The sequence below is a fragment of the Streptomyces sp. SPB074 genome, assembly GCF_000154905.1.
Lineage (GTDB): Bacteria > Actinomycetota > Actinomycetes > Streptomycetales > Streptomycetaceae > Streptomyces.
Genome location: NZ_GG770539.1, coordinates 6149773 through 6205463, shown reverse-complemented (window position 1 = coordinate 6205463; position 55691 = coordinate 6149773). Strand labels below are relative to the sequence as shown.

The 55691-nt window shown below is 71.0% G+C and carries 60 protein-coding genes, 1 tRNA gene and 2 pseudogenes (1 of these 63 running past the window's edge); 41 read left to right on the top strand and 22 right to left on the bottom strand.

Annotation, left to right across the window (positions count from 1 at the left end; genetic code table 11):
* From SSBG_RS26385 to SSBG_RS26380, 3 genes are all read right to left on the bottom strand, one after another.
* A protein-coding gene (locus tag SSBG_RS26385; RefSeq protein WP_008749103.1) for a hypothetical protein crosses the window boundary here: on the bottom strand, positions 1 to 152 show its 5' portion. It extends 115 nt beyond the left edge of the window; only the first 152 of its 267 coding nucleotides appear in the window; it begins with the start codon at positions 150 to 152; its stop codon lies off the left edge, out of view.
* A gap of 78 nt (positions 153 to 230) precedes the next feature.
* Positions 231 to 359, bottom strand: coding sequence for a hypothetical protein (locus SSBG_RS35510; RefSeq protein ID WP_267880273.1), 129 nt, complete (start codon positions 357 to 359; stop codon positions 231 to 233).
* 149 nt (positions 360 to 508) lie between these two features.
* Positions 509 to 859, bottom strand: coding sequence for a hypothetical protein (locus SSBG_RS26380; RefSeq protein ID WP_037870696.1), 351 nt, complete (start codon positions 857 to 859; stop codon positions 509 to 511).
* A 187-nt stretch (positions 860 to 1046) separates the two neighbouring features.
* Here SSBG_RS26380 and SSBG_RS26375 point away from each other — a divergent pair, with 187 nt between their 5' ends.
* The 3 genes from SSBG_RS26375 to SSBG_RS31775 all read left to right on the top strand — a co-directional run bounded on the left by SSBG_RS26375 (position 1047) and on the right by SSBG_RS31775 (position 2529).
* Positions 1047 to 1346, top strand: coding sequence for a hypothetical protein (locus SSBG_RS26375; RefSeq protein ID WP_008749100.1), 300 nt, complete (start codon positions 1047 to 1049; stop codon positions 1344 to 1346).
* 98 nt (positions 1347 to 1444) lie between these two features.
* The gene (locus tag SSBG_RS33425; RefSeq protein ID WP_158677820.1) at positions 1445 to 2113 is read left to right on the top strand and encodes a type II toxin-antitoxin system VapB family antitoxin; all 669 of its coding nucleotides are present in this window, start codon (positions 1445 to 1447) and stop codon (positions 2111 to 2113) included.
* Positions 2110 to 2529 carry a PIN domain nuclease gene (locus SSBG_RS31775; RefSeq protein ID WP_008749099.1) on the top strand — a complete coding sequence of 140 codons (420 nt, stop codon included), beginning with the start codon at positions 2110 to 2112 and terminating at the stop codon, positions 2527 to 2529. Before SSBG_RS33425 ends, SSBG_RS31775 begins: the two co-directional genes overlap by 4 nt.
* A gap of 80 nt (positions 2530 to 2609) precedes the next feature.
* Here the strand turns inward: SSBG_RS31775 and SSBG_RS26370 are convergent, their stop codons facing one another.
* A complete protein-coding gene (locus tag SSBG_RS26370; RefSeq protein ID WP_008749098.1) occupies positions 2610 to 4259 on the bottom strand; it encodes a TROVE domain-containing protein in 1650 nt (549 codons plus the stop codon).
* A 339-nt stretch (positions 4260 to 4598) separates the two neighbouring features.
* Positions 4599 to 4662 (bottom strand) — tRNA-OTHER (locus tag SSBG_RS33420).
* 319 nt (positions 4663 to 4981) lie between these two features.
* Between SSBG_RS33420 and SSBG_RS26365 the strand changes: the two genes are divergently transcribed.
* Both SSBG_RS26365 and SSBG_RS30360 read left to right on the top strand, forming a co-directional pair.
* Complete coding sequence (locus SSBG_RS26365; RefSeq protein WP_008749097.1) at positions 4982 to 5737, top strand: PP2C family protein-serine/threonine phosphatase; 756 nt, start codon at positions 4982 to 4984, stop codon at positions 5735 to 5737.
* A 53-nt stretch (positions 5738 to 5790) separates the two neighbouring features.
* Positions 5791 to 6519, top strand: a complete 729-nt coding sequence (locus tag SSBG_RS30360; protein ID WP_008749096.1) for a DUF6884 domain-containing protein — start codon at positions 5791 to 5793, stop codon at positions 6517 to 6519.
* A gap of 98 nt (positions 6520 to 6617) precedes the next feature.
* Here SSBG_RS30360 and SSBG_RS26355 read toward each other — a convergent pair whose 3' ends face one another.
* Complete coding sequence (locus SSBG_RS26355; RefSeq protein ID WP_008749095.1) at positions 6618 to 7079, bottom strand: hypothetical protein; 462 nt, start codon at positions 7077 to 7079, stop codon at positions 6618 to 6620.
* A 196-nt stretch (positions 7080 to 7275) separates the two neighbouring features.
* Here SSBG_RS26355 and SSBG_RS26350 point away from each other — a divergent pair.
* A pseudogene (locus tag SSBG_RS26350) lies at positions 7276 to 7993 on the top strand (GntR family transcriptional regulator).
* A gap of 56 nt (positions 7994 to 8049) precedes the next feature.
* Complete coding sequence (locus SSBG_RS26345) at positions 8050 to 8556, top strand: hypothetical protein (RefSeq protein ID WP_037870695.1); 507 nt, start codon at positions 8050 to 8052, stop codon at positions 8554 to 8556.
* 371 nt (positions 8557 to 8927) lie between these two features.
* On the opposite strand, the pseudogene SSBG_RS31770 reads toward SSBG_RS26345, so the two are convergent.
* Positions 8928 to 9931: pseudogene (locus SSBG_RS31770) on the bottom strand (IS5 family transposase).
* A gap of 283 nt (positions 9932 to 10214) precedes the next feature.
* On the opposite strand from SSBG_RS31770, the gene SSBG_RS36260 reads away from it, so the two are divergent.
* Both SSBG_RS36260 and SSBG_RS26320 read left to right on the top strand, forming a co-directional pair.
* The gene (locus SSBG_RS36260; protein ID WP_158677819.1) at positions 10215 to 10553 is read left to right on the top strand and encodes an endonuclease VII domain-containing protein; all 339 of its coding nucleotides are present in this window, start codon (positions 10215 to 10217) and stop codon (positions 10551 to 10553) included.
* A 1-nt stretch (position 10554) separates the two neighbouring features.
* Positions 10555 to 12024: a phage terminase large subunit gene (locus SSBG_RS26320; RefSeq protein WP_008749091.1), complete on the top strand. Its 1470-nt coding sequence runs from the start codon at positions 10555 to 10557 to the stop codon at positions 12022 to 12024.
* A 10-nt stretch (positions 12025 to 12034) separates the two neighbouring features.
* On the opposite strand, the gene SSBG_RS26315 is transcribed toward SSBG_RS26320, so the two are convergent.
* Together SSBG_RS26315 and SSBG_RS26310 are read right to left on the bottom strand one after the other, a co-directional pair.
* A complete protein-coding gene (locus SSBG_RS26315; RefSeq protein WP_037871987.1) occupies positions 12035 to 12526 on the bottom strand; it encodes a nucleoside 2-deoxyribosyltransferase domain-containing protein in 492 nt (163 codons plus the stop codon).
* 14 nt (positions 12527 to 12540) lie between these two features.
* Positions 12541 to 12942 (bottom strand): HIT family protein, encoded by a 402-nt coding sequence (locus SSBG_RS26310; protein WP_158677818.1) that lies wholly within the window; start codon positions 12940 to 12942, stop codon positions 12541 to 12543.
* A gap of 256 nt (positions 12943 to 13198) precedes the next feature.
* Between SSBG_RS26310 and SSBG_RS26305 the strand changes: the two genes are divergently transcribed.
* The 8 genes from SSBG_RS26305 (at position 13199) to SSBG_RS33415 (ending at position 23236) form a co-directional block, all read left to right on the top strand.
* On the top strand, positions 13199 to 13540 hold the full coding sequence (locus tag SSBG_RS26305; RefSeq protein ID WP_008749088.1) for a DUF1360 domain-containing protein: 342 nt from the start codon (positions 13199 to 13201) through the stop codon (positions 13538 to 13540).
* Positions 13540 to 13662: a hypothetical protein gene (locus tag SSBG_RS35505; protein WP_267880272.1), complete on the top strand. Its 123-nt coding sequence runs from the start codon at positions 13540 to 13542 to the stop codon at positions 13660 to 13662. Before SSBG_RS26305 ends, SSBG_RS35505 begins: the two co-directional genes overlap by 1 nt.
* On the top strand, positions 13659 to 15359 hold the full coding sequence (locus SSBG_RS26300) for a hypothetical protein (RefSeq protein WP_037870692.1): 1701 nt from the start codon (positions 13659 to 13661) through the stop codon (positions 15357 to 15359). Before SSBG_RS35505 ends, SSBG_RS26300 begins: the two co-directional genes overlap by 4 nt.
* Positions 15356 to 15703, top strand: coding sequence for a hypothetical protein (locus SSBG_RS26295; RefSeq protein ID WP_037870690.1), 348 nt, complete (start codon positions 15356 to 15358; stop codon positions 15701 to 15703). The genes SSBG_RS26300 and SSBG_RS26295 overlap by 4 nt, the downstream gene beginning before the upstream one ends.
* 164 nt (positions 15704 to 15867) lie before the next feature.
* Positions 15868 to 19587, top strand: coding sequence for a phage minor head protein (locus SSBG_RS30355; RefSeq protein ID WP_008749086.1), 3720 nt, complete (start codon positions 15868 to 15870; stop codon positions 19585 to 19587).
* Complete coding sequence (locus SSBG_RS33840; protein ID WP_199781409.1) at positions 19587 to 19748, top strand: hypothetical protein; 162 nt, start codon at positions 19587 to 19589, stop codon at positions 19746 to 19748. The genes SSBG_RS30355 and SSBG_RS33840 overlap by 1 nt, the downstream gene beginning before the upstream one ends.
* A 360-nt stretch (positions 19749 to 20108) precedes the next feature.
* Positions 20109 to 21518, top strand: a complete 1410-nt coding sequence (gene murC, locus SSBG_RS26280) for a UDP-N-acetylmuramate--L-alanine ligase (RefSeq protein ID WP_008749083.1) — start codon at positions 20109 to 20111, stop codon at positions 21516 to 21518.
* A gap of 113 nt (positions 21519 to 21631) precedes the next feature.
* On the top strand, positions 21632 to 23236 hold the full coding sequence (locus SSBG_RS33415) for a major capsid protein (protein WP_008749082.1): 1605 nt from the start codon (positions 21632 to 21634) through the stop codon (positions 23234 to 23236).
* Positions 23237 to 23309: 73 nt separating this feature from the next.
* Here SSBG_RS33415 and SSBG_RS31760 read toward each other — a convergent pair whose 3' ends face one another.
* Positions 23310 to 24137, bottom strand: a complete 828-nt coding sequence (locus SSBG_RS31760; protein WP_037870689.1) for an HNH endonuclease signature motif containing protein — start codon at positions 24135 to 24137, stop codon at positions 23310 to 23312.
* Positions 24138 to 24354: 217 nt separating this feature from the next.
* Here SSBG_RS31760 and SSBG_RS26265 point away from each other — a divergent pair, with 217 nt between their 5' ends.
* The 12 genes from SSBG_RS26265 (at position 24355) to SSBG_RS26210 (ending at position 36233) form a co-directional block, all read left to right on the top strand.
* On the top strand, positions 24355 to 25110 hold the full coding sequence (locus tag SSBG_RS26265) for a cupin (protein ID WP_234010650.1): 756 nt from the start codon (positions 24355 to 24357) through the stop codon (positions 25108 to 25110).
* Positions 25107 to 25574: a hypothetical protein gene (locus SSBG_RS26260; protein WP_037871977.1), complete on the top strand. Its 468-nt coding sequence runs from the start codon at positions 25107 to 25109 to the stop codon at positions 25572 to 25574. The genes SSBG_RS26265 and SSBG_RS26260 overlap by 4 nt, the downstream gene beginning before the upstream one ends.
* Before the next feature lie 6 nt (positions 25575 to 25580).
* Positions 25581 to 26303, top strand: coding sequence for a hypothetical protein (locus SSBG_RS26255; protein WP_037870688.1), 723 nt, complete (start codon positions 25581 to 25583; stop codon positions 26301 to 26303).
* Positions 26304 to 26424: 121 nt separating this feature from the next.
* Positions 26425 to 31602 (top strand): hypothetical protein, encoded by a 5178-nt coding sequence (locus SSBG_RS26250; protein ID WP_158677817.1) that lies wholly within the window; start codon positions 26425 to 26427, stop codon positions 31600 to 31602.
* Positions 31603 to 31670: 68 nt separating this feature from the next.
* Positions 31671 to 31958, top strand: a complete 288-nt coding sequence (locus SSBG_RS26245; RefSeq protein ID WP_037870684.1) for a hypothetical protein — start codon at positions 31671 to 31673, stop codon at positions 31956 to 31958.
* On the top strand, positions 31955 to 32644 hold the full coding sequence (locus SSBG_RS26240; protein ID WP_008749075.1) for a hypothetical protein: 690 nt from the start codon (positions 31955 to 31957) through the stop codon (positions 32642 to 32644). The genes SSBG_RS26245 and SSBG_RS26240 overlap by 4 nt, the downstream gene beginning before the upstream one ends.
* 2 nt (positions 32645 to 32646) lie before the next feature.
* Complete coding sequence (locus tag SSBG_RS26235; RefSeq protein WP_037870683.1) at positions 32647 to 32973, top strand: hypothetical protein; 327 nt, start codon at positions 32647 to 32649, stop codon at positions 32971 to 32973.
* Positions 32974 to 33072: 99 nt separating this feature from the next.
* Complete coding sequence (locus tag SSBG_RS26230) at positions 33073 to 33774, top strand: hypothetical protein (protein ID WP_008749073.1); 702 nt, start codon at positions 33073 to 33075, stop codon at positions 33772 to 33774.
* Positions 33775 to 33776: 2 nt separating this feature from the next.
* Positions 33777 to 34481: a hypothetical protein gene (locus SSBG_RS26225; protein ID WP_037870681.1), complete on the top strand. Its 705-nt coding sequence runs from the start codon at positions 33777 to 33779 to the stop codon at positions 34479 to 34481.
* Positions 34481 to 35293, top strand: a complete 813-nt coding sequence (locus SSBG_RS26220; protein ID WP_037870679.1) for a hypothetical protein — start codon at positions 34481 to 34483, stop codon at positions 35291 to 35293. Before SSBG_RS26225 ends, SSBG_RS26220 begins: the two co-directional genes overlap by 1 nt.
* Complete coding sequence (locus SSBG_RS26215) at positions 35284 to 35868, top strand: hypothetical protein (RefSeq protein ID WP_008749070.1); 585 nt, start codon at positions 35284 to 35286, stop codon at positions 35866 to 35868. Before SSBG_RS26220 ends, SSBG_RS26215 begins: the two co-directional genes overlap by 10 nt.
* A complete protein-coding gene (locus SSBG_RS26210) occupies positions 35865 to 36233 on the top strand; it encodes a hypothetical protein (RefSeq protein WP_008749069.1) in 369 nt (122 codons plus the stop codon). The genes SSBG_RS26215 and SSBG_RS26210 overlap by 4 nt, the downstream gene beginning before the upstream one ends.
* Positions 36234 to 36245: 12 nt before the next feature.
* Here SSBG_RS26210 and SSBG_RS33410 read toward each other — a convergent pair whose 3' ends face one another.
* Positions 36246 to 37031 (bottom strand): hypothetical protein, encoded by a 786-nt coding sequence (locus SSBG_RS33410; protein ID WP_158677816.1) that lies wholly within the window; start codon positions 37029 to 37031, stop codon positions 36246 to 36248.
* 312 nt (positions 37032 to 37343) lie between these two features.
* Here SSBG_RS33410 and SSBG_RS26205 point away from each other — a divergent pair, with 312 nt between their 5' ends.
* Both SSBG_RS26205 and SSBG_RS26195 read left to right on the top strand, forming a co-directional pair.
* Complete coding sequence (locus SSBG_RS26205) at positions 37344 to 37775, top strand: hypothetical protein (RefSeq protein WP_106429383.1); 432 nt, start codon at positions 37344 to 37346, stop codon at positions 37773 to 37775.
* A 298-nt stretch (positions 37776 to 38073) separates the two neighbouring features.
* Positions 38074 to 41478 (top strand): phage tail protein, encoded by a 3405-nt coding sequence (locus SSBG_RS26195; protein ID WP_008749066.1) that lies wholly within the window; start codon positions 38074 to 38076, stop codon positions 41476 to 41478.
* 44 nt (positions 41479 to 41522) lie between these two features.
* Here the strand turns inward: SSBG_RS26195 and SSBG_RS26190 are convergent, their stop codons facing one another.
* Positions 41523 to 41867 (bottom strand): hypothetical protein, encoded by a 345-nt coding sequence (locus tag SSBG_RS26190; protein WP_037870675.1) that lies wholly within the window; start codon positions 41865 to 41867, stop codon positions 41523 to 41525.
* 443 nt (positions 41868 to 42310) lie between these two features.
* Here SSBG_RS26190 and SSBG_RS26185 point away from each other — a divergent pair, with 443 nt between their 5' ends.
* Positions 42311 to 43768, top strand: a complete 1458-nt coding sequence (locus tag SSBG_RS26185; protein ID WP_037870674.1) for a hypothetical protein — start codon at positions 42311 to 42313, stop codon at positions 43766 to 43768.
* 7 nt (positions 43769 to 43775) lie between these two features.
* Here SSBG_RS26185 and SSBG_RS33405 read toward each other — a convergent pair whose 3' ends face one another.
* Positions 43776 to 44267, bottom strand: coding sequence for a hypothetical protein (locus SSBG_RS33405; RefSeq protein WP_158677815.1), 492 nt, complete (start codon positions 44265 to 44267; stop codon positions 43776 to 43778).
* Here SSBG_RS33405 and SSBG_RS26180 point away from each other — a divergent pair.
* From SSBG_RS26180 to SSBG_RS26140, 9 genes are all read left to right on the top strand, one after another.
* The gene (locus SSBG_RS26180) at positions 44252 to 45400 is read left to right on the top strand and encodes a hypothetical protein (protein WP_008749064.1); all 1149 of its coding nucleotides are present in this window, start codon (positions 44252 to 44254) and stop codon (positions 45398 to 45400) included. The genes SSBG_RS33405 and SSBG_RS26180 overlap by 16 nt on opposite strands.
* Before the next feature lie 238 nt (positions 45401 to 45638).
* Positions 45639 to 45932 (top strand): hypothetical protein, encoded by a 294-nt coding sequence (locus SSBG_RS26175; protein WP_158677814.1) that lies wholly within the window; start codon positions 45639 to 45641, stop codon positions 45930 to 45932.
* Positions 45933 to 46109: 177 nt separating this feature from the next.
* A complete protein-coding gene (locus SSBG_RS33400) occupies positions 46110 to 46859 on the top strand; it encodes a hypothetical protein (protein ID WP_158677813.1) in 750 nt (249 codons plus the stop codon).
* Between the two features lie 47 nt (positions 46860 to 46906).
* Positions 46907 to 47638 (top strand): hypothetical protein, encoded by a 732-nt coding sequence (locus SSBG_RS26165; protein WP_008749061.1) that lies wholly within the window; start codon positions 46907 to 46909, stop codon positions 47636 to 47638.
* 333 nt (positions 47639 to 47971) lie between these two features.
* The gene (locus SSBG_RS26160; RefSeq protein WP_037871968.1) at positions 47972 to 48445 is read left to right on the top strand and encodes a hypothetical protein; all 474 of its coding nucleotides are present in this window, start codon (positions 47972 to 47974) and stop codon (positions 48443 to 48445) included.
* Between the two features lie 43 nt (positions 48446 to 48488).
* Positions 48489 to 48734 carry a hypothetical protein gene (locus tag SSBG_RS26155; RefSeq protein ID WP_234010649.1) on the top strand — a complete coding sequence of 82 codons (246 nt, stop codon included), beginning with the start codon at positions 48489 to 48491 and terminating at the stop codon, positions 48732 to 48734.
* Positions 48710 to 49750 carry an N-acetylmuramoyl-L-alanine amidase gene (locus tag SSBG_RS26150; protein ID WP_234010648.1) on the top strand — a complete coding sequence of 347 codons (1041 nt, stop codon included), beginning with the start codon at positions 48710 to 48712 and terminating at the stop codon, positions 49748 to 49750. The genes SSBG_RS26155 and SSBG_RS26150 overlap by 25 nt, the downstream gene beginning before the upstream one ends.
* Before the next feature lie 2 nt (positions 49751 to 49752).
* Positions 49753 to 50031, top strand: coding sequence for a holin (locus SSBG_RS26145; RefSeq protein ID WP_008749057.1), 279 nt, complete (start codon positions 49753 to 49755; stop codon positions 50029 to 50031).
* Positions 50028 to 50285, top strand: coding sequence for a hypothetical protein (locus SSBG_RS26140; RefSeq protein ID WP_008749056.1), 258 nt, complete (start codon positions 50028 to 50030; stop codon positions 50283 to 50285). Before SSBG_RS26145 ends, SSBG_RS26140 begins: the two co-directional genes overlap by 4 nt.
* 52 nt (positions 50286 to 50337) lie before the next feature.
* Here SSBG_RS26140 and SSBG_RS26135 read toward each other — a convergent pair whose 3' ends face one another.
* From SSBG_RS26135 to SSBG_RS26100, 9 genes are all read right to left on the bottom strand, one after another.
* A complete protein-coding gene (locus SSBG_RS26135; RefSeq protein ID WP_037870670.1) occupies positions 50338 to 51057 on the bottom strand; it encodes an HNH endonuclease family protein in 720 nt (239 codons plus the stop codon).
* A gap of 149 nt (positions 51058 to 51206) precedes the next feature.
* A complete protein-coding gene (locus SSBG_RS26130; RefSeq protein WP_008749054.1) occupies positions 51207 to 51716 on the bottom strand; it encodes an HD domain-containing protein in 510 nt (169 codons plus the stop codon).
* A gap of 2 nt (positions 51717 to 51718) precedes the next feature.
* Positions 51719 to 51880, bottom strand: a complete 162-nt coding sequence (locus SSBG_RS33395; protein ID WP_008749053.1) for a hypothetical protein — start codon at positions 51878 to 51880, stop codon at positions 51719 to 51721.
* Between the two features lie 91 nt (positions 51881 to 51971).
* Positions 51972 to 52223, bottom strand: coding sequence for a hypothetical protein (locus tag SSBG_RS26125; protein ID WP_008749052.1), 252 nt, complete (start codon positions 52221 to 52223; stop codon positions 51972 to 51974).
* Between the two features lie 7 nt (positions 52224 to 52230).
* The gene (locus SSBG_RS26120; protein WP_008749051.1) at positions 52231 to 52428 is read right to left on the bottom strand and encodes a hypothetical protein; all 198 of its coding nucleotides are present in this window, start codon (positions 52426 to 52428) and stop codon (positions 52231 to 52233) included.
* A 109-nt stretch (positions 52429 to 52537) separates the two neighbouring features.
* Entirely contained in the window at positions 52538 to 53551 is a 1014-nt protein-coding gene (locus tag SSBG_RS26115; protein ID WP_008749050.1) for a hypothetical protein, read from the bottom strand.
* On the bottom strand, positions 53551 to 53964 hold the full coding sequence (locus tag SSBG_RS26110) for a hypothetical protein (RefSeq protein ID WP_008749049.1): 414 nt from the start codon (positions 53962 to 53964) through the stop codon (positions 53551 to 53553). The genes SSBG_RS26115 and SSBG_RS26110 overlap by 1 nt, the downstream gene beginning before the upstream one ends.
* Before the next feature lie 14 nt (positions 53965 to 53978).
* Positions 53979 to 54989 carry a hypothetical protein gene (locus SSBG_RS33390; RefSeq protein ID WP_008749048.1) on the bottom strand — a complete coding sequence of 337 codons (1011 nt, stop codon included), beginning with the start codon at positions 54987 to 54989 and terminating at the stop codon, positions 53979 to 53981.
* A partial coding sequence (locus SSBG_RS26100; RefSeq protein ID WP_324603590.1) for a nuclease-related domain-containing protein occupies positions 54989 to 55691 on the bottom strand: 703 nt, incomplete at its 5' end. The genes SSBG_RS33390 and SSBG_RS26100, both read right to left, overlap by 1 nt.

Here is a 55691-nt window from a genome sequence, read left to right as displayed (position 1 = left end):
CAGAAGCCGATCCCCGCGCCCCGCGCACGGAGGGAGGCACCGGAGCTGCGGGGGCGGCGGCGGTTGGGGTGGCGCGAGGCCGCGTTCGCCGTGGCGGCGAGAGAGGGCCGCTTCTCCGCTCCCGCCGTGAGGGTGACATCGACGACGAGCACGGAGACTGGGGACGTAGCGGCGGACTTCAGGTCGGCTCCTTCCGAAGGGGTGAGCGGGCACGGCGGGCCGCCCGGGGGTCAGGTGGTGCGGGAGTGGACGGGGACGGCGTCGGACGGACGCATCAGGAAGGGGTCGTCGCTCGGCTCGCCCTGCACGAAGACGTGGACCGTGCGCCCGGGGAGGAGGGGCGCGGTGGTGGTCTCCACGTGGGCGACGACCTCGCGGCGGCCTCAGATGGTGACGACGTCACCGGCGCGAAGGAGCTGCGGGGAGAGGGTGGTGGGGAACTGCAAGGCGTCTCCTTCGGCGAGGTGGTGGGGCGGGCGCTGACGGGGCGCCCGCCCCTGGGGGTGGGTCAGGCGGCGAGGGTGAGCATCTGGGCGGCGGCGACGTGGTAGCAGCGGCGGCCCTGGTGCCCGGCGGGGCAGGTGCAGTGCCCGGCGGCGGTGGCGAGGTGGACGGCGGTGCCGTCGGTGCTGACGACGCGGTAGACGAGGCCGACGCGGGTCTCGCGGGTGGCGACGATGCCGCCGTCCTCGATCAGCTCGCGGGCGGCATCGAGCTGGGCGGGCTTGAAGCCGGGCAGCTCCGTGCGGGTGGCGCGGCGGATTTGGCGGATGCACTTGGAGCCGTAGCCGGTGCGGCGGGCCTGCTCGCTGCGGACGGGGCGGCCACAGCCGATGCAGTGGGTGTAGGTGGTGCTCATGGTGGCCTCCCGTGCCGTCGTGGTCTGGGCGGCGCCCTGACCTGCTGACACGAGAAACTTTATGCCCAGAGACTAGGCAATGTCAAAACACTAGGCATTGCCTGGTGTGTCGACACTCACCACGCGCCCGGCAGTGACGACACGCAAGGCATAGCAAGTAGACGATCCGCCGTGCGAACATGACGACATGAGCACCGACGACAACGCCGGCTACGGCCGACCCGAAGACCTGCCCGATCTCCCGCTAGAGGAGCACTACGCCGAGATCAAGAAGGCCCAGAAGCGCGTGGCCGAGCTGGAACGCAAGACAGAGGAAGCCCGCGCCGCGCTGCGCCGCGCGATCCACGCAACCTTCCCCGAGAACCACAACAGGCGCATCCAGCGGGGCGTCCTCACGAAGGTCATCGAGCTGAGCAAGTACTCACGGCAGACCGTCATGGACATCCGCGACGGCAAGATCCCCGCCGAGAAGTCACCGAGGAAGTAGCTCGCAACCGTTCGATCAGAGGGTGAATCGCCTAGCTCTACCTGCGGGCTGGAAATCTTTGAGCGCTCTCAATCGGGGCCACAACAGAGGGTAGATACATGCCGAAAAAGTCGGTCGATATCGATCCGGACCTCCTGGCAGCAGCCATGAAGAAGCTCGGGACAACTACGATCAAGGAAACCGTTAACGCAGCACTTCGGGCTGTCGCGGACCAAGGAAAGCGCGAGAACGCAATCACTGATCTCTCCAACATGATCAGCAGCGGCAGACTCGACTGGGACCAGCTCGACGAGAAGAGTAACTACCGACCTTCACCTGGCGAGCCATCGGAACAAGCGAGCGAAGCCAACATCGGGCATTTGCGCGAATCTTTGCGGCGCGCGACTGATCAAACAAGGCGCGATCTCCAAGCTGCACTCCTTGCCGTACAGTTCCAGCCCCGAGCACGGGAGGCAGCAAAGCGCAATCTGGCTGCGCTCCTCGCTGAAAGGCCCGCCTTCCGGATGGAGAAGGCGCTAATTGCAGGCTCACTGGATTACGCTGACCCATCTTCGCTCCTCCCCTCGACTCTGGAATTCAAGAGTTCGAGCGAGGCAAGCAGTGGCCACGGCGAGGTTGGATACACGGTCACACTACCCGCAATGGATCTACTACTGAGAGTGGCCAAGGAAGTCGCAGAAGCTCACCAAATCATTTCGGATACCGGCGAATCTGGCGTGGAGCCCACCGACTCACCCGCGACCAGGGGATCGGAATCGAGCGAGTGATCAACTATCTCATCGACACCTCAGCCGTGGTCAGATTCTTCAAGTCTCCCGACCTTTTCCCAGCCTGGAAGGACTGCATCGTCAGAGGCGAGGTGGGGATCATTCCACCTATCGAGTTCGAAATCTGCTATTCAGCGCAGAAGGCGCGAGATCGCGACGAACTTCTACAGAAACTAGGTTTGCTATTTTCTGCCGTCACGCCGACACCCGCCGCCTACGATGCCGGACGTGACATGCAAGAGGCACTTACGAAGCACGGAGCGCATCGTTCTTGCGGCCCCGTCGATCTGCTACTCGCCGGGACTGCACATGTCGAGTCGCTCACCGTGCTGCATGTCGACAAGGACTACGTGACACTGGCCAGGCTCTGGCCCTCTTTCCGTCAGGTACGCCTCGATACCGAGCTTCCCCTGTAGGCCGCCTCTCGGCCCGCGCAGGACCAGCCTGCCGAAGGCGCGAGAGACTCACCGAACGACGGAGGTCCCTCGCGTCCCACTCAGCCTTCCCAGGGCCAGGCGGCGTCCCGCCCGCGCTCCAGGAGCGGGATCATCCGGAAGGCCGCGTCCGTGAGCCCGCCGAAGGCGTGCCGGGCCGGGCTGCCCAAGGGCGCGTGCCCGCGCTCGTACCCGGCGAGGTTCCACGTGTACATCGGCACCGTCGCCGGGACCGACCGGTCCACCTCAGTCGGGTCGGCGCCGGACTGCTCGTCCGTGACGATCACGACGCGGTCATGCCCCCGGTACTGCTCACGCAGGGCGGCGGCCGTGTCCGTGCCACCGCCGAGGAAGTATCCGTCCCGGTCCCATCGCTCGACGGCCCGGAGCAGCGCCTCGCCGCCGCGCATCGGGAAGCCGCGCGTCTTCGCTCCCGGCGCGTCGCGCAGGTAGTAGCGCGCCGAGGAGTACGACACCACGTCAGCGCTCGCGCAGCGCTGCCCGAGGGCGATCCCGAAGAGCGCGGCAGCGTCCCAGCGTGCCACCGTCCCGTCCTTCGAGAAGTTCTCCTGCATCGAGGTAGAGGTGTCGACGAGGACGAGGGTCCGTCCCGGTAGCTCCGGCACGGAGGAGAGCGCCGCGGCGAGTGCCTTCTCCAGGGCGTGCCCCCACCGCAGCGACGGCGCGGCCTTGTAGGCCGAGTAGAACCGCATGGGGAGCTGGCGGGAGCGCGCCACCTCCTCCGGGTCGCCCAGGCGCGCGGCGACGCGCTCGGTGACCTCGTCGCGGACGCCCGCCTGGTCGAAGTTCCGGAGGTTGCGCAGGAGCGCCATGTATCCCATCGCCGGGATCACGGCCTCCCACGCCGCCGCGTCCATCGGGCCCTGGAGCCACCCCGCGAGCGCTTCCCAGGTCATCCCGGCACGCGACAGCCGCTCCGGGTCGCGAAGCACCTCGCGACGCTTGGCGACGGGCAGCGCGGCCAGGCGCTCCCGCTCGACGAGGAGAGGGAGCGCGGCGGGGGCACCCTCGCGGCCGTGACGCCGGTCGATGGCGTGCTTGAAGAGGTCGCCCTGCGCGGGCCGGTCGACAGCCGGGCGCGCGTGCACCAGCTCCAGGACATCCCCGAAGCGGAAGCCGTGCGAGGCCGTGTCGTACTTGAGCAGGGACCGCTCGGTGTAGAGCCGCTGGACGGCGTCCGCGACACCGCGCTTCACGGGCTGGGGCAGGCGGGCGCCGAACCGGCTCCGCCAGTAGGCGAGCAGCTCCCCCGGCTCGTCCGCGCGCTGGAGCACGGAGGCGATGAGGCGGCGGTTCGAGTACGGGACGGCGCCGGTGACGGCGGTCGGCCCCGGGCGGAGGGAGGCGGCACGTTCTGCCTCCAAGCGGGCGTGGACGGCCTCGGCGGCGCCGACGAGCGCGGCGGTGCGCAGGTTGCCTTCGCCGCGCAGCCAGCCGAGGAGGCCGGCCGTCCAGACCGGGTCGTCGACGGCCAGGTGGCGCACGAGCTGGGTGAAGCGGTCGTCGCGCGTCTCGGCCGCCTCGTAGAAGGTGCGCTGCCCGACGAGGTTGGTGACGGCGAGGAGGAAGAGTTCCCCGCGCGGGTCCCGGGCGTAGCCGACGCCGCCCTCGTGCGTGCGTGCGGGGCCGGGGATGGTGGCGACCGGCGATGTCGCGGCCGTGCGGACGGCGGGACGGTTGAAGCGGGACACGAGAACCCCTCCTTCATGGGAGGGGAGGCGCGCAGCAGGGGGCGCCCTAGATCGGAAGTGACGGCGGAGACGAGGATGCTGGGCCGCTGCACCACGACCCGACGCGTGGTCGAGCCGCCGGGATTCGAACCCGGGTCCCCTGTGTGAGAGACAGAAGTATCCGCATGTCGGCGCACCGGGCGCCCCGGTGCTGGTGCCTCCCGAGATCAAGGTGACGTGCGGCGGTTCACCAGAAGAAGTAGCCGCAGTGTCGGCGCACCGGGAGGTGCAAGCGTGGTGTCCAGAGATCGAGTTGGAGCGGGTAATAAGCGCTCTGCCGTTGAGCTACACCACCCGAGGTGGTGACGGGATTCGAACCCGCAACCTCTCCATTACCAGTGGAAGTAACCCGCGCCTTCGCACCTGGACGAGGAGAACGTACCGCCCCAGCTCGACTGTGCGCACGCGCTTTTATCGGCCGCTCACCCGGTTGAGTGAGGAGAGCGAGGGAGATCACGCAGTCCCTGCAACTCACTCGCTACGCCAACACGCCCAACATTGCCTAGTGTTTTGACATTGCCTAACGCTTAGGCATATCGTGTTCTCTGCACGGCCCCAACGGCCAGAGGAGACACCCATGGCTCGCACCCACATCACCAGCACCGAAGACGCCGTCGCCGTCACCGCCACCACGCGCTGACCGGCCCGCCCGCCGCTCACATCTCACAGATCGGACCTTCACGATGCGCACCTACGCCACCGCCCAGCACATCGGCCTTCGCGGCAACCAGTGCGACGCCACAGCCTTCCGTACCGACCCCGTCAGCGGCGCCCGCGCCTACGTCGTGCTCGACGGCATCGGGGACCGCCCCCACATCCGCGACTGGGTCCGCATCGCAGCCGCGCGCCTCGCCCGTGCCGCCGCCCGCCGACTCAATGCCGAAGCAGGGCTGCGCGCCGTCTACAAGGCATACGCCGCCGACCCGCTGCGCCAGGACTCCCACACCCGCCGCTACGAGCCCAGCGCCGCCGCGATCGTGGCCGTCCACCTCCCGGGTAAGCCCCTCACGATCGCGTGGGCCGGAGACTGCCGCGCTTACGCAATCCAGCAGGGCACTGCCCGCAGGCTGACGCAGGACCACAACCTCCGCCGCGTCTACCCGCCGTGCAGCGCGCACAACGGCGGCAACCGCAACATCATCACCAGCTACCTCGGCGACTCCTCCGACGACGATTCCGTCCGGAGCGCGTACGGACACCCCGCCATCGAGACTGCGACGGTCCCGGGCCCGTCCGGTCTGCGCCTCCTGCTGGCGAGCGACGGCGCGTACGAGCCTCACGAGGACTCCGGACACGCCCTTCCCGACTTCCTCACCGGTACGCCGGGCGAGGCCGCGCGCCGCTTCGTGAACACCGCCGTCGAAACATCCCTGAAGACGTCCGAGGACGACGGCCGCCAGTACGCCGACAACGCGACAGTCCTCGTCGCCGACCTCTAGCCCCTCGCCGGGCGCGCCCCGACGCGCGCCCGGCCTCGCCCAAGGAGAACCACGTGCGTACCACCGGTCCCCTCGTCCTCATCCCCTGCTCCGCGAGCAAGCTCCCCACACCGAAGCCCGTCCCCGCCCGGGACCTCTACACCGGCGGCTACCACCGCGCCGCCCGCCGTACCGCCGAAGCCCTCACCGCCGACGGAGGAACCGTCCAGGTACTGTCCGGTCGCCACGGCCTCGTCAGTCTCGACACCCCGCTCCTCCCGTACGAGACCCGCATCACCGACCCCGACGCCGTCACACCCGCCGAACTCCGCGCCCAGGCCGCCGCCCTCGGCCACGCGGATGCTCGGGTGGTCATCGTCCTGGCCGGGGCTGACTACGTGGCCGCCGCCCGAGAGGTGTGGCCGCACGCCTCCGCGCCGCTCCTCAACCTCGGGATCGGCCAGCAGCTCCAGCGCCTCGCCGAGATCCGCGACACCGCGAACGCCCCCCGCAGGGCAATCCAGGACGTCGCACACGACGCCCTGGTCTCCCACCGCGTTCCCTTCGCCCACATCGAGTACCTGGGCGACGACGACTTCCTCTTCCACACCTCGGGCGTGCACCTGTACGACGCGGACGCCGACGGCGTGTGGCTGGTCGCACACGGGAGCGACGAGGTGGACCCCTTCGATTTGAACTCGGTGGAGGCCCTACTTCGTGCGCAGGCACGTACGGCGCTCGCCTGCGCCGGGCTGACCGCGAACGGTCACGACGACGACCACTTCTTCCGCATCACCCGCTGACGGCCCCTCAAGCACGGCATGGCGCTAGGCTTGGAATCGTCCGCCCGGAAGGCCCCGACATCCCCCCCCTTGTCGGGGCCTCCTTCGTTTCCGGCCGGTCAGCTGGCCGTGCGGTCCACCTCGGACACGCGCACGGAGCGGATATCCGTCATCTTCCCGTTCCGGATCTCGACGTCGAGCGGCGCCGTGTCGCCCGTGCTTGTCTTCCCGGCGCCTAGTTTGTCGGCCGTGATCCCCGTCGTCCCGAGCACGTCCTTGTCCGCGTCCAGGAATTCGATCTGGGCGAAGTAGCCCGCCGCAACGGTGCTGTGGTTCGTGATTTCGTAGTGGACGACGTACGCGCCGGGCCCCCACGTCGGGTGGTCCTCCACGCCGCTCTTCACGATCCGCACATCGGCGCTCGCGGCCGGCGCCTCCTTCGTCGCAGCAGGAGCGCCGCTTGCCTTGCGGGGTGCGGCGTCGCTGGTGGTCGCCGGGGCGGAACCGGAGCAGGAGGTGAGCGCGAGCGCAGCGATGAGCCCGCAGGCGGCAGCCGCGGCCCTCTTGAAGTGGGTGTGCACTGGTCCTCCGGTAGGCAGGTTCGAACGGCGGGACCGTACCGGCAGCGAGGGGGGCAAAGGCGGTTGCTCGAGGGCAAGTTACCCGAAGGAGCGATTACCCGCAGTCACCCGCATCGAGAGCGCTCACGCCCTTTCTCGGGCAGTACGGCGCCGGTCTGCCTTGACGGTTAACCGGTCCAATCAAGCGGAGGTTGCCGTGGCAGTGCTGAAGTACGAGCAGATCGTGGACGCGCTGCGGGCGCGCATCACCGAGGGCGAGTTCGGGCCCGGCGACCTCCTGCCCTCGGGGCGAGACCTCGCCGAGGAATGGGGGGTGTCGCGCGCGACCGTCGTGAAGGCGATGGACGTGCTCCGCACCGACGGCGCGGTCGTCGCCCGGCAAGGCGCGGGCTTCGTGGTCGCCGAGCAGCCCCTCGCCCGCCCGGCGGGCAGGCGAGGGCCGGGAGCGCGCACCACCGGGGCCACCGCGTACCGCATCCTGGGCGCACCCGCCGAGGAGGTCCCGCCCGCCGATGTCGCAGCCGCTCTCGGCCTCCCGGACGACGGCCCCGCCCTGCGTCGTACGCGACTGCTGCTCCTGGAGGACGGCACCCCCCCTCTCCCTCGTCGACGCCTACTTCCCGCCCGCCGTCTCGACACGGTGTCCGCGCCTCGCCGAGCCCGCCCCGCTGGCCGAGGGCACCACGCACTACATCCAGCAGTGCACCGGTCGCGCGCCCGCACAGGGCACGGACGTGACGATGGCCCGGCTGGCCATCGCGGCGGAGACAGAGGCACTCGGACTTCCCGCGGCAGCAGCCGTCGTGACAACGTTTCATTACGCCCGGGACCACGCGGGCACGCCGCTCTTCTGCGAAGTCGGCGTGACGCCAGCGGAGCTGTGGGAGGACACGCAGACTTACCGCATGGGGTAGGCGCCGCGCGACGACCGGGACGGTGCCGGTCGGCGCACACTCGTACACTCCGTGTCATGGCCAGTGATGCAGAGACCCCCGAGGGCGCCGGCCCACGCGGCGCCAACGGCCGGTTCATCAGGACACCCGAAGGTGCCGCGCGCGACGCGCGCGCCGCGCGCCTGCGCGCCCAGGGCCGCAGCTTTCAGCAGATCGCCGACGAGCTGGGCCTCAAGTCGAAATCCTGCGCACACGAGGCCGTGGGCCGCGCCCTCCACTCGATCGTCGCCGACGACGCCGAAGCGCTCCGCCAGCGCGAAGCCGCCCGCCTCGACGCCCTCACCGAAGAAGCACTCGCCGTACTGGAGCGCACCCACTACGCGCACTCCCACGGCCGCCTCGTCCTCGGTGAAGATGGCAAGCCCCTCCTCGACGACGGCCCGAAACTCGCCGCGCTCCGGGAGCTGCGCGCGATCCGCGAGAGCTACCGGCGCCTCCACGGCCTCGACAGCCCCGCGAAGGTCGAGATGGGCGGGGAACTGCGGTACGAAGTCGTCGGCATCGACCCCGCCGACCTTGTGTGAGTAACCATCAAAAGGCGCCGTGACAAGGGCACTTACAGGGCAGCGCGGTAGAATTGCGCACGAAGAACCCCGGCGGGTGCGGGAACACCCCCGGGGCGCGACCGACTGGTTGGAGTCGATGTGCTCAAGCGTACCTGCGCTGTACCCGGGTGCCCCCGCTTGCACCTGGCGAAGGGCTACTGTTCCGCGCACTACCAGCGTTGGACCAAGACCGGCGATCCGGGAACGGCCTTCGTGAAGCAGCAGCACAGCCGCTGCTCTGTCAAGGGGTGCGCCCTGCCCCACTACGGAAATGGCTTCTGCTCGGGCCACTGGCGCCGCTGGCGGCGCACCGGCACCCCAGGACCACTAGGGAGCGTATTCGGTTGTGATCAAGAGGCTGCTCGTGTGAGGTCCTTGATCCAGATCATCGAGGCGCGTAGGTAGAGTCCGGCGAGGTAGCTGTCGGGGGTCTTGTCGTAGCGCGTGGCGATGCCTCGCCATGCCTTGAGCTTGTTGATCAGACGCTCGACGGTGTTCCGCTCCTTGTAGAGGTCTGCGTTGTGGCTGACGGGCCGGCCGCCGTGGGAGCCCTTCTTGTTCCGGTTGGCGGCCTGGTCCTTCTTCTCCGGGATGACCGCTTTGATACGGCGTTTGCGCGGGTGGGCACGGTTGCCGCGGGACGAGTACGCCTTGTCTGCGGCGACCGCGTCCGGCCGGGTGCGGGGACGGCCGACGAGCCCGCGGACCCGTACCTTCCCCAGCACTGGGATGAACTGCGGACTGTCGGCGGCCTGCCCCTCGGTCAGGATGAACGCCAGCGGGCGGCACCTCCGGTCGCCGGCGACATGGATCTTGCTGGTCTGCCCGCCCCTGGAGCGTCCGAGCAGGGCGGCCTTCAGCCGGAGTTTGCGTCGGCGCCGGACGCGCCGTCGTTCTTCCCGCCCGGGATCGCTCCCGGCCTCCTGCCCGGTTTGTTCGTCGCAGCCGCCCCCTTTGACCTGGCCTTCTCCGCCTCGGCGGCAGCCTTCTCCAGAGCGGTGAGGACCTCCTCGTCCAGGTGCATGCCGGCCGCGTCGTGATGGGCCCGCGCGGTGGTGGAGTCGATGCTGACCAGGGACAGGTCCACCTCACCGCGCTTCGCGGCTTCCGCGATCAGGCCCTCCAGCAGGGCCTCGAAGACCCCGGCGTCACGCCACTGCCGGAAGCGGTTGTGGACGGTCGACCAGGCGCCGAACTCTGCCGGTATCTCCCGCCACTGGCCGCCCGTCTTGAACCGCCAGATCACGCCCTCGAACTGCTGCCGCAGCCGCTCGGGGTACGGGCCGTACTCGCCGATCGGCAGGTACGGCTCAATGAAATCCCACTCCGGGTCGGTCAGTTGCACTCGCGTCACGTACGACGGTCTACCGGACCAGACCGTGCCACGAAGGCACATCCCGCAGATTGATCACGACTCGATACGCTCCCTAGCGCTCCCAGGCCCCCGAGAGTGAGGTGCCTGCTCAGTTGAGGGGTGCGAGGACCCGCACTCCGCCCGAGGCTTGTGCGCCAGCCACTACGCCCGGTGGCGGAGGTCTGGCACTGCTGGGGATGCCTTCACCGTCCGCCGTAGGAACCCTGGTCAGCGAGACTCGGAGGGGCGCAAGCAGTGCCGAGACTGCGACCGCTGGCTCGACGTGACGCGCTTCAACCGAAAGCGCGGCGCCTCAGACGGACTGGCTGCCGAGTGCGGCGACTGCGTGCACGCCCGTGTGATCAGCCGAAGGTACGGCGTTGATCTGACGTGGTATCTCGCGACTCTGGAGAGCCAGGAGGGCGGCTGCGCAATCTGCGGCTCGCGATCGAACGGCAGGCGTCTACACATCGACCACGACCACACCCACTGCGGTCCGCGTCGGGGCTGCGCAGGCTGTGTCCGGGGACTGCTGTGCTCCTCCTGCAACACCGGGGTCGGGAACTTCCGGGACAATGTGGATCTCCTGAAGGCTGCGATCAGCTACCTCGAACGGGAGTGACATGAACGGCACCGTCGTCAGGTACGAGCCTCGCGGCGGTGCTGTGCAGCTGCTGACCTGCCGGGACGCGGAGGTACTGATCTGCGGCCCGGCAGGCACCGGCAAGTCCCTCGCCATGCTCCAGAAGCTCCACTTCACCTGTCTCGCCGTCCCCGGCCTGCGCGCGCTTCTCGTCCGGCAGACGCACGCCTCCCTCACCGGCACGACCCTCGTGACCTTCGAACGGACCGTCGTCGGCGAGGCCATGGCTGCTGGACTCGTGCGGTGGTTCGGGGGCAGCGCCCGGCAGCCTCCCGCCTACCGGTATGCCAACGGCTCCGAGATCCTGGTCGGCGGCCTCGACCGGCCCGAAAAGTTCCTCAGCAGCGAGTTCGACCGCATCGCCGTGGACGAGGCCACCCAGATCAGCAAGACCGCACACGAGACGCTGATCACCCGGCTCAGGGGCGGCGCGCCCACGTACAAGCAGATCGTCTGCGCCGCGAACCCGGCCCAGCCCTCCCACTGGCTCAAACAGCGGGCCGACACCGGCACCATGCGGCTGATCAACTCCCGTCACCGGGACAACCCCGCGTACGTCAACGCCGACGGCTCCCTGACGGAAATCGGTGCCGCCTACCTGTCAAAACTCGACGCCCTGTCCGGGGTCCGCCGCCTACGCCTGCGCGACGGCCAATGGGCGGCAGCCGAAGGAATGGTCTACGACGGCTGGGACGACGCCGTCCACCTCATCGACCCGGCGCCGATCCCGAAGGAGTGGCCGCGCTGGTGGGTGGTCGACTTCGGCTTCACCAACCCCTTCGTTCTCCAGTGCTGGGCGGAGGACCCGGACGGCCGCTTGATCATGTACCGGGAGATCTACCGCACGCAGCGCCTCGTCGAGGACCACGCCCGAGACATCCTGCGCCTCGTCCGCACGTGCGCGCAGTGCTGCGGGTCGAAGCGCGAGGCACACGACTGCCAGGCGTGCGAGGCGTGCCGGCTGGAGTGGACGGAGCCGCGCCCCCAGGCGGTGATCTGCGACCACGACGCCGAAGACCGCGCGACGCTGGAGCGGCACCTCGGGCTCGCGACGAGGCCGGCGAAGAAGGGGAAGTCGACGGGCATCCAGGCCGCCCAGGCGCGCATGAAGGTGGCGGGCGACGGACGGCCCCGGCTGCTTCTGATGCGCGGCGCGCTGGTCGAGCGGGACCAGGCGCTCGACGAGGCGAAGAAGCCGTGCTCGACCGAGGAGGAAGTGCCCTCGTACGTCTGGGCGGTGAAGCCCGGCGGCGAGGAAGCGGAGGAGCCGGTCAAGCGGGACGACCACGGCATGGACGCCATGCGGTACATGGTGGCGCAACGGGACCTGGTGGGAGACGCGCGGGTGTCGTCCCCGGCGGCCGCGCGGCAGGCGGCCCGTACGGGAACGGGAGTTGCTGGGCGGTACGGTCGGCATATCAGCGGAGGGAGCGGGCCCCGCACGCCCTGACCCGTGTGCGTTACCCGCCCGCAGTCCCCTGTGCGCCTGCTCTACCGGCGATGATCGCCAGGGCGGCGGCGACGGTGCCGGGCAGCGTTTCGCGGACGGGTACACCGAAGCACCCCGCGACATACACGAGGTACCGGTTCCTCTCCGGGGCGGGGCAGTCGGGCGGGCATCCGAGGACAGCGCGGCCCGAGGGCGCGTCCAGACCGAACTCAACGTTCGTCGTGTAGCCGGGGAGCAGTTTGAGGTCGCGCGGAATCCAGAACATGACGACGCTCGCCCTCGCGCGGGCGCTGGTTTCCCAGTCGACCTGGGTCTCGTAGTGGTCGGCCCGCTTGCCGTCGCGGGACTCGGGGCTCAGGACGGTCAGAGGCTCCTCCCCGTTCCACTGCTCGCCGAGGAGCCGGGCAGCCTCGGGCCGCCAGGACGGGACAGGAGCGGCCCTGTCCGGGGTGGGACCTGCGAGGAAGACGGACGGGCCGACCGGGAGCGGTTCGCGGGCCATGACCACGAGGGCGTTCACGAGGTGGCTCCGGTCCGTGCGGCGGTGCGAGCGGAGTGCTGCGGAGTCCAAGGGAGTTGCAGGCCATCGGCCTTGGCGCGCGGCACAATGTGCCAATGGAGGTGGGCCACGGTCTGTGTGGCGTCCGGTCCGACGCTGGTGATGAGGTTCAGGTTGGCGCCGATCTCGGCCGCGTACTGGGCGGCGCGGCGCACGGTGTCAGCGGTGACGTCCGGGTCCTCGATGGCGTTCGCCACGTGTCGGCGTGAGATGACGAGGGTGTGTCCGGGGTTGACGCCGCCGCGCGGCTTGATAGCGAGGGCGTCGGGCCATTCCCGTAGGACCGTCGCGGGCGACCGCCCGGCCATGATGTCGCAGAAGACGCACGCCGGGGGTGGGGGTGAGGTGGTAGCGCTCATGGAACCAGCATGAAGGGGCCAACGGGGCGGCAGATGCCGCTTCCGGGCGTTGCGTGTTGCCTCTTCGTCCTCGTCGAACATCCCCGGCCCTCGGCGCCGCTCTCGGGCATTAGATGGCGCGTTCGAGCGGCGGGAGCTGGTCGAGCGCGAGGGGTTCGGGAGATTTTGTGGCCAGAGCGCCATTCAACAAAAGAATCTTTCGCATGACGCTACGATCGGGCCTCGCAAACGGAAGATCCACTGCGGAGGCCGTCACGTGATCGCGCTCACCACCCTCGTCCTCCTGGCCCTCGCCGGGTACCGCGCGACCCGCCTCGTCGTCGCCGACTCGATCCTCGACCCGCTGCGGGACCGGCTCTTCGCCTGGCACGAAGCCCGACTCGACTCGACGACCCGGGACTTCGTGATCACCCTGCTCTCGTGCACCTACTGCATCGGCTGGTGGCTGTCGGGCGCGATCCTCGCGACGTACCTCTTCGCATCGGGGCAGTGGCACGACGCCCCGGTGCTCGTGCACGGCGTGGAGTGGCTCGCCGTCGCGGGCGGGCAGGCGCTCCTCTCCCGCATCGACGACACCCTGCCGACGCGGGACGCCTGATGGGGAGCAACACGACGCTCGTACTGTGCCTCGGGCTCGCCACCGCGTACTGGGCGTGGACAGCCTGGCTCGACAAGCGCCCGCCCCGCCCCCGCCGCCCGCGCCGCAGGGAGCGGCGATGACCCGCGACCTGGTCAGCGCGGCCGCCCGCTACACCACCCGCACGGCGAAGACGACCATGCAGAACCCGGCCCGCGCGCAACAGGCTCGCGCCTGGGGCTTCTACCGCACTCCCGAGGTGCGGTCCTTCGCGAACTGGATCGGCAACGCGATGAGCAGCGCGCTGCTGTACGCAGGCCGAGTCCGGGCCGACGGCAGCATTGAACGCGCCCCTGCCGATCACCCCGCCGCCCTGCACGTCACCAGCATCGCCGGGGGCGCAGACGGGCAGTCGCAGCTCCTTCGGGAGTACGGCCGTCACCTCGCCGTCGCCGGGGAGGGCTGGACGGTCATCCGCCCACGCAAGGACGGCCGCGCCGACTGGCACGTGGTGTCCGTCCTGGAGATGTCCTCGAAGGGCTCCAGCGGCCTCGAAGCGGAGATTGACGGCCGGCCCGTGGCCATCCCGGCGCACGACCCGGACGTCATCGTCCCGCCTCTCGCGCCGGTCGCGGTTCGCGTGTGGGACCCCAGCCCCGAGCGGCACCTTGAGGCCGACAGCCCCGTGCTCGCCGCGCTTGACGAGTTGGAAGAGCTGCGCCTCCTGGGCGCCGTCGTCCGCGCCGTGGCTCAGTCACGTCTCACTGGGCGCGGCGTCCTCCTCATCCCGCAGGGCACCCGCTTCCCCACCTCGCCGGGGCAGTCGGCCGCCGAGGATGACCTCCTCGATGTCTTCATGCAGGTCGCGGAGACCGCGATCCGCGAGCCGGACTCGGCTGCCGCGACGGTCCCGATCATCCTCGAAGTCCCGCCGGAGTCCATCGGCCAGATCCAGCACCTGGTCCTGCGGACGGACTTCGACGAGCTAGCGATCAAGCTCCGTGAGGAGAACATCCGCCGCTTCGCAACCGCCGCAGACATCCCCGGCGAATTCCTCCTCGGCCTTGGGGACGTCAACCACTGGGGCGCCTGGGAACTCACCAGCGAGGCGATCCGTCTCGGGATCGAGCCGCGCCTCCGTGTCGTCGCCCATGCCTACACCGAGCAGTGGCTTCGCCCGCTCCTGGAGGACGAGCGCGTACCCGACGCCGCGGACTGGATGGTCCTGGCCGACTCCTCCCCGCTCCGCGTCCGCACCAACCGGAGCAGCACGGCGATCGAGGTCCACAAGCTCGGCGCCATCAGCGACGCGGCCCTGCGCCGCGAGACCGGTTTCGACGAAGCCGACGCACCGACCACCGCCCCCGCTGAGCAGACGGAGGACACCGTGCCCACCACTCCCACCGCGCCGCTGCCCGCCGACGAGGCCACCGACGTCCCCGACACCCTCCCGGCCTCCGCCCACGCACCCGCCCCAGCGCCGGACGACCCGCTCGTCGCCGCCGTTGACGGCCTCCTGTGGCACGCCCTCCACCAGGCGGGGGAGAAGCTTCGCCGCTCCGGAGCCTGCCCGCGCGACCGCCGAGCGGAGGCGCGCCGCATCACCGCTTCCCGCCGCCACACCGTCTACCCCGTCACCCGCGAGGAGGTCGACGCCCTCAACCTCCTCGACGGCGTCCTCGACCGCGCGCCGGAGATCGCCGCCCGCTACGGCGCCGACCCGACCTGCCTCCAGCGGACCCTCACCGCTTACCTCCGCGAGCTGATGGCGGCCGGGGTGGAGTACGACCACACGCACGTGCGCCCGGTCGTCGCCGGGTGCCTCACGGAGGCCGCGTGACCACCCCCACGTACGACGCGCCGATCGGGCACAGCCGCGCCGCGCACCGCGTCCACGGCTGGTGCTCGCACTGCTCTGGCCGAACGGCGGCGGAGGAGGTCATCGCGTGGCGGTCCGAGGCCGCCGACCGCCATGCCGCTGAGGACTGGAGCGGTGACGGGGACGGGCCCTTCGACGCGTCCACTGCCTGGCTGAAGTGCCCCGAGTGCGGCTTCGCCGCCGCCCTCTCCGTCGTCACGGTGACGGTCCGCACTACCAGCGGACCGAGGCGGGCGGGCGGCTGGGCGTACTGCCTCAACTGCGAGGCCGTGCCGCAGGAGCGGATGGCAGCCCGTGCCGGATGACCCTCAGCGCGCTGTCGTCCTGCACAGCCGTCCCGCGCACCACGCGCTCGGTTGGTGCGGGCGGTGTCCGGGCCGCGACCTGGGTGACGAGGTCAGGGCGTGGCGGGATCGTGAGGTCTCCCGCCTGCTTGCCGTGAGCACCTCCGTACCGGAGGAGGCCGGCCGTGCCGGATCGTGACGCCCTGCTGGCCCAGGCCGAGGACGACATCGCCGCCGAGGTACAGGCCGTCCTCGACGAGGTCGCCGCCGACTTCGCCACCGAACTCGACGCGGCTACCGAGCTGGTCGCCGCCCGGTTCTCCGTGGCGGCCATCGGCCGCATGTGGAGCCGCCACGTTCCGCGCCTCGTGCGTCGCCTCCTCGGCGTCACCGAGGCAGCAGCGCAGCACGCCGCCGGGACGGTCGACGCCGAGCTGCCCGAAGAGTGGGACGACCTGCCCGGCCGCTACGACAGCGGTCGGCTCCCGGCCGGACTCGGCGCCTACGTCAAGACGACCGAGCACCTGCTGCGCGCCGTCGGTGACCGTCTCTCCAGCGCGGCAGTCACGGAGCTGGCGGCCGGGCTGGGCGCGGGCGAGGACATCGAGGCGCTGCGGGCCCGCCTGCGGGCGCGGTTCGATCGGGAAGGCGCGCAGCTCGGCGACGCCCGCGAGGAGCGGATCGCGCGGACCGAAGCGGCGCGGTCCTGGAACTCAGCGACGCTCGCCGCAGGCGTGGCGCTCGCGGGCCCGGATCGGCCGCTCGTGAAGCAGTGGCGCACCCGCAGCGACAAGCGCGTACGGGATGCGCACGACGACGCGGACGGCCAACTCCGTTTGCTGGACGAGCCGTTCACGGTGGGCGGGGTGGAGATGTCCGGCCCTGGTGACCCGGGCGCCCCACCCGCTCTCACTGTGAACTGCCGGTGCGTTCTGGCATTGGCGCACGCAGACCGTTCCGCAGCCATGGAATCCAAAACGATCTCCCGTGCCGCGTCTTCGAATCGAAAGGAACTCGCGATCATGGAGTCACTGACCGCCGCGAGCGGCGAGCACACAGGCGCGATGATCGCGCTCCTGCCCGCCCCAGCCGACGCCGCCCGCCTCGCCCTCGAAGGCGGCGAAGACGTCAGCGAGCTGCACCTCACCCTCTACTACCTCGGCGACGGCGCCGACTGGTCCGACGGCGAGCGCGCCGAGCTGGCCAACGCCGTTCGCGCGCGCCTCGCCGACATCCCCGGCCCGCTGCCCGGCTACGCCTTCGGCGCGAACCACTGGAACAGCAACGGCGACGACCCGTGCTGGGTCTGGGCAGTCGGCGACGACCGCGACACGAACGAGGAAGGTCCCACCCTCACCACCGTCCGCGCCGCCGCGACCGACGCGCTGCAAGAGGCTAACCACCCTGAGATTCCTCGGCAGCACAGCCCGTGGGTGCCGCACGTCGCCGCCGCCTACTCCCCCGACCCCGCGCTCCTCGCCGAGCTGGAAAGCCGCCTCGGCCCCCTCGTCTTCGACCGGGTCCGGCTCGCCTTCGCAGGCGAGCACATCGACATCCCCCTCGGCCCCGCTGATGTCCCCGCCGAGCAGACCGCCGCCGCGCCGGTCGCCCTCCTCCCCCGCCCCTGGTCCACCCCGGAGGACGCGGCCCTCGCATACGAGAACACCGAGACCGGCGACGGTCGCATCTTCGCGCCCGGCTCCCTCACCTGGGGCACCGGCCCCTGGCCCCTCCAGTACGCCGACGAGATGCTGTCCGGCCACGAGGGCGCCGAGCTGGCGGGCGCCATCCAGGACGTCGACCGCGACGGCGACCGCATCGCCGGTGCCGGAGTCCTCTACCCCGGACGCCCCGCAGGCGCCGACGCCATCCTGCTCCTGGAGGACGAGGCGCCCCTCGGCGTCAGCGTCGACCTCGACGACGTCGACATCGAGTTCATCGACCGGCGCCCGCCCGAGGAGCAGCCGCAGGACGACGAAGTCCTCCTCGTCGCCTCCCTCGCCTCCGCGTCCGTACTACGCCTCGCCGACGGAGGATGGATGGTCCGGGCCACCGCCGCCGCGCAGTGGACCGCGAGCGGGCAGGCCATGCTCCGCACCAGCCACGCCGCCGAGTGGACGACCGCGGCAGACGGCACCGTCCCCTTCGGAGCCGTACGCGCCGCGCTCACGGACGCGCGGATCACCGCTGCCGCCGGTGACCCCGACGACCCCGAGCGCGGGGAGCTGGTCCACCAGGAGTCCGCGGGCGATGTCCTCATGCGGATCACCCGCGCCCGGCTGCGCGGCGCGACTCTCGTCGCCATGCCCGCCTACGACCGAGCCCGCATCGTGCTCGGCCCGGAGCCGGACCCCGAGCAGACGGCAGCCTGCACTCCCACGGTGCAGGCCGCCGGGGACGCGATGACCCGCGTCGTCCGCTACGTCTCCGGTGCCCCCGTCGCCGTCACCCCCCGCGAGGTCGCCGAGGCCCTGAGCATCCCCCTCGCGCAGGCCCGATCGCTGCTTGCCCGCGCGGTCACCGCCGGGCACCTCGTACGGCTCGCGCGCGGCCTGTACGTCGGTAGCCCCGATCTCCCCGAGGGGGAGGTGTCGGCTGCGATGTCGGGCGACCTCTCTCTTCCCGTCCGTCCCGACCGGGACGCCCCCTGGGACGGCGACGCCGCCGCCGCCCGCGTCCTCGCCTGGGCCACCGCCGAGGACGGCACCGTGAACGGCCAGCGCCTCGGCGCGGCGTTCCTCTACCGCGACGAAACCGCCGATCCGGCCACGCTCGCCGCGTACAAGCTCGGCACCGCCGACGTCTTCGACGGCGAACTCCACATCGTGCCGGGCGCGGTCTTCGCGATCGCCTCCGTCCTCCAGGGCGGCCGAGGCGGAGCCGACATCCCCGAGACCGAGCAGGACGGCCTCCGCGACCGCGTCGAAGACCTCTACGCCCTGCTCGCCGACGCCTTGGACGACCCGACGCTGCGCGCCCCCTGGGACGACGACGAAGAGGAGACCGGCATGCGCGAGCTCGAAGCATCTGCCTGGAACGCGATGAGCCAGGCGCCCCCGATGCCCGCCGCGTGGTTCCGCGAGCCGACCGCCGAGGAGTTGCCGCCCGGCTCCGGCGGCGTTCACTACAAGGACGGCAGGGTGTACGGCTGGGTCGCCCAGGCCGGAGAGCCGCACGCCGGATACCCGGGCAAGAACCTGACGATCGAGAGCCTGGGGCGCATCGACACCACGCACTTCCTCCGCGCGCGGTTCCGCCTCGACGACGGCAGCACCGTCAAGGTCGGCACCTTCACCATGAACGTGGGGCACCACCGCGACGGCGCGGAGTGCGAGACCGCCGCCTGCCAGTTCGACGACACGCGCACCGTCGCCGGAATCGTCACCGTCGGCATGAACAAGCGCGGCATGTGGTTCAGCGGCGCGGCATCCCCGTGGCTCGCCGAGTGGGACCGTGCTGTTTTCCAGGCGTGCCAGCCGAGCTACCACATGCGGCAGGGCCGGGGCGGGGCCTGGCAGCTCCGCGCTGTCCTGTCCGTGCCTGTGCCCGGGCACAGCTCTCCGCTCCTCGCGTCCGCCGTCGCTGAGCGCTCGAACCTCGCCCTCGTCGCCTCCATGTCCGCGCTCGTGACCAGCGCGGACACCCCGACCGGACAGCCGGACAACACCCCGGGCGGACAAGCTCCGGACCTGCCCGGACTGGCTCCGGACGAGTCGGCCGCCGGCGCCCTGGCTGCCGCCCTCGTCTCCCCTCCCGTCCTGGACCGGCTCCTGGACGCCCTGGACCAGCGCGCGGCGGATCGGCAGGCGGCGCGCGCCGAGATCGAGCGGCTCACGCAGCGGCTCGCGCCTGCCCGGATGGACCTGGCCGCGAGCTTCGCGGCGAAGGTCAAGGAAGGAATCTGATGCCCTGCTCCTGTGCGAAGAACCGCAAGACCTTCGAGGTCGTCGCGTCCGACAAGGTCGTCTACTCCTCGACGTCCGAGCCGACGGCAAAGGCCGTCTCGAAGCGGTACCCGGGCTCCGTGGTGCGCGAGCAGGCGAAATCCGGAGCGAAGGCGTCCTGAGCCGAGGCGCTCCCGGCCAGCCGATGGGCTCCGGCCTGGCCGGGGGCACCCCACCCCTTTCGCACCCCACCCTCTAGTATCGAACGCGTGAGCGAATCGGATGGCGTGCCGCGCATCGAGCTGCTGCGCTTCGCCGAACGCGTCGCCGAGCAACACCTCAACCGCGTCCGAGGCTGCTGGACTGACGCGCTGGGAAGTGCGGCGGCGCCCAGGCAGCGCGCCCACGCGCACCGCGCCCCGTGCGCGGCCGAACCTGCCCGCCGCTCCCCGCGTCCTCGCCCCTGGGATCGCTATGATCAGTTTGACCGGGGCCCTCAGTGATCCAAGCGCCCCAGCCCCCACTCCCTGGAGACGCACCAGATGGCAGCCGGCCTTCCCCCCGCCCTCGACCGACCGCACTTCATCGGCATCGGTGGGGCCGGGATGTCGGGCATCGCCCGGATTCTCGCCCAGCGCGGGGCGAGCGTCGCGGGCAGTGACGCGAAGGACTCGGCCACCGCCGCCTCGCTGCGCGCCCTCGGCGCCACCGTCCACATCGGCCACGACGCGGCCCACCTCGCCGAGGACACCTCCGCCGTCGTCGTCTCCTCCGCGATCCGCGCCGACAACCCCGAGCTGGTGCGCGCCCGGGAACGCGGCATCCCCGTCGTGCACCGCTCCGACGCCCTCGCCGCCCTCATGGCCGGCACGCGCCCCCTCGCGATCGCGGGCACGCACGGCAAGACGACGACGACCTCGATGCTCGCGGTGTCCCTCACGACGCTCGGCCTCGACCCCTCGTACGCGATCGGCGGCGACCTCGACGCACCCGGCTCCAACGCCCACCACGGCACGGGCGAGATCTTCGTCGCCGAGGCCGACGAGAGCGACCGCAGCTTCCACACGTACGCGCCCGAGGTCGCCGTCGTCCTCAACGTCGAACTCGACCACCACGCCAACTACGCGTCGATCGAGGAGATCTACGAGTCCTTCGAGACCTTCGTCGGCAAGATCGTCCCCGGCGGCACGCTGGTGATCTCCGCCGACCACGAGGGCGCCCGCGAGCTGACCCGCCGCGTGCGGGACCGGGCGGACCTGCGCGTGCTCACCTACGGCTCCGCCGAGGACGCGGACGTACGGGTGCACAAGGTCACCCCGCGCGGGCTGACGAGCGAGGTCACGGTCTCGCTGAACGGCAAGCTGCTCACGTTCACGGTGTCCGTGCCGGGCAGTCACTACGCGCACAACGCGGTCGCGGCGCTCGTCGCGGGCGTCTCGCTCGGCGTCCCGCTGCACAACCTCGCCTCCGCGCTCCGCAGCTACACGGGCGTGAAGCGGCGCCTCCAGCTCAAGGGCGAGGCTGCGGGCGTGCAGGTCGTGGACTCGTACGCGCACCACCCGACCGAGATGGCCGCCGACCTGGAGGCGATGCGCGGCGCCGTCGAGGGGCGCATCCTCGTCGTCTTCCAGCCGCACCTGTTCTCGCGCACGCAGGAGCTGGGCAAGGAGATGGGCCAGGCCCTCGCGCTCGCCGACTCCTCGCTCGTCCTGGACATCTACCCGGCCCGCGAGGACCCCATCGAGGGCGTCACGAGCGAGCTGATCATCGCCGCCGGGCGCGCGGCGGGCGCCGACGTGAGCCCGCTGCACGCGAAGGACGAGGTCGCGGAGGCCGTCGCGGGAATGGCGAAGCCCGGTGATCTCGTTCTCACCATGGGAGCGGGCGACGTCACGGACCTCGGCCCCGCCGTCCTGGACCGGCTCACCACCGGACCGCACCACGACAGCTGAGACGCTTCCTCCTCACCGCGCCAGCATCACCCAGCCGCTAACATCGGCGGCAGCACACACGACGACTGATCTGGTTTCGGGCCGAGTCTCCTTGAATTCTCAGGAGACTCGGCATGGCCGACTTCGAACTGCCCGAGGACATCACCCAGCTCAGCGCCGACGAACTCGACGCCACCCTCGACGGCGCAGTCCAGGCATTCGACACCCTCAGCAAGGGCGACACCCTCGCCCCCGAAGACCTCGCCCAGCTCCGCGCCCTCGCGACCGCCGTCGACAGCATCCGCCAGGAGAAGGCCGCCCGCGTCGAAGCGGCACAGAAGGCCGCCGACGAGATCGACGCCCTCGCCGCCCAGGTCCGAGGCGACAAGCCCGAAGCCGACACGGAGCCGGAGCCGGAGCCCACCCCTGATCCGGAACCCGAGCCCGAGCCGGTCACCGCCTCGGCCACCCCACGCCGCACCATCGACCTCTCCGGCATCCGCCGCCGCCAGCCCTCCGTCCTCCCCGCCGACCCCAACCCCCGGCCGGAGATCACCGCCTCCGTCGACGTCCCCGGCTACTCCCCCGGCCAGGCCCTCGACATGGAAGGCGTCACCGAAGGACTCATCCGCCGCGCCAACGCCCTGAAGACCGCAGGTGGCGGCGTGGGCCTGACCGCCAGCTACCGACTTCCGTTCCAGAAGGAGCTGATCGTGAACGACAGCTCCTCCGGCACCGAAGGCACCCGCGCCGTCCTCCTCGCCGCCGACCAGGCCCGCCTCCAGGGCGGCAACATCGTCGCCTCCGGCGGCTGGTGCGCCCCGTCCGAAACCGTCTACGAGCTGACCAGCATGGCGTGCCCCGAGATGCTCTGGGACGTCCCCGAGATCCAGCTCGCCCGAGGCGGCCTCCGCTTCTTCCCCATGCCGAGCCTCGACGTCGGCAGCATGACCTGGGTCCACACCGAGGCCGACGACATCAGCGGCGCGCAGAAGCCCTGCTTCCGCATCCCCTGCCCCGAGCCGATCGAGGTCCGATGCGACGCCATCGGGATCTGCCTGGAGTCCGGCATCCTGACGCAGCGCCACTTCCCCGAACTCGTCGAGCACTACCAGAAGCTCGGCATGATCGCCCACGAGATCCGCATCAAGCAGGAACTCTTCACCCAGGCCCTCGCCCGGTCCACCCCCGTCACCATCGCCCCGACCTTCGGCGCCTTCTCCGCCCTCTTCGCCGCCGTCGCCCTCCAGGCCGCCGACATGACCGAGAAGCTCAGCCTCTGCGAGAGCATCAACATCGAAGTCGTCTTCCCCTGGTGGTCGAAGAACCTCTTCCTCGCCGACATCGCCCGCCGCAACGGCGTCAGCGTCGAAGACATCGACATCAACCGCATCATCGCCGCCTTCGCCCAGATCGGCGTCAGCGTCCAGTGGGCCCGCGGCCTCAACCCCGCCGTCCCCGACAACATCGGCGGCGCCGACCCCGCCGCCACCTGGCCCGAGACCGTCCCCTTCCTCATCTACCCCGCCGGCACCTTCGAAGCCGGGCGCGGCGGGGAGATCAGCCTGGGTGTAATTCACGATTCAAGCAAGTTCTCTGTGAACGATTACACTGCGCTTTTCACCGAGGAGTGCAGTGCGCTTGTAGCGCGCAACCAGGAAGCTCGCATCGTGACCGTCCCCGTCTGCGCGGACGGACGCACCGCCGAGCAGATCGGCGTCACCTGCCCCGTTGCCTGACCCCACGCAAAAGCGGTCCCGCCCCGGTTGGGGCGGGACCGCACGGACAGAAATGGGGGCCGGGGTGCTCCGTCTACCCTTCGCCGTTTGCTGCGGCGGCAGCCTTCCGCCTGGCGGCGGCGAGCCGCTTGCAGTGCCGACAGATCCGGTGGCCTCGCCCGTCGACGCGCACATCGGCGTCTGGCCCAGCCAGGGGATGCCCGTTGCTGCACGTCGTCATCGGCTGCTTCGACATTCGGCGCGCCGCCTGCCAGTGCTTCGAGCACAGGCCGCGGGCGACGTAGGGGTTGCCGCACCCCTCCACGGAGCAGACGTCGTTCGAGGGGCGCCCTCCTCGGGACCGCTGACTGCTGACGTTCTCAGCGTGCGTGACCGGCTTGAGATGCGCGGGGTTCACGCAACGTCGGTGAGGGCATGGGGCGCCTCGCGGGCAGTCCTTCGGGTCATGGCAAACGTGGTCAAGGACCAACCCCTTGGGGACCTCGCCGACTTCGTACCTGTAGGAGATGCGGTGCGCCGGGGCGTGAAGCCAGGAGCCGTAGCCCTGGACGGTCAGCGTGCCCAGCCACAGCCAGCATCCGTCCGCGCCAGCCGACTTGTCGACCAGGCGCCAGAAGTCCGCCTCCGTATCGTCCGTGTAGGTGAACTGTCGACGGGTGAGGTCGAGTGTGCCTCGCGTGTACATGCGCATGTAGTGGCGGCGGCAGAGACCTCGGCCGATCGCCCGGTCTGCGCAGTCATCAACGCTGCACGGCCGGTCGGCGGCCTTTCGGGCGCGAACGATCAAGGGATCACCAGTGCGCTGCCAGCGGACGTAGTGCTTGTTGCACCAGCCGCGCGCGATGGCGGGTCGGGGACAGGGCGTTCCGTTCTCGATGACGGAACAGGTAGCGTCGGCCACGGCCGGACTCCTTCTGCTGCAAGGGTCGGTCGGGGTCGGCGGCGTGTGGAGCGCCGTCGGCCCACTCTCCCTGTACAACGCGCCACCTCTGCATGCCGGTTCCGCCCTGCGGGGGTGAATTGACATGCCTTCGGCTGGTATGCGGCGGCGGGTGGAGTCCATCCCGGGAAGGCCGCTCCCGTACGGAATCCTCAGCGACTGCGCTTCGGTGATCGAGGTGTCCGAGGCGGATATCCACGAGTTGATGGGCGTGGAGTGGCTCGCCCTCGGGTGCTGTCCCGTGCAGGTGTGGCCGGACTCGTGCCCTGATGAGGACGAGTCCCCGGGCGCTGGGCCGGTGGAGAAGGAGTTCTGCCGCCCCACGGTGGAGCACGCGTCTCCGATCACGATCTACTCGGGCGCGGAGTGCAGCACGATCGGGTGGTCGTACGCGGAGGCGCGGGAGCAGGTCCTCGCGACGCTGGAGCTGGGGCAGCAGCGGGCGATCGAGGAAGGCTTCTGGCGGGAGACGCTCGCGCCGCGCGCGGTGGACCTGACGTCGCCCGCAGGGCCGGTCAGCGTCGCGCAGGGCGTGGCTGCGCTGGAGGGTGCGCTCGCGGAGACGTACGGCGGGCAGGGTCTCCTTCACGTGCCGACCGGGGTAGCGGCGCTGCTTGGCTGCTGCCAGGTGCTGCGGCAGGACACCGCGACGGACTGCCCTCGCACGCTGGCGGGGAACCGTGCGGTGATCGGCGCGGGGTATTCAGCGGCGAACTCCGGCCCGGACGGTGCTCCGGCGGCTCCGGGGACGGCGTGGCTGTACATCTCGGGGCCCGTCGAGGTGCGTCTCGGCCCGGTCGATGTGGTGCCGGACCGGGCGGGGCCAGCGGTGAACTACCGCGTCAACGATCTGAAGGTTCTCGCGGAGCGGACGGCGGTCGTCGGGACGACCTGTCAGGTCTTCGCCATCAACGTGGAGGCGTGTCCGGCATGACCATGCTGATCGTTCGTCCCGCGCCGAAGCTGCGGCGGGACTTCGCGCGGTGGGCGGTCGCTCAGCGGCCGAAGGTGCGTACGGCGTCGCCGACTTCGTTCGCGGTGCCGACCGCGTTGTTCACCGAGGCGCCCGAGGAGATCCTGATCGGCTCCGTCGTCGACGGTCAGCGCTACGTTTCGCCCGACGAGTGCACCGTGAGCAGGCCCGAACTGGTCGGCGTCGCCAGCCCGGACGGCTTCCGCGAGGCCGTGCCCTGCGAGCTGCTGCCCGAGGTGCCCGCCGAAGCGTACGGCCCGGACTCGACCCCGCTGCCCGACGCCTCCGAGGACAGCGACCCAAGCGACTCGGCCGCCGAGACCCCAGAAGGGGTGTTCCCCTGCGACGGCTGCGACCGCGAGTTCACGACCGCTCGCGGCCGGGACACCCACCACCGCCAGGTCCACGGCCCGCAGGGGAGGTGAGGGGTCATGCCGGTTCAGTACCTCCCGTGCTCCTCGGGCGGCGGCAATCCGCCGGGCGGGGAGTCGTGCTGCTCGCCGTCCGTCACGTCGACGTCGCTGTGCCAGGCCGACGGCAGCCCGGTTCTGCTGATGGTGCGCTCGCCGTGCGTGTGCGGCAGCACCCCGCCCGGGGACCCCGAGGTCATCGGGTGGATCGACCCGACCATCGGCGCGTTCACGCCGGGCCCGGCGCCCGCCGGGTCGGGGCCGTGCGCGCAGGCCGGCGGGTGCGGCAGCGTCGCCGTCGTCGAGCTGTGCGACGTCCAGCCTGACGGGACGCAGGTCCGGTTCCTGCGGCACCTGGTGCACGACTGCGACGGCGCGGTCACCTCGACCACCGACACGGCCACCGACGGGACGACCTCGTACACGCCCACGGGCGAGGTCGGCGAGTGCCCGGAGTGTGTTCCGGTCCCGATGTGCCCCCACCTCCTGGGGATCACGGGTCCCGAGACGTGGACCGCGCCGGAGGGCACCGAGTCCGTCCATCTCACGGTGGTGTGCGCGCCGGTCACCATCACCGACTGCGCAGGCAGCCGGACGGTGGTCAACGAGTGCGGGGCGTTCTCCTGGTCCGCCCCGGGCTCCTCCTGCGTGCCGGGCGAGCTGTGCGGACTCACCGTCGATGTCCCGGACAGCGCGGCCGTCTACATCCAGTGGCTCACCCCCTGCACGGCCGACGAATCGTGACCGCCCCCTTCAGCAGCCCCCGCGCGATGCGCCGGAGCAGCGCGCGCCCACGCCCGCTGCCCGCCTACGTCCCCGGTCGGCATACGCCGCCCGACTCCCGCATGACCCGATCGGAGAAATGATGCCTGTAGGTGGAGGGTTCGGCGGCTGCTCGTGCGGCGGCTCGGACTGCCCGTCCCTGACCACGCCCATCGCCACCACAGGGCTGTGCCTGCCTGACGGCACGCCGCTGGCGGTCATCATCGAGCGGGACTGCTCCGGCAACACCCAGCAGACCGGGTGGATGAACCTCACGACCGGGGCGTACACCACCGGCGTGCCCCCGGCTGGTGCGGCGGCGTGCGGGGATTCCCGCAGCATCCAGGTCTCCGGTGTGCTGTGCGACCTCGCGGCGGACGGGACGACCCTCCTGGGCCTGGTCCTGGTCGAGTACCACTACGCAGACGACGGCAGTATCGACTCCGTCCGCCTGGTCTCCGCGGCCACCGGCGAGACCTACACCCTCCAGGGCACCCTGGCCATCTGCCCCGGAGACGAAGGCGAGCCCGGCGGCCCATGCGGGTCGTCGGCGCCGCTCGTCCTGTGCGATGTCGCCGGCGAGGCCGCTCCCGCAGCGGTCCCGCTGGACACCCTGCCGCCCGCCCCCCAGACAGGCACGCTCCCCAACGGGGTGACGTGGAGCGTGGACGCCGGGGCGTGGCTGGCGGGCAATGGATACCTGGCCTCGGCGAACCCGGGGCAGCCGTACCCCCAGGGACCGCAGACCTGGACCTTCGACCAGCCCGTCAACCTCCGCATCGCATTCGCGTCGTTCAACAACAACGAGTGCGCGCAACTACCGCCCGGCCTCCAACTGGACTCCCTGGCGCCCCACCACGTGTGGGACCCGGACCAGAATCGGCTGTGCGGCCAGGGTGCGACCGCCGCTGAGGCCACCTGGTTCACCACCACCTCACCGGTCACGTCCTTCACCTGGTACACCGCTATCGACGGTGCCGTGCCCAATGCGGCAGTCGGCGTGATCGGCCTTGATGTCACCCCCGCACCCACCGCGACCCGGTTCCTACGGCACGTCCGTTCGGCCTGCGACGGCACTATCACCACCACCGACACCACCCTGGACGGACAGCCGTACACGCCGGTCGGCACCGTGCAGACGTGCACGGGCGGCACGACGGGCGATGGCGGGAGCACGGCGGCCTCCGCCAGCGGGGACGTCCTCGTGCTGTGCGACATCGCCGACGACGGCACCACCACCTCCTTCCTGCGGCGACTGCACGTCACGGCGGTCGGCACCGTGACCACGACCGACACGGCGCTCGACGGCACCACCCCGTACACCCCGCTCGGCACCGTCGGGACGTGCACCGCCCCGTGCCAGGACAGCACCACGCTGCTGCTGTGCGACACCGCACCCGCCCCGGTGGCGATGCCGGTGAGCCCTCCGGCCGGCACGCAGGGGACACTCAGCAACGGGGTGTCCTGGGTGCGTTCGGGCCTGGCGCCGGGGTTCGGCGTGCCGACGTGGCTGACCGGCCTGCCCGGCACTCAGGGCGGCTGGACGTTCGACCAGGAGGTGACGGCCGCTTTCGGGATCACTTTCGGCGGGCCCGGCGTCTGCGTCGTCCTCCCGGCCGGGAGTGTCCCGCAGACCGTTCACGCCAACCACGTGTGGGACGAGGCCAGTGGCATCCTGTGCGCGTCCGACCAGGCATCTCCGACAGATCTGTCGACAGTCACTCACCCTGGCGCCACAGCGCTGGTCTTCCGCCCGTCGGACAGCGGGGCCTCCGGGCGGGTTACCGTCCACGACCTGACGGTCGGTCAGGCCGCACATACCTTTCTGCGGTCGGTGTGCCGGGACGCGGCCGGGCAGGTCACCACGGTCACGGACACCGAACTCGACGGGCAGACCCCCTACGTGCCGACCGGCAGCGTCGTCGTCTGCCGAACGGAGCCGGTCTGCGACCAGTGGGCAGACGCCTCCGGCGGCATGAGCGTCCTGCCGCTGTGCGACATCGCCCCGGACGGCACGGTGACTGCATTCCTGCGGCACATCACCTCCACAGCGGACGGCGTCACGGTCACCGATACCACCCTGGACGGGACCACCCCGTACACGGTGACCGGGACAGTCGGCGTCTGCGCCAGCGCAGATGATGAGGAGTCTCCGGGTGAGCCCGTGCCGTGCCATGACAGCGCCACGGTGCTGCTGTGCGACGACCCGGCCCCTGACGGCGTCCCGCCGCTCCCGGTCACGTCCACTACGACCGACACGGACCCGACGCCGTACTTCTTCACCTTCCACAACGCGGCCCTGGCCGGCGGCGCCCAAGCCCTGTGGGACGGCGGCACGACCGTCTTCCCGGCCGAGACGAGCAACGCGGCGACCGGTGCGAAGCAAGTCCACCGCTGCGCCGCCGGCATCATCACCAGCACCCGGCCCGCGTGCGACGACGGCACCGCTACCGTCACCGCCGCCGTCGAGGTCCGCAACGCGGGCCCCAACCCCGGCATCCTGACGAACGGCCGGATGCGCCTGCTCACCCCAGACGGGGCCACGCTGGCGACATCGCCGATCATCAGCTCTGTCGGAGTCGGCTCCACCCGGCACATGACCGTGTCCGCCCCAGTCGATGCCGCCACCGCCAGCAGCGGCGTCATCGTCTGGATCGACCTGGAGACCTGGGACGAAGCGGGGAGCGGCGGGGTGCCTGCCGCCCCGAAGTCCTGGGAGGCCAGCGCCTACACCGCGACGGTGGAGTACGGGCAGGGCGGCTGCGTCCAGGCCGTGCAGTTCTTGCGGACGATCGTCACCGACTGCGAAACCGGCCAGACCCTGACCACGACAGACACCACCCTTGACGGCCAGCCCTACACCGTCACAGGCCAGGTGGGGCAGTGCCGGCCCGCACAGGACTGCTGCCCGGTCCCGCCGCCAGAGACCCGCGTGGACGTCGAGTCCGACCTGATGTGCGCGGTGGACCCCGCCACCGGCACCGTGACCGCGCAAGTCCTGGTCGAGCGCGTCTACGACAACCAGACCGGCGACCGCACCCTCCAGCGCCTCACCGACCCGACCACCGGCGAGCCGGTCGAGCTGCCGGACGGCGCCGAGCTGGTCCTGTGCCAGGACCCGCCCTGCCCCTCCGCGTTCTCCACCGAGTGCGTCGGAGCGGTCACCCGCACCGAGGCCGGATACGACAACACGAGCCTGATCGAGGGTGTGCCGGGGCAGTGCGGCAGCGTCCAGGGCCCAGGCGGGCAGTTTCCGTGCCAGCCGGCCAGGGGCGGCTACACGATCACGAGCTGGATCGTGAACGGGCAGGAGGTGATCGGTGACGGCGGCGGCCGGGCCTTCAACGGCGGCCCCTGCGGCGAAGGCACCGCCGCCGCGCCCGGCATGCACCTGAACTGGGCGCAGGCCCTCACCAATCTGGACCCGTCCGGTGCGACCTGGGCGGCGCAGACCGCGCCTGGCTGTGCCTGGTATGTCGGCTCCACCGGCGGCACCCGGACCGTGTACGGGCCGATGACCGTCGTGGACGCGGCCGGACAGCAGTGGATTCTCGGCCCGGCCCAGGAATGCGAAGAGATCCAGTACACGAAGGTGTACTCCCAGGAGTGCGACGGCACGGTCACTGTGTCGTGGCTGGACGCCCAGGGCATCGCCACGGACCCGCCCGAGGGCGACCTCGTGCCGTGCGGCACGGGCTGCGGTGCGGGCGCAGGCAGCGGCCTGGACGTCGAGGTCCTGACTCTGTGCGACATCGCCCCGGACGGCAGCAGCAGCCCGTTCCTGCGGCACATCACCTACGGCAGCGGCGGGCAGCCCGCCGCCGTCACCGACACCGCCCTCGACGGATTCGCGCCGTACACACCGTCCGGCACGGTCGGGATCTGCGGCCCGGGGTCCGAGCCGTGCCGCGACACCGCCTCGGTGCTGCTGTGCGACGCCCCGGCCGACTCCACCGTCACCGTGTCCCCGGACATCACGGATGCCACGGGCGCCGACGTCGGCCTGGCCCCGGCGCAGTTCCCGGACCTGTCCGGCCCGTACACCCCGCTGTGGACCGGCGGCACCCTCACCTGGCCGGCCGGCACCGGCCCCGGCCAGGTGAACCCCGTAGCCACCGGTCGCATCACCGCCGCCCCGGCCGGCTGCGACAGCGCCTCCGGCACACTCACCGTCTCCGTACGCGTCACCCAGAACGGGCCCGGCGCCGGACAGCTATGGGACGGCGCGCTGCGCCTGTACCAGGGCACGACGCTGTTGGCCGCGCAGGACGTGACCACGTACGCGCCGGTCGGGCACGTGCAGACTCTCACCGTCACGGTGCCGGTCACCGCAGCCGACCTCGCCGCCGGCACCCTGTACGCCGCGGTGATCCTGGAGACATTCCACGGCACCGCGAAGGGCTGGACCGCCGACCAGTTCACCGCGTCCGTGGCCCTGGAAGGCTGTGAAGCCAGCACGCCAGTGCAGTTCCTCCGGTCGGTGGTCACCGACTGCGAGACCGGGCGGGTAGTGGCGACCTCCGACAGCACCCTGAGCGGCCAGCCCTACATCGTCACCGGCACCGTCGGCCAGTGCGTCCCGGCCGATAACAGCGGTGGGGACTGCTGCCCGACCACCGAGACACTCGCCTTGTGCGATACCGCCCCGGACGGGACGGTCACCGGCTTCCTGCGGCACCTGGTCTACACACCCGGGATCGCCACGGCGGTATCGGCCATCGACACCGCCCTCGACGGCTCCACCCCGTACACCGCGTCCGGCACGGTCGGGGTCTGCGGGCCCGCCCCGGACGAGGAGTCCCCCGGCGAGGACTGCACGGAATTCCTGCACGAGGAGTGCCGGTGGGACGACACGGATGGCGACGGCGTCGGTGACGTGCCGTATGTCGAGCTGATCGCGGTGGACGCGTGCACGGGTGCTCTCAGCACGGTGGGGACGTACGCGCCGGGGTTGACGGGCCCGTACGAGCCGGTGGCGCCGGTCGAGGAAGGGCCTGCCGCTGCGGGCCCGCCGGCGCGTGGTGTGCAGGCTCACAGGCTCGTCCTCCCGCCTGGCGCGAGTTGGGACGCCCAGACGGTGCCGCTGCTCCAGTCCGTATCGGTCGTGGCGCGCGGCACGGCGATGGTGACTACAGCGGACGGGGTGAGCGGCATGGTCGCGGGCGAGAGCATCGGCTGGTCGGTGGCGCGGGAGACCGATGCCGCGCTGACAGGTCCGCTCACGGTAACTGCGGGCGACGGGCCGGTGGCCGTGGCGTGGACTGCGGGGGTGGTCCTGTGAGCGGGACGAGCGCCGGGCTCGCCCTTCCCGGGCCGCCGGGCCCGCCCGGGGTGCCGGGGGGTCCCGGTGTGCGGGTAGCCCGCGCGACCGCCGTCACCACCAGCAGCGGCCAGGCGGTCGTCGCCTGGGAGCCGCCCTTCGAGGCCGCGCCAGTCGTCTCGGTCGCGGTCCAGGGCGACGGCGGCGGCTTCCGGTCGGTCCGCGTCACCGCGAACTCGGCCTCATCCACGACGGTGCAGGCCGAGGGCGCCGCCGTCGTGGAGCTGCTGGGGATCTCCCTGCTCGCCGCCGCTCTCCCGGCGGCGGGCGTCACCGTCCATCTGATCGCTGTCGAACCCCAGGAGGGGGAATCATGAGCTGCTGCGAGGAGCGGTACTGCGGGTGCAGCGTGATCGCGGGCCCGGGTATCACCGTCGATGGTGACGGCTCGACCACCGCGCCGTACGTCATCGGGGCGTCGGGGCAGCCGGTCGCGCCGGATCTGGTGTCCGGGTGCGGCCTCGCCGGGGCGGGCACGGATACTGCCCCGCTCATGGCGGCCACGGGAATGTGGCCGTACGAGTGCAGCGTCGACGACATCGGCGGCGTCGTGGCGTGCGACAGCACGGGTGTGCTGCGCTCGGAGCCCAGAGGCTTCGCGGCGGCCTTCAGCTACACCGAGACCCGCGACTACCCGAATCTAGTGGTGCCCGCCGGCTTCGATCAGCCGGGCGACACCTTCACGACGACCGTGACCAATCCGGGCTGCCGCCCCGCGTTGGTCTGGCTGGAACGGGAGGTGGACATCGACTTCGACCTCCCGGCGGGAGCGGGCGCCGCGTACGGGCACGGCGGCGACGAAATGATCTTCCACCGCAACACCGGCACGACGGTGGAGCAGGACTTCCACGTCCAGACGACGAAGTGCTTCGGCCTCGCGGACGCCCTAGAGGTCGGCGAGACCCGCGCCCTGCCCTTCGATATCACCCTCGGTCGAGGCATCGGCGGCGCCACCTACAACAGGATTCAGGTCTACATCCGCGTTCTCCTGATCGGAGTCTGATCATGGCCACCGCTCCCACTCCCGTCGATGTCGATGCCGAGTCGCGCACGTTCTGGGTGCTCTACGAGGACGGCTCGGCGGGCCGCATCCAGGCTGTCACCGGCGGGGACGCGCCGCCCGTGCTCGCGAAGCCGGGCCGTGTCGTCACCGAGGAGGAGCACACCGCTTACGTGGCCAAGCTAGCCACCCGTCGGGACACGCACCTGGCCGAGGAGCGCTCCCGCGCGCAGGCCCGCTGCCAGGAGGACTACGAGGCGCTTCGCACCGCTGGTGTGCCCGAGGCAACGGCCCGGCGCATGTCCGGGCACGAGAGCGACATCTCTTCTTGACCCTTCCGTGTAGGCGCGCCGCAGGGCCGCGCGCCTACACTCGTACTCGCGAGCCGTCTGGTTTCGGGCCGGGCCTCCCACTCACCGTGGAGGCTCGCCATGCCGGCTCCCCTTATCAGCAACATCGACGTGGTGCGGGTCACGCGCATCGACGGTTGCGGTCGCCCCGTCTGCGGCCCCGAAGCCTCGTACGTGACGGACTGCCACGCCTCCCTCCAGATGGAAGCGAACATCGACGAAGGCGACGACATCACCTTCAAGGCCGGGAACGGCCGCCAGTGCGGGTACAAGAAGGCGTGCCCGACCTTCAACAACTTCGACGTCACCTACACCTTCTTCCAGGCGTCGCCCGAGCTGATCGAGCTGATGACCGGGAGCCCCGTCTTCTACGACTACGCGGGCCGGCCGATCGGTTTCGACTCCTGCTCAATCCCTTGCCGCTCGGGTTTTGCGCTCGAATTCTGGGCGGACGTGCTCGGTGAGGACGTCTGCGAAGACGACGCTGCGGACGGTGCGTGGCTGTACGGCATCATGCCGTGGATCACCAACGGGATCATCGGTGACCTCGAACTCGCAGGCGAGGCAGTCAACTTCACCCTTACGGGAGCCACGCGTGCGGGCGGGAAATGGGGCATGGGGCCGTACGACGTGATGGCGCAGGACGCAGCCGGAACCCCTGGGCCGATGCTCGCGCCGCTCGGCTCGACCTGCCACCGCCGGATCTTCACCACAACCGTCGAGCCGCCCGAGACGAGCACCACGTACGTGCCGGTCGCGGGCGAACTGTGCGAGGTGTCCTGACGATGCCCGCCGCGCCCGACATCGTGTACGTGGTCAAGCCCGGGGACCGCAACGAGGAGCTGCGGTACTCGCTGCGCTCTCTCGCGCACCTGCCGCACGCGCGGGTGTGGATTGCGGGGCACTGCCCGTCCTGGGTACGAGGTGTCGGGCGCATCCCGGTCCCGCCGAGGGCCACGAAGTACCAGAGCTCGACGGCCAACCTGCGCGCGGCGGCCGAGCACCCCGAGGTCGCCGAGGGCTTCCTCTACTTCAACGACGACTTCTTCATCATGCGCCCGCTGGACCGCATGCCGGTGCTGCACCGGGGACCTCTCGCTCGCGTCGAGGCGTACTACGCGACTCGCGGCCGAGGCCGGTATCTGCGGGGCTTGCGCGAGACCCGGGTCCTGCTCGCGCAGCTCGGCCACCACCGGCCGCTCTCCTACGAGCTGCACGTCCCGATGCCGATGCGGAAGGCGCAGGTGCTGGAGACGCTGGACACCGGGGCGCACCTGGAGGTCCTGCACAAGCGGACCTTGTACGGGATGATGCACCAGCTCGGCGGCCGGGAGATCAGCGACCCGAAGATCCTCACGAGGGGGCCCGCCTTCCCTCGCAGCGTCCCGTTCCTGAGCACCCTGCCCGACAGCTTCGCGCACGGCCAGGTCGGAGCGCACATCCGGGCCCGCTTCCCCGAGCCGGGCCCGTACGAGACTGGGCCCCGCTGATGCCCCGCCACGAGGTATGCGAGCCCTGGCCGGTCGAGCTGTGCTGCGACCTGCCCGAAGACCTGGACCAGGCCGTCATCGACCGGTGGCGGATGGTCGCCTCGCAGATCTTGTGGCGCATGTCCGGGCGCCGGTGGGGGCCGTCGTGCCCGATCACGGTGAGACCGTGCGCCCGGTCCTGCGCCGAGACGCTCATGCCCGCGCGCTACGCCGGGCCGAGCACCGGCGGGTGGGTGCCCTACCTCGGCGCGGACGGCGCCTGGCGCAACGCGCGCGCGTGCGGGTGTCGCTCGTCGTGCTCGTGCACGGAGCTGTGCGAGGTACGCCTCGACGGTCCGGTGCACGACATCGTCGAGGTCCTCGTCGACGGCGAGGCCCTTGTGCCCGAGGCGTACCGCGTCGACTCCGCGAACATGCTGGTCCGCGTGGACGGGGAGTGCTGGCCGGTCTGCCAGGACATGGCCGCGCCGCCGACCGAGCCGGGCACCGCCGCCATCACCTACCGCACCGGGCTGCCTCTGGACGAGTCCGCGACGGCCGCCGTGTCCGAGCTGACCTGCGAGCTGATCAAGGCGTGCCCCGAGGCCGCCGGGTCCTGCGGGCCGTGCCGGCTCCCCGGCAACGTCACCCGGGCCGTGCGTCAGGGCGTCACGGTGGAACTGGCCGATCCCACCATGATCTTCACCGACGGCAGGACTGGACTCCCCTTCAGTGACCTGTGGCTCAGCACGGTGAACCCCTACCGGCTCGCTTCCCCCGCGCGCGTCTACTCCCCCGACTTCCGGCGCCCGAGGCAGACCACATGGCCCTGACTCCGTACACCGTGCACGACATGGCGGAGACCATCCTGGCGTGCGTGTGCAGCGCCTTGGACGCGACCGAGGCCGAGGTCGACGGGCAGCCCGGCTGTCCGTGTCGCGCGTGCGTGGTGCCGGGCGCCCCGGCCTGGGACGGTTGCGACGACCCGTGCGGCAGCTCCGGGGCCGGCGGCCAACTCACCGTGCACGTCGCTCGTCTCTTCCCTTCGTCCTCGTTCCCGGAGCAGGACCGGTCCGTCCTGGGCACGCGCGGGTGCACCCCACCTTCGACGCTCGCCGCCGAGCTGGTCGTCACCCTGCTGCGGTGCGCGCCGGTGATCGACGAGCGCGGGTGCCCACCCACCTGCAAGGAGCAGGCCGCCGCCGCGCGGATCACGCACACCGACGCGTCCACGATCTACACCGCGCTGCTGTGCTGCCTGCCGCAGACGGGCGGTCGGCGGGGGCGACGGTTCCTCATGGGCGAGTCGCGGATTGTCGGCCCGCAGGGCGGCTGCGTCGGTGTCGAGCAGCGCGTCACCGTCGCCTTGTCAGGATGCGCTCCGTGCCCCGCTGAGGAGGTGTCGTGAAGGTCGAGGTGTCGATCGGGCCGCGCTTCGCGGAGAGGCTGCTCGGCGGCGTCGGCGAGCAGACGTTGCGGCGTCGCGCCGAGCGCGTCGCGGACTTGGCGCGCGCGTACGCGCCGGGCAGCATGGCGCGGGGCATCACGATGCGGGTCGAGGGGCGTGGTCGAGGCATGGAAGCGATCATCACGAGCACACACCCGGCCAGCCGGTACGTCCTTCATGGCACGGCGCCGCACATCATCCGTCCCCGCAGGGCGCGCGCGCTGCGGTTCCAGGCCGGAGGGCGCACGGTCTTCGCAGCGGTCGTCCATCATCCGGGGACGCGGGCGAATGATTTCCTTTCGCGAGCATTGCGAGAAGGTCTCTGAATCGAGCGCTTGTCAGGTTGGTCGAAACAGATCGAGCAGGTGAGTCATGCGCTGCCAGTTGCGGCCGAACGCCAGAAGCGACGCTACGGCAAAGACGCACGTGATAACGAGTTCGGCAATGGGCGCCTCAAGACCAAGAAGTGTTACTCCCAGGGCCGTAGCGATGACTGCCGCTGCTACACAGACGGTTCGCAGCGGCGCCCAATCGGAAACGCGCATACCCTCGTAGGCGACGGTAGCGCTCTCAGGGAGGAGTTCGCCGATCCGACCGGCAGCGGCACTGGAGGCGATCTGGAGTAGCAGGCCCGCCAGCTCCCCTAGACAGGCGTCTTTGCGTCGGCCATCGAGCCCCTCCTCGCTCGCTCGCAGAGCGAGAACCACGGCGTTGGCGTGCTGCCTGAGCACGTCACGTCGCGAACGGCGCGTAGGCCCAACCAGTCCCAACGCGCGCGGCGCACGGAAAATGGCCTGCTCAACTGCGCTCACGCGCGTCGAGACCATGTTCAACCCCGCATGTTGCAGATTCCCCCTCCCGTGAGCCGCAGCGCAAGCCTCAATGGCCCTTACGCAGGCTTCTACTAGCCGATAGCGCCGCGCCTGCGCAGGGGCAAAAAGAGTCAGGATGTACGCATAGAGTGCGGCGAAAAACAGAACGGTTTGGGCAGCCCCCAGACGAGGCATAGAACCCTCCATTAACCTTTCCGCCGCAATCGATCCCACCGTCCAGAGAAACCAAAAACCACCCATCCAGTGAATAAGCGCCCGACCCGTCCACTTGCTGGATTCGCGCAATGCCACGCATATATGCAAGGGAAGGGAAGTAATCCACGAGTATCCAAGAATGCCCAAATCGCCTCGGATGGATTCAATCCTGGCATCCAAAGAAGCATTCCTATGCCGCCTCATGGGCGAAAAGACGATCCGTCTCATCGCTGCTTCCACATCCTCTCCCATGGCGCTGACGCGAGTGTTCCATCCACGCCGACCTCTGGCAGGAGTAACCGCTGTGCAGGGGGCCTGGTTCAGCGGGAAGCGGAACAGGTTGTGGAGTTACCCTGACGGGGCCGTCTGGTTTCGGGCCGGGCACAATCCGCAAGAAGGGTGCCCGCCGTGGCGAGCAAGAACTTCGCGTTGCGTACCGAGCCGCACATCGCTGAGATCGGCGATGACGAGCTGGCCTTCGTACCCGAGGTCGACGGGGACGACTACCTCGATGCCTACCAGGAGATCCTGGACGCGCGTCGCGCGGCCGGCGATGACGACATGGACGCGGCGCAGGCCCGTGACGTCACCGCTGCGACGCGTGCCTTTCTCGCGAAGTTGATGTTGCCGGAGTCCGCTGAGCGGTTCGCCAGCATGAGGCTGCCCATGCGGGTCCTGCTCGAACTGGTGGAGTGGGTCGGTGACCTGTACGGGGGCGGGCGCCCTCCTACGTCGTCGACCGACTCGTCGCGAGCATCGCGGAGGGGTGGGACGAGTGGGACGGCGCCCTCGCGCTCCAAGGGATCGACCCCCGCTCGTGGACGCTCGCGCGCCTCCTGAGCGCTGCGGAGGCGTCGATGTACGCGGCGGCCGAGGACGACGCGGAGCGGGCCCGTATCCGTACCGTGTTGTACGCGCCGCCTCGTGGAGAGCGCGGGGGGCGGCGCCGGGCCGCCGCCGCGCCTGCCGGGGCCGCCGGAGCTTCGACGGCTGCGTTGCTGGCGCAGCTCGCCGCCGAGGACGAGCAGGTCTCTGGGATGCGGCAGGGCTCCCGCTAGTCTGAAATCCCCTGGCCGAAAGCTGGGGCGCCGTCTGGTTTCGGGCCGGGCACCACCTCTCCTGGTGAGGCCGGTGCCCCGTGGCCGACGACGACGCCTCTGCACGTATCCGGATCGAGCTGGATGACTCGGGCGTGCCCGAGGAGGCACGCGCGCTCGGCGTCCGGATCAGAGCGGCGCTGCGCCGAGGGCTGCGCGGCTTCGAGCGGGACCTGCGCGCGGCACTGTCCGACATCCGGGTCCAGGTCCAGGTCGAGCCGGACCTGCGCGGGTTCAACCCGGCCTTGGTGCGCGGGCTGCGGGGGCGCTTCGCCGCGATCGAGGTGCCCGTCGAGCCCGACCTGCGGGGCTTCGACGCGGCCCTGCTCCGGGGGCTGCGCGGGCTGGAAGTCTCCGTCCGCGTCGTCCCGGACTTCTCGGGCTTCGATGCTCGGGTCCGCGCGCACCGTCCGCCCGCGCTTGATGTTCGTGTCGAGCCGGATCTGGACCGGTCGGTCCTCTCTCGGTTTTCGTCCGTTCTCGGCCAGGGGCTCGGGCGGGCGATGGGCGCCGTCACGGGGATGGCGGGGAAGCTCGCGGGGGCGCTCAAGGGGCTGCTGATCTTCGGGGCGGTCGGGATCTCGGCGGCCTCTGCGGCCTCCGGGATCGGGGCCTTCCTCGCCGCTCTCGCACCAGCCGCAGGGATCGTCGCGGCGCTCCCGGCCGCTGTCCTCGGCCTACAGGCCACGCTCCAGACACTTCGTCTCGCGACGCTCGGGGTCGGCGAGGCGCTGTCGGCCGCGTTCGGGGACGATGCCGGGAAGTACGCGGAGGCGCTGGAGAAGCTGGCGCCGGCCGCGCGGTCGGCCGTCGAGTCGGTTCGCGCGCTGCGGCCGGAGCTGTCGGCCGTCCAGCAGGCGGTCCAGCAGAGCTTCTTCAAGCAGTTCGCGGGCGACATCTCCGGGGCGCTCAAGAACCTTCTCCCGCTTCGGGTTCAACTCTCTGGCCTGGCAGGCGAGTTCGGGCGGGCGGCCAGTGAGGGGCTGAAGTTCGCGGGGTCGCAGCAGGCTCTCGCGCCGCTGCGGACGATCCTGGAGGGCACCCGCGCCGCCGCCTCCGGACTGTCCACCGCCATCGCCCCGCTGACGAAGGGCTTCCTCGACATCGCGGGGGCGGTCCTCCAGGCGTTTGGGCCTGCGGCGGGCGCGCGCATCGCGCAGACCGGTGCCGACTTCGGCACCTGGCTCTCAACGCTCGCGGCCTCGGGGCGGGCCGTGGACGGGGTGCGCGATGCGCTCGGCGTCTTCCAGCAGCTCGGCGCGATCGCCTCGAACATCGGGAGCATCATCGCCGGCGCCTTCCGCTCTGCGGAGGGTGCCGGGGCGGGCCTCCTCGCCCGGTTCGCTGATCTGACGGCCGGCGCGCGCGAGTTCGTCAACAGCGCCGCCGGGCAGGAAGCGCTCGGCAGCGTCTTCCGCACGGTCGCCACGATCGGCGCGCAACTCGGCCCGATCATCGGTGCGCTGGTCACGCAGCTCGGGGCCATCGCCCCAGCCCTCGCCCCGGTCTTCACCGCATTGGGCCCCGCCTTGGTCGGGCTGGTCCAGGCGCTGGGCCCCGCGCTCGCTGCGATCGCGCCCGCACTGACGGGCGTCGCGGAAGGGCTGGCCTCGGCCTTCGAGGGGTTGGGGCCGGCGCTCGGTGGTGCGGGGCAGGCGGTGGCCACCCTGCTGTCGTCACTGGGGCCGCTGCTGCCGCTCGTCGCCGAGATCGTGGCAAGCCTCGCCGGAGGGCTCATGCCCGTCGCGCGGGCGCTCGCCGACGGGCTGGGCGCGCTGGGGCCCGCGCTCGCACCTCTGGGTAGCGCGGTCGCTGCCGCGCTCGGAGCGCTCGCGCCGTTACTGCCTCTCGCCGGGCAACTGGTCGGCGTCCTGGGCGAGGCTCTCGCTCCCGTCCTCGGGAGTCTCGCTCAGCTCTTCGAGCCGATCATTTCGGCACTATCCGGCGCATTGTTGCCCATTTTGCCGCAGATCTCTGGCGCGTTCGAGACGCTATGGCAAGCGGTCGCTCCGTTGCTCGCGGGCGGCGGCACGCTCGGGGGCCTGTTCAACTGGCTTGCCCCCGTCCTCGGGTCTGTGGCGGGGTCACTAGCGCAGCTCGCCGGTGCCCTCGCTCCCGTCGTCGCGTCGATCTCCGGCGCGCTCGTACCGATGGTTCCGCAGCTCGTCGAGGCGTTCGCGGCGATGCAGCAGGCCATCGTGCCGCTGCTCCCCGCAATGGCCGAACTGGTCGTCGCGCTGTCGCCGATCGCGGTCTTACTGGTGAAGGTCGCAGGGCTCGTGCTACAAGTCGCGGTCGCCTTCGCGTCCTGGCTGGCGATCAGCGCGGTCGTACCGATCATCAGCGGAATCGTCACCGCTGCATCCGGCCTGATCACCGGGCTTTCGGCGGTCGTCGGCTTCATCGTGGGCCTGCCCGGCATGATCCTCGCCGGCCTGACTGCGTTCGGCTCGATGATCGCCGAGCTCTTCGTGGGCGCCTGGCAGGCTGGCGTCGCCGCGATCCAGGCCGGGGCGAGCGGGCTGGTCACCTTCTTCACTGCTCTGCCGGGCCAGATCCTCGCCGGGCTCGCCGCGCTCCCGGGCCTGCTGGTCGACCTGTTCGTGAACGCGGTGGCGGGACTGGGCATCGTCGTGCTCACCGCCCTCGCCGGGATCGTCGGGCTTTTCTTCCAGTTGCCCGGCATGATCGCAAACGCGCTGGTGAGCCTCGGGGCCCTCCTCGTCTCCGCCTTCGTCTCGGGGTTCAGCACGACCACGGCAGCGATCAGTTCGTTCACCTCGGGCGCCGTCTCCTTCTTCGCCACCCTGCCCGGACGGATCGCGGGCGCCTTGTCCAGCCTGGGAAGTGCCGTGCTCGGGGCCTTCCGGTCGGCTGGCACCTCCGCGCTCTCCACGGCCCGCTCGTTCGGGTCGAGTGCCGTTTCGTTCTTCGCGTCGCTGCCTGGCCGGATCGGCAGCGCGCTCGCCTCGTTGCCCGGTCGCATCGCGGGCGTGTTCCGCTCGGCCGCCGGTTCTGCACGGTCCGCGGTGAGCAGCCTGATCAGCGGTGTCGTTTCGATGTTCTCGGGGCTGGGAGGGCGGATCGTGGCGAGTATCGGGGACATCGGCGGCCGGATCATCGGCAAGATCAAGAACGGCTTGCCCGGCCCGGTACGGAAGCTGCTGCCCTTCGCGAACGGCGGCATCGTGGACGGCCCGACACCGGCGCTCGTAGGCGAGGCAGGGCGTGAGGTCATCATCCCCTTGACCCGCCCGCAGCGCGCGCGGCAGCTCGTCGAGCACTCCGGGCTGCTCCAGGTGATCGGCGCGGACGCCGGGCCCGCTCCGGCGCCTGTCGGGCCTCGCTCGGTGCATCACCACACGTGGAACCTGCACGAGGTCGGGTCCGCCGAGACGACGGCTCACCGAGTGATCGACCGTCTCGCCTTGTCGGCCGGGATCTGACCGGCGGCCGGGGCCCGCCCTGCGGGCGGGGCCACCGCGTGGGGTCAGCGTCGGTCGGGCCCGGGGCCGCCCCTGCTGGTGATGGCCGCGCCAGCCGCGACGGCTGTGGCCAGGGCAGTCGTCCTCTCGGCGCTCACGGCCCCGGAGAAGAGACCGACGCCGAGGGCGAGGGTGGCCGTCGCGCCGCAGGCGGTGGCGAGGTAGCGGCGCGGCCTGAGCATGATGCGGATGGCCAGGATGGTCGCGGCGCGGGACGCGATGCGTATGAGGCGGCACACGGCGGTCGCGGCACTGGACGCGGCGCGCGTGAGGCGGTGCAGGGCCCGCGTGAGGTGGGTCTCCCCTGTGCCGGTCTTGCGGTCTGGCTGTCTGCCGGTACCGTGAGGCATGGCGGTATTACCTTTCCGTTCGAAGAGTCATACCCAGCGGCCCCTTGTTCGTGGCAGGGGGCCGCAGCTTTATGCAGCTGCTGCGTGGACGCTGGGGTGCCCTGACTGGGCGTCACCTAATTCGCCCACCGCGGGACCCCCTAGCGCAACTACTTCGAGCGCGGTGTGAAGGTGGACACTGCGTGGTCCACGCCTCTCCCAATCGTGTTCGGCGTGACGTAACCGACGGGCCGTCAGGTTCGCGACGGCCTTATAGCTGGGCAAATGCCTGAATGCACAGTTGCCCGCCGAGCGCAAGCAAACTTGCTAAACAACCATCGAGGGTTGTGATCTGGGTCACCGCGCATGCCGGATGCGTGCGGCTGGTCGCGCACCCTTCGGCCTACCCTTGACCACGCCGCTGGTTCCGGGCCGGGCTCTTCGCATGAGAAGGGCGCGCGTCCGTGCTGGAGTGGTACCTGACCCTGAGCGGGACCGAAATCGCCAACCACGCGCGGCTCTCCCGCTACTTGGAGACAGTGGGAAGTCCGCTCACCGAGGCATCTCCGTGCGGCTGCGAGACCTTCGACGCGGCCCTGGTGGGCGATGAGCCGTACACCACGCCCGAGGAGGACGCGGCGCCGTGGTGGGACCCGGACGTCCCGGAGTCCGCCGACTTCGCCGGGCTCCTGGTCCTGGACGTGAAGGGCATCGACGACTCCCCCGTCAGCCGCTCCGTTTCGGCAGCGGTGACCGGGGGCGCCGCGCTCGGCCCGGCCAACGTCGGGGCCCGCACCCTCACGGTCAGCGGCGTCCTCCTGGGCTCCTCGTGCTGCGGGGTGGAGTACGGGCTGCGCTGGCTCGGGCGCGCCCTGGAGGGGTGTACGGGCCCGGGGTGCGGCGGGGACTGCCTCAGCCTGTTCAACTGCTGCCCGAGCGGGGAGGCTGCCGATCCGGAGGAGTTCGCGGCCCGGCATCGGCGGACGCTGCGGCGCGTCGCGCTCGTCTCGGGGCCCACCGTGACGGCGCGGCACGGTGGCGGGGGCTGCTCCGGCTCCGGCGGCTGCTCCGTCGGAGCGGACATGCTCCAGGTCGAGTTCGTCCTCACTGCCGGTACGCCGTGGGCGTGGACCGATCCAGTGCGGGTGCTGGACGTGGAGGTGCCGACCGACGACGGGTCGGAGTGCGTCGTGTGGTGCGTGCATCCGAAGGACGAGCCGCTGGCGCCCGAGCCGGTCTGTCTGGAGCTCACGGACGCGGCGTGCGCGCCGGGGACGGTGAGGGTCGAGGCCGCCGAGGGCGACGGCTCCGAGGTTGACTGCTCGGTCGTCTGGCTGGACGACAGCCTGACCGAGCGCCCCTGCGCGACGTGTCGGCTCGCGGAGTGCCCGGACGAGCGGGACGTCTGCGGCGACCCCTCGTGCACCACGCCCGCCCCGCCGGTTCCGCCCCCGCCGGAGACCTGCTTCCGGCGCGCACTCGCGGTGAACTCTCAGGCGTACGAGCTGGACTTGAGCGACTGGCCGCGCTGGTTCGGGTCGGTGCCGATGATCGAGGTGCACGCGGGGAGCCGGGAGCTGCGCCGGGTCACCGTCTCCTTCTTCGAGCGGAGCTCCACGCATGAGGGCATGACGTGCGCTCAGGTCGCGGAGGAGGAGCGGTGCCGCCCGCACAGTGTCTTCGAGATCGGGTACGTACCAGCGGGCGGCGTGCTCACTCTCGACGGGCAGGTGGGCCGGGCGACCGTGGAGTGCGCGGGGGCGTACGGGACGAGCACGGACGCGTACGGTCGCGATGGGCTGCCGCTCGCTTTCCCGCTGCTGGACTGCGCGCGGTACTGCGTCCTCGTCGAGGCCGACGCGATCGTTACCCCCGCCGCGGACGCCTCGTTGTCCATCTCGCTCTCCGGCCGGGAGTACTGACCTACCTTCACCTGTCCGATCGCCAACCGATGTTGGTGTACAGCCGACGGATCTGCCCGATACGCTCGGCTTGAGGGGGCCACGGTTCGTCTCGCAGGTAGGCGCCCAACACGACATGGATGTCGCGGTTCACGATGGCGTAGTCAGCTAGGCGCTGCGCTGTTGATCGGGGATCGTCGGAAGGCCGTCCGGCGAGCAAAAACGCATCCTCCTCGATACGTATTCGCACCTCCGTTTGCGAGATGTGTTGGACAAGACGATGCACTCGGGAGAGAGCTTGTCTCGTCGGAGTTCGGTCTTCGCCTCCAGCGAAGGTGAAGAGCGCAGTTTGTTCCAGGATCTCTTCAGCCGCGCTCCTTGCCCGGTCCCGCTTCTTCTCGTCCTGTAGCGAGGCGGCAGTGCGCTTCTGGGTGACGAGCGCTGACCAGGTTGATATCGCCCCGCCGAGGACCGTGCCGGTCAGTCCGGCGCCTGCGGCGACCCATGTTGCTGCATCCATGTCGGCATCATGCCGAAGGTGACGGCACGGTGGAACGTATTCCCCGTATCGTCGTGGTGCCGCTGGTTTCGGGCCGGGCTCTTCGCGCGTGGGAGGGGTCTGATGTGCCCGTTGGCTGTGGTCGGCATACCGCCCAGCTCGTGGACCGGGGTGGCGCGGTCCTCACCGAGGCGACCGTGCTCACCGATGTGGAATGGACCCGTGCCCTCGACGACGCCTCCTCGGCGAAGGTCACGATCCTCCCCGACGGCGACTGCTGCGCGCGTCTCGCGCAGGTGCGGGCGTGGCGGCACCGGCTGGTGATCTACCGCGATGGGCACCTCGTCTGGGAGGGGCCAGTCCTGACGCCGACGTGGACGCGGTCCGGGGTGACGATCGAGGCGGCGGACGTCCTGACGTGGCTGGACTGGCGCGTGCCGCACGAAGATCGCCTGTGGTCCGGCGCGGACCTCACGACGATCGCGCAGTGGCTGATCCGGGACGCCTTCGCGCCGGATGACCCGGGGCACGAGGTGCAGATCGTGGCGCCGACCCGTATCCGCGGTGACCGGGAGTACCAGCGGGATGTGGGGCAGAGCGGCGAGCATCTTCGCGACCTCGCCCGCACCGGTTTGGACTTCACGGCGGTCGGCCGGCGGATTCTGCTGATGCCGGAGGATCACTGCCAGCGCGTCGGGTCGCTGACGGACGAGGACTTCCCCAGCGGCCTGTCGGTCGCGGAGGACGGGGCGTCGGCGGCTACGCGGTGGGTCGTGCACGGGCGCGAGGGCCAGGACGAGGAGCCTGATGTTGTCGGGGCGGCGGGCGGGCTTGACCCGTACTACGGGCTCTTGGAGCGGGTGGTCGAGGAGACGTCGATCCTCGACGATCAGTCAGCGGAGGCGGCGGCGCGGTCGCGGCTTCGCGGCTCGAACCCGGCGCCGACGTTCATCGACACTTCGCAGCAGACGACGCTCGCCCCGGACGCGGGGGTGGATGTGCCCAGTCTCGTTCCGGGGTGGTGCGTGGATGTGGCCACGACGACGACGTGCCGGACGATCCGGCAGTCACTGAAGATCCAGGGAGTGACCGTGAAGGAAACGGGCGGGGCTGGAGAGTCGGTCAGCGTGCAGTTCGTGCCGGCGGGGGCTTGAGGTGGGCGCGCGCGGGACGGCCGCGCGGCGGGCGGTGGGGAGCCCGCTGGGTGGTGTGCTGCGGGACCTGGACCGGCGGACGCGGCGGATGGAGAACCGGCGGCGGCGGTCGCCGGGGAGCGGCGAGGCGGGGCCGGGCTCGGAACCGGCGCGAGAGGAGTTGGTGCGGCCGGGGCCCCCGGGCCCGCCTGGTCCTCCGGGCCCGCGCGGGCGGTCGGGGACGGTGGTGCTGGCGGCCGTGTTGAAGACGGACGCGGACGGCCGGGCGGTGTGGAGGTGGGACGGCGTGCGCCAGGCGATGGTGGTCGGGGCGGTCGTGGAGGCTCCGGCCGGGTCGGGACCGCACCTCGCGGTCGTCGAGAAGGTGGCGGCCGAAGGCGCCGTGGTAGCGGTGTGGCGGCTCGGCTCACGACCGGTCCTGGCCGGAGCGGGAGTTGCCGTCCACGTGAGCGCCTCGTGCATCCTGACGACGAGCGATAGCGCCGCGACGCCGGGACCCAAGCCCCTAAGGGACAACGGGATTGACCGATAGAATGCCGGATATTTCCCCCGCGACGGCGGCAACCGCGCGGGGGCCTTTGACGAACCTGATGCGAGGTCCGACGTGGACGAGAATACGTGCTCCTTCGGCGGGTGCGATGAGCTTTCCGCCGTACGCTGCCGATGTCACCGGAGCTTCGCCCGACGGCAACGCAACGGCGACACCGCCATGACGCAGGCCAACGCCGCAACCCCGACACCGCGAAGTTGCGCCGTATGCGGCACTGACATGTCAGGTCGCCGCAAGGACGCCAAGCTCTGCTCTCTGAAGTGCCGTAACCGCGCTCGCTATTCGGTGCCGCGCCAGCGTGAACCCCTGGTCTGCACGGTGGTCGAAGACAGCAAGCGGTGCACCAATCCTGCCACGCACCGGCTCACCAGCGACGTGTGGTGCAAGAAGCACCACGCCAGGTGGGAGCGGCACGGCTCTCCCCTTGCAGTGCGCGTGAAGCAGCGTCCGAAGGGGGAAGTGCAGGCCCAGCTTCGGGCGGCTGCTCTCGCGGAAGCAACCGACTGCATCCTGCTGCCGAACTCCGAGGGTGGGCGACTCACCGTCACCCACGAGGGCGACGCCATGACGGCCTCCCGGGCCGTGTGGGTGATCGCCAACGGCAACCCTGGCGAACGGCACGTGCTCCACACCTGCCACAGGGGTGACGAAGGGTGCGTCAACGTACGGCATCTATATCTCGGCGACCACCGTCAGAACATGACAGACATGGTGGAGTCAGACCGCAGCACACGTGGAGAAAGGCACGGTGCCGCGAAGTTGACGCTCACCCAGGTCATGGAGATCCACGAGCGCTACCGGGATGAAGAGCGCCAGAGCGCATTGGCGACCGCGTACGGGGTGGACACCTCAACGATCAGCAACGTGGTCACGGGCAAGAACTGGGGGTGGGCTAGGACGAGCGGCTAGGCTCTTCTCGCCGCTGGTTTCGGGCCGGGCTCATTGCTCACGTCGAGGTGATCCTCATATCCGCAGTGTGCGCCTGTGGCGACTATTTCACGGTGTCCCGGGACGGCGAGCTGTGCCTGATCCCGGGCATGCAGGGGCTCCGCGCGACCCTCCACTACAAGACGCCCGGAAACCACCAGTTCCGGCCCGGGGATTACCCGTGGCTGGCCCGCGTGCGTGTCCGGGTGCAGGCCGGCGGCGGGGGTTCGGCGGGCGCGGACGCGGACGCCTCGCAGACGATCGCGCGCCCCGGTGGCGCTGGCGGTGGGTATTCGGAGGCGCTGATCGCGCTGGCCGACCTCGGCACTACCGAGTCGGTGGTGGTCGGCGCGGGCGGCACGGCGGGGGGCGCGAACGCGGCGGGCGGGCCGGGCGGCACGAGCAGCTTCGGCGGCTTCGTGGTAGCGAACGGAGGGGACGGCGGCACAGCGAACATGGATTCGGGCGTGGCGATCACCACCAGCTCGGGTGTGGCCGGGCCTCTCGCGGGGACGGGTGAAGTGAACATGGGCGGGGGCGCGTCGGGGACGGCGCTGCGCTTGTCGGGCACCAACGGCTACGCGGGTTTCGGCGGTGACTCGTTCATGGGGACGGGCGGGCTGGGGCGCTCGACTGCGGGACCGGGCACGTCCACGCGTGGCTACGGTGCGGGCGCCGGAGGTGCCCTCTCGCTGAACGGGTCGGCGGAGGCTGGGGGGACCGGGGGGAACGGCATCGTGATTGTGGAGCTGTACGGCTGACCGGACACGGTCCGGACACCCCTTCGCCCATGTCCGGCCGTGGGTACGCACCTGCCCGGGACTGCGCCCGTGCGGGTGCTGTCCCGCTGTCCGGGCCTGTCCGGGCAGGCGTGTGTGTCAAAGTAGGACAAGCCGTTCTGGTTCCGGGCCGGGCTCCAACCCCCGCATGTGGTGGAGGAGCCGATGGCCCGTGGCGGCTGCGGCGGTGACCGGTGCTCCTGTGTGATCGCGCCGGGCCCCGGCATGAATGTGACCGGCTCGGGGTCGACCACCGCCCCCTACGTGCTCAGCGTCGATCCGTCGACGATCCCGCCGCCGGAACCGCCCCCGCCGATCCAGGTGCAGGTGTGCAGCCTGATCGTCGCGGAGCCGCAGACCATCCCCAACGATGGCGCGTACCACGTCGTGCGCTTCCCCTTCACGTCCGAGTCGTACGACCGGTACGAGATGCACGAGGCCGTGCAGCCGGACGGCTACCAGGTCGTGGACTGGCGCGGCGACGACAGGTCCGGCCTGATCTGGCCGAGCGTCGACGGGTGGGGCGAGCTGCACGCCGTCATCCAGTGGGAGAGCGGCGACTACACCGAACTCCGGGATCAGTACTGCCGTGACCCTCTGGGGCTCTCCACGGGCGTGGACACCACGGCGACCGACCACCGACCGCCGTCTCCCGGAATGCAGTGCTTCACCAAGGGTCACGGCATGTTCGTGCACCCGCCTACCCCCGTGTCGCTCCGGGTGAGCCACAACGCGTCGACACCCCGTCAGCTCGTCTTCGCCGAGTTCAAGCTCGCGATCTACAAGTAAGAGCAAGGAGCACCTCATGCCCCTTCCTGTTGAAGGTCCTTCCGTGGGCCGCACCGTTCACTACGTCTCGCACGGCACGCCAGTGCGCGAGGACGGTACGCAGACCTTCCCGTCGGTGTGCAGGACCGCGATCGTGACCGAGGTCGACCCGGAGGACGCCGGCCGCGTCGGTCTTGTCGTGCTCAACCCTTCCGGGCAGTTCTTCCACCCGCTCGCGGCGGGCGGCTCCTCGTACGCGGAGGCCGCCGGGATGGTGGGCGGCTCGTGGCACTGGCCGGAGCGGGTCTGATGTCGGCGCCGCTGAGCGCGGCCCGGATGCTCGCCGCGCTGCGCGCCGAGGGCCTGGACGTCGTCGAGCATCCGGGGTGGCGCACGCACAGCCGTACGGCGCCGGGCCGTCCGTGGGGGCCGGTGCACGGGGTGCTGATCCATCACACGGCCGGCCGCTCCAGCGCGGCGACGGTGTGGGGTGGCCGGTCGAATCTGCCGGGGCCGCTCGCGCACGGGCTCCTGGCGAAGAGCGGCGTCGTCACGGTGACGAGCGCGGGGCGCGCGAACCACGCGGGGCCCGTCGCGAAGAACGCCTTCGCTGCCGTGCTCGCCGAGAGCGCCAAGCACCCGCGGCCGTCCGTCGCGTCCGGGACCGTGGACGGCAACACCTGCTTCTACGGCCTGGAGATCGAGAACCTCGGGGACGGCGCGGACCCGTACCCCGACGCGCAGTACGACGCGGCTGTCCGGTGGGCCGCGGCTCTGTGCCGCGCGCACGGCTGGAGCGCGCACTCCGCGGTCGGGCACAAGGAGACCTCCGTCGAAGGCAAGCCGGACCCGTCCTTCGACATGCACGACTTCCGGCGGGCGGTCGCCGAACGACTGGCTCACGGACCGGACTGGAACCCTCTTGAGGAGAGCGACATGCCGAGCACGCTCGGGCTGTACGACGACACGCCCCGCACGCTGCGCCCGGGGGCGTGGACGACGCTTCCCGTCGAGCACACGGATCTGCTGTCCGGCGCGGTGGCGTACGACGCGCTCGCGCTGGTCACGGTGAAGGCGCCGGTGGGCAGCACGGTGCAGGGCCGGTTCTTCCACGTGCGGGAGGACGGGACGCGGTGGCAGAGCGGCATCGTGGAGCGGGCCGGGACGACCGGCGACACCTTCGCCGACTTCGGGCACAAGGGGTCGATCGGGAAGAAGGAGAAGCTGCGCCTGGAGGTCGTCTACTACCCGGCGACGCCGGATGACGAGGAGCCGGTGACGGTGTCGGCGGCGCGCGTGCGCGGCCTGTACTGGAAGGCGAGCTGATCATGACGCTGTTCGATGCTGGGTTCTGGCGGGCGACCACGGAGCGGACCGTGCGGACGGTCGCGCAGTCGGCGCTCGCGGTGCTGGGCGCGGGCGCGACGGGCGTGCTGGATGCGCCGTGGGTGGCTGTGCTGAGCACGGCGGGGATGGCTGGGGTGCTGGCGCTGCTGACGGCGCTCGCGGTGGGCGGGCCGGGGCAGGGGCCTGGTGTCACCGAGCACGTGCGGCCGCCGGTGTCGGGCCCGAAGCTGTCGACGGTGGAAGGAGGGAAGGGGACGTGAGCACGCCGCCGCCGGGGCCGGATGTCGCGGTGGAGTTGGCCCAGTTGCGGGGGGAGCTGTCCACCGGGCTTGCGCGGATTGAGGGCGCGCTCGCGCTGGTGGTGGAGCGGTCGCAGCGCACGGAGCGGGATCTCGCCGCGTTGGAGAGCGAGGTGGAGGCGCTGAAGGCGGGGCGGTGGCCGCTCCCGGCGGTGGGCGCGCTGACGGGGCTGGCGGCGCTGGTGGTCGCGGTGTGGGACGTGCTGGCGCGCTGACGGTACGAAAGAGGGGCCCGCGTGACGGCGGGCCCCTCTTTCGTGCGCAAGGTCAGGAGGCGGGCTGCACTTCGACGGCGGCGTCGGGGCAGTCCTTCGCGTGCTGGGCGAGGGCGTCGCGCTCCTTCGTGTCCGCGGTCAGGCCCCAGCGCAGCTTTGTCGCGGTCCAGTCCTCCAGGTAGGTGCACAGGGCGCTGTCGGCCGGGGGCAGCCACTCGGCCGGGTCCCTCCGGCCTTTCGACCGGTTGGTCTTCGCGGTCACGGCGACGAGGGAGCGCTCGGCGGTGAGGTCGTTCGCGTACGCCTCGCGGCGCTCCGCCGTCCACGTGTGGGCGCCGGAGGACCACGCCTCTTCGAGCGGCACCATGTGGTCGACGTCGAGGCCGCCCGCGTCGGTGACGGTGACCTCGTCGTAGTAGGACAGCCACTCCCCTCCCGTGAGCTTGCAGCCGTCGCCCTTGGTGGGTTCCTTGACGGCCTCGGCCAGGAGCAGCTCCTCGCGGGTGTCGCATCCGTCGCCCGGGTTGAGGCCCTTGTTCCAGTGCTTGAAGGCGTCGCGGTCGTAGGCGCCGGTGTACTCCGGGGCCGTCTTCAGGTCTCGGATCGCGTCGTTGAGCGGTCGCGCTCCGGACGTGCTACTGGGGCTGGGGGAGGCGGTGCGGGGGGCGGCGGGCTTCGGGTCGGTGGTCGTGTCGGTCTCGGTGGCGCTCGTGCAGCCGGTGACGGCGAGGAGGAGCGCGGCGAGGGCGGGGAGCAGGGCGGGGCGAGGCACGGTGTCTCCTGATCTGCGAGATCTGATGGTTCGTCATGTTGCCGTACGGCGGTCCCGCGCGCGGGGGCCTGCGAGGCCGCCGTTCGCGCCGGGGCGCAGGCGCGCCCGCCCCCGCGCCCGGCGGGCTTGGGGGCGGGCGCGAGGGCGGATCAGATGTGTTCGGCGAGGTCAGTGAGCAGCTGGGGGTTGACGATCCAGAGGATGGTCTCGATGTCGGCCGGGGCGACGGCGGCCCACAGGGCTCGGCGGGCGGCGGCGTACTTCCGGGCGAGGCGCTCGCGCTTCTCGGCGGGAAGCAGCTCGGCGCGGTCGCGGCGGGAGTTGTGGGCGTTGTCGGCGATCTTGACGAGGGTGGCGTCGCGGGAGGCGGTGATGCGGCGGACCTTGTCCTGGTAGTCCTCGCCGGGCTGGTTGGTGACGGCGACGACGGCGGCCACAGTGCGAGGTGGGACCCCGGCGATGAGGAGCCGCTCCGGGGTCCAGTCGGTGTCCTCGACGATGTCGTGGAGGAGTCCGGCCATCTCCAGCTCGGTGCCGAAGGGGGCGAGGGCGCCGGCGACGGCACGGACATGGTGGACGTACGGGGCGCCGATCTTGTCGGTCTGCCCGGCGTGGGCGTGGGTGGCGAGGTCGTGGACCTCGGCGAGGGTGAGGCTCATGGTCAGTTTCGCTTCTTCTTGTCGTCGGTCTTGGGCTGGCCGGGGACGGGCTTGTCCTCGGCAGGGAAGTAGCCGCCGCGCGAGGCGCGGTACTCGGTGGCGAAGACCTCGTTGCCCTCGGGGCGCTTGAGGTCTGAGAGGGGCATCGTCTTGCGGAGTGCCATGCTGGGGGTTCCTGTCCGTGGTTGGGATGGGGCCTCGGGGCGGTCGGTCGCCTGGCAGTGAGTCGGCCGCCCCGGGGATAAGTGGTGGGCATTACTCGTTTCCGCTTGCGGAGGCTTTGCGGATTGCGCGAGCCATTCCCTCGAAGGCGTCGATCGCGCGGCCGTGGAAACTTCCGTAGCGGGCCTGAATGTCTTTTCCGAGGCTGGCGTACATCTGGATTGCCTCGTCGTATTGCCCGCCCTCCTCCGCACGCTCCGCATCGGCCATGCGGCGCTCGGTATCGGGATCGGTGGCGTTCTGCATCTTCATCTTTTCCTTCTGTGCTTGGCTTCCGGTTTCCACGTTTCCTTCAGCGGCCGATGTGTCGGCCGATCCACGCGAGGGCGGCGAGGACGAGGAGGCCGATCACGATGTGCCAGCCGGTGATCACGGGGGGCCCGGTCTCGGGGGGCGGGGCGTGGTGGTCGCGGATGTGTTTCCGCAGGGCCTCGGAGGGGCCTTCGGTGCCGTGGGGGTAGGCGCAGTCGCAGTGCTTGCACCAGTACATCGGGGTCAGGGCGGGGGGCCTTTCTGTGCGGGGCCGCCGTGGGCCGGCGGCCCCGTGGGGCGGTAGTCGGGGCGGTAGGGCGCCGGTAGGGCGGGGTAGTTGTTGCAGGTCAGAGCGCTGGTAGGGCTGAGGTAGGGGGCTCGGGGCCGGGTGGGGGCTCGTGGGCGGGGACGGGGTCTGGAGGGAGGTCGTCGCGGTGCACTCCGACGCGGACCCTGATGGCCCCGTCGTGGTCTGATGCGGGGGCCTTGACGGAGGGCCGGATCGGGATGCCGTGGGCCTCCAGTCCGGCCCGCAGGTCGGCCATCTCCAGGGCCTCTCCGCCGTGGTGCTGCTGGAGGTCGAGAAGAAGTTCCCGGAGGTGCACCGCACGGCCGTCCCCGATGGCGCTTTTGACCCATTCCAGGACCGCGGGGGGAGTCTCTTCCCGGGTGGTTTCGGGGGCCACTTCCGAGGTGGTTTCGGGGGCCTCTTCGGAGGCGGAGTCGGGGGTGCTTTGCTCGGCTGCGTGACGCTGCTGCGCGTAGGTGCCGACGACCCACGCGGCGGGGAGGAAAACGATCGTGACGAAACCAGCGGCACGGAGCACACTCAGGGGGTTGTCCGTCAGGAATCCGGTCAGGGCGGGCAGCGCCGTGCGAACAACGAACGCGACGGCCATTCCCACGACGAGCGTGCCACCGATAACCGCATCAAGGGAGATGGACTTGGTGCCGTTTTTCCCGGGCCATTTCCTGGCGGTCTTCCCGGGCTTCTCCGTGTTCTCCGCCGCTTTCCCTGCGGTCCTTCCCGTGAGGGCGGAGGCGGATGTCATGACGCGGCGGGCCAGGGTCCACGCGCACCGGACGATGATCAGGGCGCCGGGCCGGATGACGGCCAGACTGGCTCGGCTGGGCACGTACCGGCGCAGGGGTGGGGCGGCCAGGGCGCGGCGGCCCGCCCCGGCCCCGGCCGGGGCCGCTTCCTCGGCGAGCCGCGCCCAGGCGGCGCGCCACCGGCTGTCGGCGGTCTCGGCCGGGGCGTCCTGACCGTCGGTGGGCAGGTCAAGGACGACGGCCAGGCGCTCCTCCTGGTCCTCGTTGTCGGGGCGGTCGGGCTGCGGGGCGGCGAGGCTCGGGGACATCAGCCGGACGCCGTACGGGTGAGGTTGCTGAGGACGGTGGTGATGATCGCGAAGATCCCGCCGGCTGCGGTGAAGAGGCTGGGGAGCATCAGGGCGATCATCGCGTTGCGGAATTTTTTCGGCTCGCACCCGTAGAGGACCAGGCAGAACAGGAGGGCCACGGCTCCGGCGCCGAAGCCTCCGGCCGCTCCGAAGGACTGGCGGATGGCCTCGGACAGGCCCCCGCTTACGTCCGCGACGAAGGAAAAAGTCTGGCCAGCCTGCGCGTAACACTGACCGGTGATGAACGCGCAGATGATCACGCCCTCGTCGCTGAGCTTGATCTTCCACTTGCGGCGGGCGCCGACGATGAGGAGCACGGTCATGACGACGGCGGCGCCGGTGAAGCCGATGGCTCCGAAGATCTGGTTCATGGGAGGGGCTCGCTTCAGTTCGTGCCGTGGAGGAGGGTGGTGACGGCGGTCGTGGCGGTGGGGATGAAGGCGGCCCAGGCGACGCCCGTCCAGGGCCAGGTGGCGGCGTACTGTCCGAGCCAACCGCGCACGACCCGGTAGGCGAGGAGGCTGGCGAGGGTCAGGGCGCCGCCGATGAAGTAGGCGGGCGGGACCATGGTCATGACGGTGATCAGGCCGAGGGAGGAGAGGAAGACGACACCTCCGCCCCTCGTGTGGGTGGCGAGGCCGACGATCCCGGCGGCGAGCACGCCTCCGGACACGGGGATGGCGTAGTCGGCGGAGACTTCCAGGAGGGAGGTGATCGCTGTGGGGAGGTGCAGGGTCCAGCCCATGCCGTAGGCGGTGACGGCGTAGACGGTCCGTCGGGCGCGGGCGCGGGCTTTCTGGCTTTTGGGAGGGGTGGTGACGGCCCTTGCTTCGTGGTCGGCCTTGAGGAGGGCCCAGAGCTTTCGTGTGCGGGGGGTGGTCTGCTCGTCGTCCTGGTCGTCGTCGGTGTCGGGCTCGGTGGCTTCGGGGGTGGGTTCGGGTTCGGGCTTGGCGGGGAGGGTGAGGTCGGTGGTCTGGCCGGTGCGCCAGTCGGGAAGGCGGCCGGAGCGGCCGGTGACGGTGCGCGTGCGGGGGCGGGGGCTGGGTGCGGTGGGCGCGGTCGGGGTGGGCGGGGTGAGGTCCGGTACGGACTCCGGGTCCGGCTCGGCGGGCTCGGCGGGCTCGGCGGGCTCGGCGGGCTCGGCGGGCTCGGCGGGCTCGGCGGGCTCGGCGGGAAGATCCTGAGGGTCGGCAGTCGTCGTGGCAGGAGATTCGTCGACGGCCAGCTGGGCAAGTCCCGGCTCAGGAGCCGTGGGCTCCGTGGGCGTGGGCACCGTGGGGATGCCCTGCTCGGTCGGAGCGGGAGCCTCGCTGGTGGGCGTGGCGGCGAGCACAGCGTCGAGGTCGGCGAGGAAGGCGTCGACATCACGGGGCCCAGCGTCCTGACGAGCGGTCATCAGGCCGCTCCCGGGTAGGACGGGAAGAGGCGGGCGGCGCGGGCCGCGAGCTGTGGCGAGGACTTCGTCGTGGCGTTGCGGCCCAGATCCCGGATGACCGTGCAGGCGCGGTCGGCGGGGACGATGCGGATGCCGTGGAAGGTGAGCTCGCCGCCCTCGATAGGGGCGCCGTCCATGACGATGAGCGGGACCACCGGAGTCCCGAGGGCGGCGGAGACGGTGCGCGCCTCGTGGAGGAGGCCCTTGAGCCGGGTGGTGACGTCGAGGCCGCCGTGGAGGAGGCGGCCGTTGACGACGCGGACGCGGTAGCGGGCGGACCAGCGCTTCGTGTCGGGGAGGATCACGACGCCCGTGGGGGAGATCGCGAGGTGGTCCAGGTTCGCGCGGCCGCGCGGGAGGGCGCGGTCGTGGAGGATCGTCCAGCCCTCCTGGCGCAGCGGGTCGATGCGCGCGGCCGTGCGGCGCTCGCCTTCGGCTCCGGCGTCGGAGCGGTCGGCGAGGGCGCCGCGCTGGGTCGGGATGCCGAGGCTGGTGGCGAGCCGTACGCCGGGGGTGCGGAGTTCGCGGGCGCGGGCGGCTGCCGAGGCGCCGGCCTCGCCGTTGCCACGCACGGGCCGGGTGGGCGGGCGGCGGCGCTGCTGGTGGCGGTGGTAGAGCCAGGCGGCGAGCGCGGCGAGGATCAGGAGGCTGGTCACGAGGCGT

Coding starts and splice junctions, on each gene's coding strand:
- SSBG_RS26145 (WP_008749057.1), top strand. CDS start 49,753: ATGACGCTGTTCGATGCTGGGTTCTGGCGGGCGACCACGGAGCGGACC.
- SSBG_RS26365 (WP_008749097.1), top strand. CDS start 4,982: ATGCGCACCTACGCCACCGCCCAGCACATCGGCCTTCGCGGCAACCAG.
- SSBG_RS26345 (WP_037870695.1), top strand. CDS start 8,050: ATGGCCAGTGATGCAGAGACCCCCGAGGGCGCCGGCCCACGCGGCGCC.
- SSBG_RS26250 (WP_158677817.1), top strand. CDS start 26,425: ATGCCTGTAGGTGGAGGGTTCGGCGGCTGCTCGTGCGGCGGCTCGGAC.
- SSBG_RS26310 (WP_158677818.1), bottom strand. CDS start 12,942: ATGAGCGCTACCACCTCACCCCCACCCCCGGCGTGCGTCTTCTGCGAC.
- SSBG_RS26225 (WP_037870681.1), top strand. CDS start 33,777: ATGCCCGCCGCGCCCGACATCGTGTACGTGGTCAAGCCCGGGGACCGC.
- SSBG_RS26260 (WP_037871977.1), top strand. CDS start 25,107: ATGACCATGCTGATCGTTCGTCCCGCGCCGAAGCTGCGGCGGGACTTC.
- SSBG_RS26300 (WP_037870692.1), top strand. CDS start 13,659: ATGACCCGCGACCTGGTCAGCGCGGCCGCCCGCTACACCACCCGCACG.
- SSBG_RS26255 (WP_037870688.1), top strand. CDS start 25,581: ATGCCGGTTCAGTACCTCCCGTGCTCCTCGGGCGGCGGCAATCCGCCG.
- SSBG_RS33425 (WP_158677820.1), top strand. CDS start 1,445: ATGCCGAAAAAGTCGGTCGATATCGATCCGGACCTCCTGGCAGCAGCC.
- SSBG_RS33415 (WP_008749082.1), top strand. CDS start 21,632: ATGGCCGACTTCGAACTGCCCGAGGACATCACCCAGCTCAGCGCCGAC.
- SSBG_RS26375 (WP_008749100.1), top strand. CDS start 1,047: ATGAGCACCGACGACAACGCCGGCTACGGCCGACCCGAAGACCTGCCC.
- SSBG_RS26240 (WP_008749075.1), top strand. CDS start 31,955: ATGAGCTGCTGCGAGGAGCGGTACTGCGGGTGCAGCGTGATCGCGGGC.
- SSBG_RS26115 (WP_008749050.1), bottom strand. CDS start 53,551: ATGTCCCCGAGCCTCGCCGCCCCGCAGCCCGACCGCCCCGACAACGAG.
- SSBG_RS26315 (WP_037871987.1), bottom strand. CDS start 12,526: ATGGCCCGCGAACCGCTCCCGGTCGGCCCGTCCGTCTTCCTCGCAGGT.
- SSBG_RS26230 (WP_008749073.1), top strand. CDS start 33,073: ATGCCGGCTCCCCTTATCAGCAACATCGACGTGGTGCGGGTCACGCGC.
- SSBG_RS33840 (WP_199781409.1), top strand. CDS start 19,587: ATGCCCTGCTCCTGTGCGAAGAACCGCAAGACCTTCGAGGTCGTCGCG.
- SSBG_RS26180 (WP_008749064.1), top strand. CDS start 44,252: ATGTTGCTGCATCCATGTCGGCATCATGCCGAAGGTGACGGCACGGTG.
- SSBG_RS26220 (WP_037870679.1), top strand. CDS start 34,481: ATGCCCCGCCACGAGGTATGCGAGCCCTGGCCGGTCGAGCTGTGCTGC.
- SSBG_RS33395 (WP_008749053.1), bottom strand. CDS start 51,880: ATGGCACTCCGCAAGACGATGCCCCTCTCAGACCTCAAGCGCCCCGAG.
- SSBG_RS26120 (WP_008749051.1), bottom strand. CDS start 52,428: ATGTACTGGTGCAAGCACTGCGACTGCGCCTACCCCCACGGCACCGAA.
- murC (WP_008749083.1), top strand. CDS start 20,109: ATGGCAGCCGGCCTTCCCCCCGCCCTCGACCGACCGCACTTCATCGGC.
- SSBG_RS33400 (WP_158677813.1), top strand. CDS start 46,110: ATGACGCAGGCCAACGCCGCAACCCCGACACCGCGAAGTTGCGCCGTA.
- SSBG_RS33390 (WP_008749048.1), bottom strand. CDS start 54,989: ATGACCGCTCGTCAGGACGCTGGGCCCCGTGATGTCGACGCCTTCCTC.
- SSBG_RS26190 (WP_037870675.1), bottom strand. CDS start 41,867: ATGCCTCACGGTACCGGCAGACAGCCAGACCGCAAGACCGGCACAGGG.
- SSBG_RS26110 (WP_008749049.1), bottom strand. CDS start 53,964: ATGAACCAGATCTTCGGAGCCATCGGCTTCACCGGCGCCGCCGTCGTC.
- SSBG_RS26235 (WP_037870683.1), top strand. CDS start 32,647: ATGGCCACCGCTCCCACTCCCGTCGATGTCGATGCCGAGTCGCGCACG.
- SSBG_RS26215 (WP_008749070.1), top strand. CDS start 35,284: ATGGCCCTGACTCCGTACACCGTGCACGACATGGCGGAGACCATCCTG.
- SSBG_RS26380 (WP_037870696.1), bottom strand. CDS start 859: ATGAGCACCACCTACACCCACTGCATCGGCTGTGGCCGCCCCGTCCGC.
- SSBG_RS26130 (WP_008749054.1), bottom strand. CDS start 51,716: ATGAGCCTCACCCTCGCCGAGGTCCACGACCTCGCCACCCACGCCCAC.
- SSBG_RS33405 (WP_158677815.1), bottom strand. CDS start 44,267: ATGGATGCAGCAACATGGGTCGCCGCAGGCGCCGGACTGACCGGCACG.
- SSBG_RS26320 (WP_008749091.1), top strand. CDS start 10,555: ATGAACGGCACCGTCGTCAGGTACGAGCCTCGCGGCGGTGCTGTGCAG.
- SSBG_RS35505 (WP_267880272.1), top strand. CDS start 13,540: ATGGGGAGCAACACGACGCTCGTACTGTGCCTCGGGCTCGCCACCGCG.